This window comes from Microbacterium sp. LjRoot45 (assembly GCF_964253325.1).
In the GTDB taxonomy this organism is placed as follows: domain Bacteria; phylum Actinomycetota; class Actinomycetes; order Actinomycetales; family Microbacteriaceae; genus Microbacterium.
In genome coordinates this window covers 2,774,726-2,832,396 of sequence record NZ_CAXUQM020000001.1, presented here as the reverse complement: position 1 = coordinate 2,832,396, position 57,671 = coordinate 2,774,726, and the positions used below count along the sequence as shown (strand labels likewise).

Annotated in this window: 48 protein-coding genes and 2 tRNA genes (2 of these 50 running past the window's edge); 30 read left to right on the top strand and 20 right to left on the bottom strand. The window is 71.0% G+C overall.

What is annotated here, in order from left to right:
* From ACSQ18_RS13435 to ACSQ18_RS13420, 4 genes are all read right to left on the bottom strand, one after another.
* Positions 1-304, bottom strand: the start of a protein-coding gene (locus ACSQ18_RS13435; RefSeq protein ID WP_436037925.1) for an LLM class flavin-dependent oxidoreductase. Its footprint begins 761 nt before the window's first position; 304 of the gene's 1,065 nt are visible here — the first part of the coding sequence; the start codon lies at positions 302-304; the stop codon falls past the left edge of the window.
* A gap of 203 nt (positions 305-507) precedes the next feature.
* Positions 508-1,857 carry a cryptochrome/photolyase family protein gene (locus tag ACSQ18_RS13430; RefSeq protein WP_436037924.1) on the bottom strand — a complete coding sequence of 450 codons (1,350 nt, stop codon included), beginning with the start codon at positions 1,855-1,857 and terminating at the stop codon, positions 508-510.
* A gap of 10 nt (positions 1,858-1,867) precedes the next feature.
* Entirely contained in the window at positions 1,868-3,031 is a 1,164-nt protein-coding gene (locus tag ACSQ18_RS13425; protein WP_436037923.1) for a diacylglycerol/lipid kinase family protein, read from the bottom strand.
* A 63-nt stretch (positions 3,032-3,094) separates the two neighbouring features.
* Positions 3,095-3,556: a hypothetical protein gene (locus tag ACSQ18_RS13420; protein WP_436037922.1), complete on the bottom strand. Its 462-nt coding sequence runs from the start codon at positions 3,554-3,556 to the stop codon at positions 3,095-3,097.
* Between the two features lie 156 nt (positions 3,557-3,712).
* Between ACSQ18_RS13420 and serS the strand changes: the two genes are divergently transcribed.
* The 5 genes from serS (at position 3,713) to ACSQ18_RS13395 (ending at position 7,861) form a co-directional block, all read left to right on the top strand.
* A complete protein-coding gene (gene serS, locus ACSQ18_RS13415) occupies positions 3,713-4,993 on the top strand; it encodes a serine--tRNA ligase (RefSeq protein ID WP_436037921.1) in 1,281 nt (426 codons plus the stop codon).
* On the top strand, positions 4,990-5,919 hold the full coding sequence (locus ACSQ18_RS13410) for an HAD family hydrolase (RefSeq protein WP_436037920.1): 930 nt from the start codon (positions 4,990-4,992) through the stop codon (positions 5,917-5,919). The genes serS and ACSQ18_RS13410 overlap by 4 nt, the downstream gene beginning before the upstream one ends.
* Positions 5,920-6,066: 147 nt before the next feature.
* Positions 6,067-6,151 (top strand) — tRNA-Ser (locus ACSQ18_RS13405).
* A 40-nt stretch (positions 6,152-6,191) separates the two neighbouring features.
* Entirely contained in the window at positions 6,192-7,502 is a 1,311-nt protein-coding gene (locus tag ACSQ18_RS13400) for an LCP family protein (protein WP_436037919.1), read from the top strand.
* A 267-nt stretch (positions 7,503-7,769) separates the two neighbouring features.
* Positions 7,770-7,861, top strand: a tRNA-Ser gene (locus tag ACSQ18_RS13395).
* Between the two features lie 246 nt (positions 7,862-8,107).
* On the opposite strand, the gene ACSQ18_RS13390 is transcribed toward ACSQ18_RS13395, so the two are convergent.
* The 4 genes from ACSQ18_RS13390 to ACSQ18_RS13375 all read right to left on the bottom strand — a co-directional run bounded on the left by ACSQ18_RS13390 (position 8,108) and on the right by ACSQ18_RS13375 (position 12,290).
* Positions 8,108-9,403, bottom strand: a complete 1,296-nt coding sequence (locus ACSQ18_RS13390; RefSeq protein WP_436037918.1) for a HipA domain-containing protein — start codon at positions 9,401-9,403, stop codon at positions 8,108-8,110.
* Positions 9,400-9,972, bottom strand: a complete 573-nt coding sequence (locus ACSQ18_RS13385; protein WP_436037917.1) for a helix-turn-helix transcriptional regulator — start codon at positions 9,970-9,972, stop codon at positions 9,400-9,402. The genes ACSQ18_RS13390 and ACSQ18_RS13385 overlap by 4 nt, the downstream gene beginning before the upstream one ends.
* A 228-nt stretch (positions 9,973-10,200) precedes the next feature.
* A complete protein-coding gene (locus tag ACSQ18_RS13380; protein ID WP_436037916.1) occupies positions 10,201-11,934 on the bottom strand; it encodes a sensor histidine kinase in 1,734 nt (577 codons plus the stop codon).
* Between the two features lie 185 nt (positions 11,935-12,119).
* The gene (locus tag ACSQ18_RS13375; protein WP_144806355.1) at positions 12,120-12,290 is read right to left on the bottom strand and encodes a CsbD family protein; all 171 of its coding nucleotides are present in this window, start codon (positions 12,288-12,290) and stop codon (positions 12,120-12,122) included.
* Positions 12,291-12,453: 163 nt separating this feature from the next.
* Here ACSQ18_RS13375 and ACSQ18_RS13370 point away from each other — a divergent pair, with 163 nt between their 5' ends.
* The 4 genes from ACSQ18_RS13370 (at position 12,454) to ACSQ18_RS13355 (ending at position 18,248) form a co-directional block, all read left to right on the top strand.
* Positions 12,454-13,677 carry an NAD(P)/FAD-dependent oxidoreductase gene (locus ACSQ18_RS13370; RefSeq protein WP_436037915.1) on the top strand — a complete coding sequence of 408 codons (1,224 nt, stop codon included), beginning with the start codon at positions 12,454-12,456 and terminating at the stop codon, positions 13,675-13,677.
* Between the two features lie 341 nt (positions 13,678-14,018).
* Positions 14,019-16,088 (top strand): hypothetical protein, encoded by a 2,070-nt coding sequence (locus tag ACSQ18_RS13365; RefSeq protein ID WP_436037914.1) that lies wholly within the window; start codon positions 14,019-14,021, stop codon positions 16,086-16,088.
* A gap of 86 nt (positions 16,089-16,174) precedes the next feature.
* On the top strand, positions 16,175-16,633 hold the full coding sequence (locus ACSQ18_RS13360; protein ID WP_436037913.1) for a hypothetical protein: 459 nt from the start codon (positions 16,175-16,177) through the stop codon (positions 16,631-16,633).
* A 97-nt stretch (positions 16,634-16,730) separates the two neighbouring features.
* Complete coding sequence (locus ACSQ18_RS13355; RefSeq protein WP_436037912.1) at positions 16,731-18,248, top strand: alanine/glycine:cation symporter family protein; 1,518 nt, start codon at positions 16,731-16,733, stop codon at positions 18,246-18,248.
* 18 nt (positions 18,249-18,266) lie between these two features.
* Here ACSQ18_RS13355 and ACSQ18_RS13350 read toward each other — a convergent pair whose 3' ends face one another.
* Positions 18,267-18,680, bottom strand: a complete 414-nt coding sequence (locus ACSQ18_RS13350; protein WP_436037911.1) for an NUDIX hydrolase — start codon at positions 18,678-18,680, stop codon at positions 18,267-18,269.
* A 47-nt stretch (positions 18,681-18,727) separates the two neighbouring features.
* On the opposite strand from ACSQ18_RS13350, the gene ACSQ18_RS13345 reads away from it, so the two are divergent.
* From ACSQ18_RS13345 to corA, 3 genes are read left to right on the top strand one after another with little or no spacing between them, the layout of a single operon-like run.
* Positions 18,728-20,206: an SDR family NAD(P)-dependent oxidoreductase gene (locus ACSQ18_RS13345; protein WP_436037910.1), complete on the top strand. Its 1,479-nt coding sequence runs from the start codon at positions 18,728-18,730 to the stop codon at positions 20,204-20,206.
* Positions 20,200-20,415 (top strand): putative acetyltransferase, encoded by a 216-nt coding sequence (locus ACSQ18_RS13340; RefSeq protein ID WP_436037909.1) that lies wholly within the window; start codon positions 20,200-20,202, stop codon positions 20,413-20,415. The genes ACSQ18_RS13345 and ACSQ18_RS13340 overlap by 7 nt, the downstream gene beginning before the upstream one ends.
* 30 nt (positions 20,416-20,445) lie before the next feature.
* The gene (gene corA, locus ACSQ18_RS13335) at positions 20,446-21,444 is read left to right on the top strand and encodes a magnesium/cobalt transporter CorA (RefSeq protein WP_436037908.1); all 999 of its coding nucleotides are present in this window, start codon (positions 20,446-20,448) and stop codon (positions 21,442-21,444) included.
* Between the two features lie 15 nt (positions 21,445-21,459).
* Here the strand turns inward: corA and ACSQ18_RS13330 are convergent, their stop codons facing one another.
* Together ACSQ18_RS13330 and ACSQ18_RS13325 are read right to left on the bottom strand one after the other, a co-directional pair.
* Entirely contained in the window at positions 21,460-23,871 is a 2,412-nt protein-coding gene (locus tag ACSQ18_RS13330) for a glycoside hydrolase family 2 TIM barrel-domain containing protein (RefSeq protein WP_436037907.1), read from the bottom strand.
* Positions 23,868-24,515: a TetR/AcrR family transcriptional regulator gene (locus ACSQ18_RS13325; protein ID WP_436037905.1), complete on the bottom strand. Its 648-nt coding sequence runs from the start codon at positions 24,513-24,515 to the stop codon at positions 23,868-23,870. The genes ACSQ18_RS13330 and ACSQ18_RS13325 overlap by 4 nt, the downstream gene beginning before the upstream one ends.
* Before the next feature lie 188 nt (positions 24,516-24,703).
* Here ACSQ18_RS13325 and ACSQ18_RS13320 point away from each other — a divergent pair, with 188 nt between their 5' ends.
* The 9 genes from ACSQ18_RS13320 (at position 24,704) to ACSQ18_RS13280 (ending at position 39,940) form a co-directional block, all read left to right on the top strand.
* On the top strand, positions 24,704-26,242 hold the full coding sequence (locus ACSQ18_RS13320) for an ABC transporter substrate-binding protein (protein ID WP_436037903.1): 1,539 nt from the start codon (positions 24,704-24,706) through the stop codon (positions 26,240-26,242).
* Positions 26,243-26,304: 62 nt separating this feature from the next.
* The gene (locus tag ACSQ18_RS13315) at positions 26,305-27,246 is read left to right on the top strand and encodes an ABC transporter permease (RefSeq protein WP_436037902.1); all 942 of its coding nucleotides are present in this window, start codon (positions 26,305-26,307) and stop codon (positions 27,244-27,246) included.
* Positions 27,243-29,123, top strand: coding sequence for a dipeptide/oligopeptide/nickel ABC transporter permease/ATP-binding protein (locus ACSQ18_RS13310; RefSeq protein WP_436037901.1), 1,881 nt, complete (start codon positions 27,243-27,245; stop codon positions 29,121-29,123). The genes ACSQ18_RS13315 and ACSQ18_RS13310 overlap by 4 nt, the downstream gene beginning before the upstream one ends.
* Complete coding sequence (locus ACSQ18_RS13305; protein ID WP_436037900.1) at positions 29,120-29,968, top strand: ATP-binding cassette domain-containing protein; 849 nt, start codon at positions 29,120-29,122, stop codon at positions 29,966-29,968. The genes ACSQ18_RS13310 and ACSQ18_RS13305 overlap by 4 nt, the downstream gene beginning before the upstream one ends.
* Positions 29,969-30,055: 87 nt before the next feature.
* The gene (locus tag ACSQ18_RS13300) at positions 30,056-32,479 is read left to right on the top strand and encodes a beta-glucosidase H (RefSeq protein WP_436037899.1); all 2,424 of its coding nucleotides are present in this window, start codon (positions 30,056-30,058) and stop codon (positions 32,477-32,479) included.
* On the top strand, positions 32,476-33,624 hold the full coding sequence (locus tag ACSQ18_RS13295; RefSeq protein ID WP_436037898.1) for a serine hydrolase domain-containing protein: 1,149 nt from the start codon (positions 32,476-32,478) through the stop codon (positions 33,622-33,624). Before ACSQ18_RS13300 ends, ACSQ18_RS13295 begins: the two co-directional genes overlap by 4 nt.
* Positions 33,625-33,679: 55 nt before the next feature.
* Complete coding sequence (locus ACSQ18_RS13290) at positions 33,680-35,185, top strand: family 43 glycosylhydrolase (RefSeq protein WP_436037897.1); 1,506 nt, start codon at positions 33,680-33,682, stop codon at positions 35,183-35,185.
* Positions 35,182-38,106 (top strand): family 78 glycoside hydrolase catalytic domain, encoded by a 2,925-nt coding sequence (locus tag ACSQ18_RS13285; RefSeq protein ID WP_436037896.1) that lies wholly within the window; start codon positions 35,182-35,184, stop codon positions 38,104-38,106. Before ACSQ18_RS13290 ends, ACSQ18_RS13285 begins: the two co-directional genes overlap by 4 nt.
* A gap of 58 nt (positions 38,107-38,164) precedes the next feature.
* On the top strand, positions 38,165-39,940 hold the full coding sequence (locus ACSQ18_RS13280; RefSeq protein WP_436037895.1) for a DUF5605 domain-containing protein: 1,776 nt from the start codon (positions 38,165-38,167) through the stop codon (positions 39,938-39,940).
* A 4-nt stretch (positions 39,941-39,944) separates the two neighbouring features.
* Here the strand turns inward: ACSQ18_RS13280 and ACSQ18_RS13275 are convergent, their stop codons facing one another.
* The 4 genes from ACSQ18_RS13275 to ACSQ18_RS13260 form a co-directional block, all read right to left on the bottom strand.
* Positions 39,945-40,529 carry a TetR/AcrR family transcriptional regulator gene (locus ACSQ18_RS13275; RefSeq protein WP_436037894.1) on the bottom strand — a complete coding sequence of 195 codons (585 nt, stop codon included), beginning with the start codon at positions 40,527-40,529 and terminating at the stop codon, positions 39,945-39,947.
* Positions 40,519-42,474, bottom strand: a complete 1,956-nt coding sequence (locus ACSQ18_RS13270) for a glycoside hydrolase family 3 N-terminal domain-containing protein (RefSeq protein WP_436037892.1) — start codon at positions 42,472-42,474, stop codon at positions 40,519-40,521. The genes ACSQ18_RS13275 and ACSQ18_RS13270 overlap by 11 nt, the downstream gene beginning before the upstream one ends.
* 318 nt (positions 42,475-42,792) lie before the next feature.
* Entirely contained in the window at positions 42,793-44,121 is a 1,329-nt protein-coding gene (locus ACSQ18_RS13265) for a DUF222 domain-containing protein (protein ID WP_436037890.1), read from the bottom strand.
* Positions 44,122-44,569: 448 nt separating this feature from the next.
* Positions 44,570-45,307 (bottom strand): FadR/GntR family transcriptional regulator, encoded by a 738-nt coding sequence (locus tag ACSQ18_RS13260; RefSeq protein ID WP_436037889.1) that lies wholly within the window; start codon positions 45,305-45,307, stop codon positions 44,570-44,572.
* A gap of 131 nt (positions 45,308-45,438) precedes the next feature.
* On the opposite strand from ACSQ18_RS13260, the gene ACSQ18_RS13255 reads away from it, so the two are divergent.
* The 7 genes from ACSQ18_RS13255 to ACSQ18_RS13225 are packed head-to-tail and all read left to right on the top strand — an operon-like array spanning position 45,439 to position 52,736.
* The gene (locus ACSQ18_RS13255) at positions 45,439-47,193 is read left to right on the top strand and encodes a dihydroxyacetone kinase family protein (RefSeq protein ID WP_436037887.1); all 1,755 of its coding nucleotides are present in this window, start codon (positions 45,439-45,441) and stop codon (positions 47,191-47,193) included.
* Positions 47,186-47,707, top strand: a complete 522-nt coding sequence (locus ACSQ18_RS13250) for a ribose-5-phosphate isomerase (RefSeq protein ID WP_436037885.1) — start codon at positions 47,186-47,188, stop codon at positions 47,705-47,707. The genes ACSQ18_RS13255 and ACSQ18_RS13250 overlap by 8 nt, the downstream gene beginning before the upstream one ends.
* Entirely contained in the window at positions 47,707-48,507 is an 801-nt protein-coding gene (locus ACSQ18_RS13245) for a triose-phosphate isomerase family protein (RefSeq protein ID WP_436037883.1), read from the top strand. Before ACSQ18_RS13250 ends, ACSQ18_RS13245 begins: the two co-directional genes overlap by 1 nt.
* Complete coding sequence (locus ACSQ18_RS13240) at positions 48,504-49,322, top strand: TIM barrel protein (protein WP_436037882.1); 819 nt, start codon at positions 48,504-48,506, stop codon at positions 49,320-49,322. The genes ACSQ18_RS13245 and ACSQ18_RS13240 overlap by 4 nt, the downstream gene beginning before the upstream one ends.
* Positions 49,319-50,167 (top strand): phosphogluconate dehydrogenase C-terminal domain-containing protein, encoded by an 849-nt coding sequence (locus tag ACSQ18_RS13235; RefSeq protein WP_436037881.1) that lies wholly within the window; start codon positions 49,319-49,321, stop codon positions 50,165-50,167. The genes ACSQ18_RS13240 and ACSQ18_RS13235 overlap by 4 nt, the downstream gene beginning before the upstream one ends.
* A gap of 9 nt (positions 50,168-50,176) precedes the next feature.
* Complete coding sequence (locus ACSQ18_RS13230; protein ID WP_436037880.1) at positions 50,177-50,932, top strand: SDR family NAD(P)-dependent oxidoreductase; 756 nt, start codon at positions 50,177-50,179, stop codon at positions 50,930-50,932.
* A 1-nt stretch (position 50,933) separates the two neighbouring features.
* On the top strand, positions 50,934-52,736 hold the full coding sequence (locus ACSQ18_RS13225; RefSeq protein WP_436037879.1) for a hypothetical protein: 1,803 nt from the start codon (positions 50,934-50,936) through the stop codon (positions 52,734-52,736).
* Here the strand turns inward: ACSQ18_RS13225 and ACSQ18_RS13220 are convergent.
* The 4 genes from ACSQ18_RS13220 to ACSQ18_RS13205 all read right to left on the bottom strand — a co-directional run bounded on the left by ACSQ18_RS13220 (position 52,621) and on the right by ACSQ18_RS13205 (position 56,059).
* Positions 52,621-53,301, bottom strand: a complete 681-nt coding sequence (locus ACSQ18_RS13220) for a hypothetical protein (protein ID WP_436037878.1) — start codon at positions 53,299-53,301, stop codon at positions 52,621-52,623. The two genes, ACSQ18_RS13225 and ACSQ18_RS13220, sit on opposite strands and share 116 nt — an antisense overlap.
* Positions 53,302-53,444: 143 nt before the next feature.
* Positions 53,445-54,065, bottom strand: coding sequence for a response regulator (locus ACSQ18_RS13215; RefSeq protein ID WP_436037877.1), 621 nt, complete (start codon positions 54,063-54,065; stop codon positions 53,445-53,447).
* Positions 54,062-55,501: a sensor histidine kinase gene (locus ACSQ18_RS13210; RefSeq protein WP_436037876.1), complete on the bottom strand. Its 1,440-nt coding sequence runs from the start codon at positions 55,499-55,501 to the stop codon at positions 54,062-54,064. The genes ACSQ18_RS13215 and ACSQ18_RS13210 overlap by 4 nt, the downstream gene beginning before the upstream one ends.
* A complete protein-coding gene (locus ACSQ18_RS13205; protein ID WP_436037875.1) occupies positions 55,502-56,059 on the bottom strand; it encodes a hypothetical protein in 558 nt (185 codons plus the stop codon).
* Between the two features lie 409 nt (positions 56,060-56,468).
* On the opposite strand from ACSQ18_RS13205, the gene ACSQ18_RS13200 reads away from it, so the two are divergent.
* A complete protein-coding gene (locus tag ACSQ18_RS13200; RefSeq protein ID WP_436037874.1) occupies positions 56,469-57,077 on the top strand; it encodes a DUF4328 domain-containing protein in 609 nt (202 codons plus the stop codon).
* Positions 57,078-57,109: 32 nt separating this feature from the next.
* Here the strand turns inward: ACSQ18_RS13200 and ACSQ18_RS13195 are convergent, their stop codons facing one another.
* Positions 57,110-57,442, bottom strand: coding sequence for a protein-L-isoaspartate carboxylmethyltransferase (locus tag ACSQ18_RS13195; protein WP_436037873.1), 333 nt, complete (start codon positions 57,440-57,442; stop codon positions 57,110-57,112).
* 208 nt (positions 57,443-57,650) lie between these two features.
* Here ACSQ18_RS13195 and ACSQ18_RS13190 point away from each other — a divergent pair, with 208 nt between their 5' ends.
* Positions 57,651-57,671, top strand: the start of a protein-coding gene (locus tag ACSQ18_RS13190; RefSeq protein WP_436037872.1) for a sulfite exporter TauE/SafE family protein. It continues 723 nt past the right edge of the window; the window shows 21 of its 744 coding nt (coding positions 1-21); its start codon is at positions 57,651-57,653; its stop codon lies beyond the right edge, outside the window.

Below are 57,671 nucleotides of genomic sequence, written 5' to 3'. Positions count from 1 at the left end.
TGGCTTCGAGGGCGGCGAACTGTTCGGCGACGACGAGCGGCGCGTGGTTGGGAAGCATGACGCCGCCGCTGCCGACGCGGATGCGCGAGGTGCGGGCCGCGGCCGCCGCCGCGAGCACGGGCGGCGTTGTCGAGGCGACGGCGGGCATGTTGTGGTGCTCCGCGAACCAGTAACGCCGGAACCCCAGGTCGTCGGCGCGGGCGGCGAGGTCGAGGGATGCCGAGACCGCCTGCGCGCTGCTCTGACCGGCCCGCACGGGCACCAGGTCGAGGACGGACAGGGCGGGGGAGGTGGTCGTGTTCATCAGGGAACGGCAACGATCTCCGCGGCATCCGCATTCCCCGCCGCCGGGTCGGCGTGCGATGGCCCGAGTCGTGGGGACGCGGCGTGGCGAACTCCTTCGACTCGGGGTTCTGTCACGTCGCGCGTCGCGCGTTCACGCGGCGGTGGCCGCGGCGTCGTTCCGTATCGAAGGAGTTCGCCACCAGGCCGGGGCGCCCCCGCGGGTCAGCGGGCGCGCTTGACGTGCTCGTACGCGTCGAGGGCCCGGCGTCGGGTCTCCGCGAGGTCGACGAGCGGCTCGCGCTCCGCGCTGTCGGGGGCCCACTGTCCGATGTAGAGGCCCTGCGGGTCGAACTTCTCCGCCTGACGCTCCGGGTTGAAGATGCGGAAGTACGGCGACGCGTCGGCGCCGGAACCGGCCACCCACTGCCAGTTGAAGGGGTTGCTGGCACCGTCCGCGTCGACGAGGGTGTCCCAGAACCACTCCTCGCCGCGCCGCCAGTCGATTGCGAGGTTCTTCGTGAGGTAAGACGCGACGACCATCCGCACGCGGTTGTGCATGTAGCCCGTCGTCCACAGCTCGCGCATGCCCGCATCGACGAGCGGGACGCCCGTCTCGCCCATCTGCCACGCCCGCAAGTGCCCACGGTCGAGCCGCGGCCAGGGGAACGCGTCGAATGCCGACCGCCAGTTGCGGGTTGCGAGGTCGGGGAAGTGGAACAGCGTGTGCCAGGCGAACTCGCGCCAGCCCAGCTCGGAGAGGAAGCGGTGAGCGGATGCCGCGTGCGCGCCGGTGCCCGCGGCATCCACGGTCTCGTGCCACACGGTGTGGGGGCTCAGCTCGCCCCAGCGCAGCCGCGGCGAGAGCAGGGAGGTGGCGCCGGCGGCGGGTTCGTCGCGGGCGCGGTCGTAGTCGCCGAGGTCGTCGTTCAGGAACGCACGTAGTCGCGCTCGTGCGGCGCGCTCGCCGGGCTCCCACGCCTCGCGCATCCCGCCGGCCCAGTCGGGCGCCGTGGGGAGGAGCTCCCAGTCGTCGAGGTCGTCGCTGCGGGCGTCGCGGCCGTCGATCGTGCGCGGCTCGGGGAGCGGGGCGCGGGGCGACGGCTGCGCCTGGCAGGCCTTCCAGAACGGGGTGAAGACGGCGTAGGGGGTGTCCGATCCGGTGCGGACGGTCCACGGTTCGAAGAGCAGGTTCGCCGCGTACGAGGTGACCTCTCGCCCCTCGTCGCGCAGCCGGGTCTTCAGAGTGGTGTCGATGTCGCGCTCGGCTCCGCCGTAACGGCGGTTCCACGCGACGGCATCCGCGGAGATCTCGTCGGCCACCGCGGGCACGACGTCGGCGGCAGGCCCGCGACGCAGCACGAGGGAGCCGCCTCGGTCGGCGAGGCGCTGCCCGAGTTCGGCGAGGCTGTGGTGCAGCCACCACTTCGCGGCTCCGCCGAGGGGACGGATGCCGGGCGACTCCTCGTCGAGCACGTACAGCACGGTGACCGGTTCGTCGCGGTCGACCGCGGCGCGCAGGGCGGGGTTGTCGGCGAGGCGGAGGTCGTCGCGCAGCCAGACGAGGGAGGTCATGACGTGCCCGTCAGATTCCCGTGACGCTGTGCCCGCGGGGCACGGCGACGGTGAGGCCGCCCGGTTCGACGCGCGCCGTGACGTGGGTCGCCTCGCCGAACTCGTCGCCGTCGAGCTGCACCGGCTGGGCGGCGACGGTGGCGAGGTCGATGCCGGCACCGCGGCTGAAGCGCACGGCGTTGTCCTTGGTGCGCAGCGACAGGATCTGACGTCCGGCCCGGAAGCGGCGGAGGAAGCTGTTGTCCCAGGCCACGCGGCGCCAGATGAGCAGCCAGCCGAAGGCGCTCTTGGGCTGGAAGATGGCGATGTCGAGGTCGCCGTCGGTGACGGATGCCTCGGGGATCAGCTCGAGTCCGGCCGGCAGCGAACCGCAGTTGGCGAAGACGACGCTCTGCACGTTGGCGCGGTGCACTTTGTGCCCGGGCACCTGGTACATGACGGGGAAGGGCTTCGCGCCGATGAGGGAGCGCGCGGCTCCGTCGACGTAGGCGACCCAGCCGACCTTCTTCTTGAGATCGCCGCTCGTGTTCGCGATCATCGCGGCATCCAGCCCCATTCCGCCCATGACGACGAAGGCGCGCTTCTCGCTGTCGCCGCCGGGGCGGGCGAGGGTGGCGATGCCGACGTCGATGGGGACGACGTCACCGTCGAACGCGGCGGCGATCATGGCGTCGGCGTCGTCGAGGGGGAGACGCAGGTTGCGGGCGAGGAGGTTGCCGGTGCCGCTCGGGACGATGGCGAGCGGAACGGCAGATCCGGTCATGGCTTCGCTGACGGCACGGACCGTTCCGTCGCCGCCCGCGACGAGCACGACGTCCACGCCCTCGGCGAGTGCCTGCCGGGTGACGTCGTCGCCGAGGTCGTCGACGGTGGTCTCGTAGAAGAGGGGCTCCGACCAGCCGGCCTCCTTCGCGTGGGCGGCGACCTGCTCGCGCAGCGCGTCGCCGTCGACCTTGATCGGGTTGTAGACGAGCGCGGCCTTCGGGCTCGGGTGGTCGCCGTCGGAGAAGGGTTCGGTGCGTCCGCTCTCGTCGACGCGCCGCGCCTCACCCGTCTCGCCGTCGGTCGTGTCGGGGGAGACGTCGTCGGGCTCGCGGATGACGCCGTCGGGTGCGGCCGCCTCTTCCGGGTCGGTCGCGTCGGAGCCCACGTTCGTGCCGGAGTCGGTCGCCATGCGTACAGAGTATTGCGCGGGGCCCGCGACGGGCCTCGGGACGTGGGGGGCTTGCGCTCGCCGTCAATCGGCGGGTATCTCCGTGACGGCGATCGCCCACAGGTTGTCGACGTCTCCCGTACCCGTCACGCGGACCTCCTCTCCGACGATGTCGAGCGTGTTCCGCGTTCCGGGGTCGCCGGCGTCGAGGAGGCACCTCTGGGTGATCGTTGCGGAGTTCTCGATCTCGACCGTGATGATGTCGTCGCCGTAGCACCGGATGTACACGGCGGCGCGACCCGTCCTCGTCGGCGCGGGTTCCGTGGAGGCGGAGCCGCGAGTCGACGACAGTGTCGCGATGCGAGGTTCGCCCGGCGCGGGGGTGACCGTCAGTTCGCTGGGCGCGGAGGATGGCGCGGGTGTCGTGCTCGCCGTCGGGGTGACGCCATGTCCGCGATCATGCCCTGCCGTGTCTCCGGTCGCCGCGCACCCGGAAACCGACGCGATGATGCCGACCAACACCGCAGCGCGCAGTTCGAACGGCACGAATACCTCCCCGGTATCAAGACGTTCAGCCTACGACTCATGAAAACACGTGCAGGGAGGAGAGACGCGATCTGTGGAGAACTCGCGCACCACCCCCTCCGCACTCGATGCCCACCCCCCCGCGGCCCCCGAACCGGCCGCGACTAGACTCGAACGGTGATCGATCTCGCCCTCCTCCGCGACAACCCCGACCTCGTGAAGCGCTCGCAGGAGGCGCGAGGAGAGTCGGCGGAATCCGTGGATGCCGCGATCGACGCCGACCGTGCGCGTCGCGCTGCGCTCGCCGCCTTCGAGGAGCTGCGTGCCGCGCAGAACGTGCACGGCAAGAAGGTCGCGCAGGCGCCCAAGGAGGACAAGGCCGCGCTCGTCGCCGAGGCCAAGGACCTCAGTGCCCGCGTGAAGGAGGCGCAGCAGGCCGTGACGGCCGCGGAGGCCGCGGCATCCGCGGCCCTCGCGAAGATCGAGAACATCGTGATCGACGGCGTCCCGGCCGGCGGCGAGGACGACTTCGTCACCCTCCGCACGCACGGCGAACCCGTGGCGTTCGACTTCGAGCCGCGCGACCACCTCGCTCTCGGTGAACTGCTGGGCGCGATCGACATGGAGCGCGGCGCGAAGGTCTCCGGCGCCCGCTTCACCTTCCTCACCGGCATCGGCGCACGTCTCGAGCTCGCCCTCATGAACCTCGGCATGGAGCGCGCGCTCGCCGCCGGGTTCATCCCCGTCATCCCGCCGACGCTCGTGCGATCGGAGGTCATGCGCGGCACGGGCTTCCTCGGCCAGCACGCCGACGAGGTGTACCGTCTCGACGACGACGACCTCTATCTCGTCGGCACGAGCGAGGTGCCCCTCGCCGGATTCCATATGGACGAGATCCTCGACCTGACTGCGGGCGCGAAGCGCTACGCCGGCTGGTCCACGTGCTACCGCCGCGAGGCCGGCTCGCACGGCAAGGACACCCGCGGCATCATCCGCATGCACCAGTTCAACAAGCTCGAGATGTTCGTCTACACGACCCCCGAGGATGCCGAGGCCGAGCACCTGCGGCTCGTCGCGATGCAGGAGGCGATGCTGCAGGACCTCGGGCTGAGCTACCGGGTCATCGACGTCGCGGCGGGCGATCTCGGCTCCTCCGCGGCGCGCAAGTACGACGTCGAGGCGTGGGTTCCCACCCAGGGCGCCTACCGCGAGCTGACCTCCACGTCGAACTGCACCACGTATCAGGCGCGACGCCTCGACATCCGTCACCGCCCCGTCGTCGACGGCGGCCCGGCGGCCAAGACCGCGCACGTCGCGACGCTCAACGGCACCCTCGCGACGACACGGTGGATCGTGGCCCTCCTGGAGACGCACCAGCGCGCCGACGGCTCGGTCGTCATCCCCGAGGTGCTGCGGCCCTACCTCGGCGGGCTCGAGGTCGCGGAGCCCATCGCGTGACGGCGGAGGGCGGCACGCCCCACCTGCCGCCGACCGGCTCGGTGAAGGTGGTGAAGCCGACGAAGGCCGCCCGCCTCGTCGAGCGCATCGCCGACGAGACCGAGGACCCGACGGTCGCCACCGAACGCCTCCTCATCGCCCTCGACGTCGACGGCACCCTCCTGCTGGAGGACGAGTCGCTGAGCCCCGGGGTCGTCGACGCGATCGCGCACGCCCACCGCGCCGGCCACGAGGTCATGCTCGCGACGGGACGGTCGTGGGAGAGCACCCGTGGCATCCTGCGTGTTCTGGGGCTCGCCCCCGAGTACGCGGTGTGCTCCAACGGCGCGGTCATCATGAAGCGGGCGGGCGGCGATCTGGCCGACGAGCTCGTCTACGAGCGGTTCCACATCGAGACGTTCGACCCCACCGAGGTGCTGCACCTGCTGCGTGAGCACCTGCCCGACGCGCACTACATGGTCGAGCTCGCCGACGGGCGTCGCCTCTACACCGAGGAAATGGACGACTGGAACCTGGTCGCCGCGCACCGGGTGCCGTTCTCGGAGCTGTCCGCCCAGCCGGTGTGCCGCGTCGTGGTCGTCTCGCCCGACGAGACGGATGCCGACTTCGTCGACCTCGTGGGTCGCATCGGACTCAACAAGGTGTCCTACGCCGTCGGCTGGTCGGCGTGGCTCGACATCGCCCCCCAGGGCGTCGACAAGTCGACCGCCCTGGAGCGGGTTCGGGTGTGGCTCGGCGTCGATCCCGCACACGTGCTCGTCATGGGCGACGGACGCAACGATGTCGGCATGTTCCGCTGGGCGCGCGAGCACGGCGGCCGCGCGATCGCGATGGCGCAGGGCCCCGACGAGGTGCGCCGCGAGGCGTCCGAGACGACGACATCGGTGCGCGCGGGAGGCGTGGCGGAGATCCTGCGTCGCCTCTGAGGCAGTGCCTCGGAGAAGCGTCGCGGGGCGTGCCGTCCCGGTCAGAAGCGGTTAACAGCCTGCCCACAGGCGCGCTCGGCCAGAATGGAACCGGCCCGGTCCACTACAATCGACGCCTGTCGGGCGGATTTCTTCGGAGTCTGCTCGGGAGGGTTGTCCGAGCGGCCGAAGGACCCGGTCTTGAAAACCGGTGGGCAGCAATGTCCCGTGGGTTCGAATCCCACACCCTCCGCCCCTCGGGGACCCCCGCCCCGTCTCAGAAAGGGATGCTCGTGAGCGAGACGCCTGACGCCCCGCCGACCAGCCGGCGACAGCCGCTGGCGCGCCACGGCATCCAGACCTCCCCGAAGCCATTCCGCCAGATCATGACGGTGCTGGGCGCGGTGGTCGCGGTCGTGGTCCTCAGCGTCGGCGCCGTCGGCGCCTTCTACGTGTGGGATGCCGCGCGCACCCTCACCGACAACAGCGTCGACATCGGCGACGACGTCGACGAGCTGCCCGCGATTGGCGAGATCGACGGCGGCGTCAACATGCTCGTCGTGGGCACCGACTCCTGCGAGGGTCAAGACCTCAAGCTCTTCCCGCGTTGCGCGCACGACGCGGGGGGCGAGCGCAACGACGTGACGATGCTGGTGCACATCAGCGACAACCCGCGCCGCGTGACGGTGGTCTCCTTCCCGCGCGACATGATCGTGCCGATCCCGTCGTGCCCGACCGGCGACGGCGGCAACTACTCCGCGATGAGCGCGCAGATGATCAACTCGTCGTACATGTACGGCGGACTTCCCTGCACCGTGCTGACCGTCGAGGCGCTGACCGGCGTCGACATCCAGTACGCCGCGGCGATCCGCTGGACGGGTGTCATCAACATGTCGGATGCCATCGGCGGCGTCGACGTGTGCGTCTCCGACGACATCAGCGACAAGCACACGGGCCTGAACCTCACCAAGGGCACACACACCCTCGTCGGTGCGGAGGCGCTGCAGTTCCTGCGCATCCGCCACGGCATCGGCGACGGCTCCGACCTCGGCCGCATCTCGAATCAGCAGCAGTTCATGAGCTCGATGGTGCGCAAGCTGCAGTCGGGCGGCGTGCTGGCGAACCCGTCGGTGCTGTTCAACCTCGCGACGACCGCGGTGGCGCAGGTGCAGTCGAAGCAGCTCGTGCTGAGCGATTCGCTGACCAACCCCCAGCGCATGGTGTCGATCGCGATGGCGGTCAAGAGCGTGCCGTACAAGGACATCGTCTTCGTGCAGTACCCGACGGTCTACGCCCCCGGCGGCGGCCGCGTGCTCCCGGTCACCTCGGCGGCCGACGTGCTGTTCCAGGCGCTCGAGGACAACCAGCCGCTGAAGCTCACGGGCGACGCGAGCCAGGGCTACGGCGTGGAGATCGTCGGCGAGGCCGAGGCCACACCGACCCCCACTCCCACGCCCACCGGCTCGCCGAGCGGTTCGCCCGACGCCTCGGAGACCCCTGACGCGAACGAGACGCCGGAGCCCACCGAGACGGCCGTGGAGCTCCCCTCCGACATCGCCGGCTCCACCGCCGCCGACGTCACCTGCACGCAAGCCCAGCGCTGACCGTCGCCGCGGCGGGCCCGGAGAAAGTGGCGCAGTCGGCGGCTTCCCGGCATCCGAGACGGCCGTTCGCGACACCTTTTCGCGCCGATCGCGCCACATTCGCGCGTCGGAGGGCGCGCGAAGTGCGGTGCCGGCCGGCATCCGACGACAGTTCGCGCACGCTCGACGGCTGTCACCTGTACGGGGGTGACCGCCCGGTTCGTTGTGACGGGCGGGGAGCGGTTATGATTGCCGGGTGTGTTCGCGCCGTCTCGCGTTGAACACCCTGGAGACGTCGCATAGTCAGGCCTAGTGCACCACCCTGCTAAGGTGGAGTCCTCGCAAGGGGACCGAGGGTTCAAATCCCTCCGTCTCCGCCAAAAAGCCCCGGTCTCCCGGGGCTTTTTACGTTGCGGTCAGAACAGTATCCCGGGGCTGGGGCACTCAGGAATCGCGCCGGGTGTCCCCCAGACCGAGACGGAGCCACATGGAGGCCGCGAAGTGTCGCGCGCGTGACAGTCGAAGCCCAGCGGAAACTTGCGTGACCTGAATCCTGTCGTTTTTCGAGCCGCGCTTGACGACCTCGGCTGCCATCCACTCCGGGATGAGTGCCCCCTGCATCTTGCTCACGGGAGGGTGTCGCGGACCCTGAGTGTCTGCGCGTACGTGGCGTGCGGGTAAAGACTCACGGCTGGAAGTTCTTGCAGACGATCGGGGAGAGGTTCGAGGGCGACGGCGACAAAGGCCTGAAGGCCAGCAGCGATTTGGCGGGCGAAGTCTCGCAGGTGTCCTTCAGGGAGCCCGGCGTCGGTCTCGAGTTGTCGGATGCTGTCCGCATTGAAGGAGCCGAGGGTGTTCGCGCCGTTGACGCCGAAGGCAAGCTCGACGTTGTCGAACACGGCAGGGTTGTGAGAGAGGACTTGCTCTCGCTGCTTGAACGGCAGCGAGCTATTGAGGTCGTAGAAGGGAGCGAGTGTGCTGCGTCCGGACACGTGAGTCAGGGAGAAGTTCTTGGCGTGGCCGTCGTTGTGGCCAACGATCCAGGAGAAGACGTGCAGCTTCGCGAAGCGCTCTTTGGCGGTCTTGGCGTCGGTGGCGCTGAGATTGCGGTCGAAGACGGTGAAGAGGTCGCGATAGCCGGGGCCGCCATCGGCCTCATACTTCTGGACGTGTGAGGTTCCGGTGGCTTGTGCGAGGTCTTCCTGGTGGACTCGGGCGACGACGCCATTGTGGGGGAAGCGATCGAAGCGTTCCACGATGAGGACATGCTCACCGTCGAACTCTGCGATCACGGATGCGGCCGCGTCGAGCCCGAGCAAACCCGCCAACTGCAAAGTGATGTGCTCGGTGACGTCGGAGCCCGGGAGCGGCTGGATCCCCGGTTTGAAGATGTGTGTCGACGGTTGCCGCCCAGACGGCTCGAACCACTGGTTGTCGCGAAGGGCGAGCGCGAACTTCCCCTGAGCGCCGCCCAGCGAGAATCCTTCCTCGACAGTGCGGTGCTGGAGCCAGTCGGAGTCGTCTCGACGGATCTGCCGAATTCTGTCGCCGATCTCCTTCTCGGCGAGTGGCGCCAGATTCTCTTCTTGCCGAGGTGATGTGCCGGCGGGGTAAAACTCGAGCGCTCCGGCGACGTCGGCGCCGTAGACGGATAGCAGGTCAAAGGTGCTGTCGCTGCTCAGCTTCGCCTCCCGCGCCCAGCGGGAACGGACATCGGCGCGGTCGGGGAGGAGGTTGTCGAGGAAGCGCTTGGTGTCATCGTTTCCGAACGGGGTGGAGACTACGGGGAGGGTTACAGAGATGGGGACGGGGTCGTCCGACGCTGCGTACTCGGGCAGGTAGCGAAGCTGCAGGTTCTCCCCTCGTCGGGTGATCGTCGCCACGTGGGCTTCGTAGAGGTATACGTCGAGAGCGCGGATCATTCGCTGTCCACCTCCGGCGTCTCGCCAGTATCTGCTTGGACGTCCGTGCTGTCGGGGGGGTCGGCATCGACCGCTCGCGGCGGATTGAGGACGGAGCCGGGGATGCTGAGTCGCTCGGCAAGCCCGCGGGAGGCGGCTCGGATGGAGGCGAGAGCGGCGCGATCGAGGTTGGCCTCGAGGCGCCTAACGATGTCGGAGTTGTCTATCTTGGGCAGGAGTGGGGGGGCGATCGCGGGGAGTGACCCAAGGATCTGCTCGTTGAGTGACTTGAGCGTGCCGACGTCGAGCGCGGGTGTGATGCGCTTGGTAAGTGCGTCCGCCGCAGCCTGGGCTGCGCCTCCCGCTGGGGGGACGGGGTGACGGGCGGTAGAGGCATCGAGGTGGATCCCGAGATGATCGAGGATGAGTAGGACCGTGTCGAAGGAGATGCCACCGTTGCCGCGTTCGAGGCGGGCGAGGGACTGGCGGGTGATGCCGACAGCATCGGCGACATCCTGTTGAGTGAGGTCCTGCTGGGCGCGGGTGTTCTTGACGAGGCGGGCGACGTCTGATGATGTCTGTAGCTTCATGTCGACCAGCCCCCTCGCTCATGTTTCAAAAACCGCACTTCACGTTCTGGTAAGAAAAATCTACCATCTGCGTCATGTTTGGTAAATAGAACAGTTTGTCCATGTTTGAAAAATAAAACATCCACATGTGCGAACGCGAGCAATCAGAAGTGCCCCGGTCTCCCGGGCTTTCGGCCTTCTACCGATGATCGTGTACCTCTTCGCCCGCGCGCTGGCGTTGCCCGCGCGTTAGCGCTCCGGCACCAGCCGGGGAGACGAGCTGAGGGCCGGCGACGGCTGCAGCGGCAGGTCGACTCGCAGCACCGTGCCCCGCCCGAGCTCCGACGAGATCGTGACCTCGCCGCCGTGGCTGCGGACGATCTCGCGCGCGATGGCGAGCCCGAGTCCGCTGCCCTGTACCGCGTGCTGCTGCGCGTGGGAGCCACGGAAGAAGCGGTCGAACACGCGGGGGAGATCGTCCGGAGAGATCCCCATCCCGGTGTCGGTGACGGTGACCGTCGCGTGCGGCGTGCCGTCGGAACCGGCGGTCGTGCGCACGTCGACGTCGACGCTGCCGTGGGCGGGGGTGAACTTCACGGCGTTGTCCACGACGTGCGCCAGCGCGAGCTCGAGCTCGCCCTCGTCTCCCGACACCGTGTGCGCGCCGTCGGCGCTGACACGAAGCTCCACCTGTCGCGACTGCGCGAGGGGGCGCGCCGAAGCCTCGACACGGCGCAGCATCCGTTCGACCCCCACCGGGGTGGAGACGGCATGGTCCTCGCCCGCGTCGAGACGGGTGAGCATGAGCATGTTGGCGGCGAGATCCTGCAGCCGTCGCGCGTGGCGCTCCACCACGTGGAGGCGGGCCTGCGTCTCGGCGGAGAGGTCGTCGTCCAGCACGAGGTCGAGGTAGCCGAGGATCGACGTGAGCGGCGTGCGCATCTCGTGGCTCATCGTGTGGATCATGTCGCTCTTGGCCCTGTCCAACGCCTGCAGCTCGGTGACCAGCCGCTCCCGGCTGCGGAGCATGCGGGACGCCGCCGCGTGGCGCGACAGGACCGAGACGGCCGCGAGCACCACGGTGGCGGCGGCGAGAATCAGGGCGACGGGGGAGACGGGCGTCTGGGTGGCGATGAGGAGCACGGCCAGGCCCGCCAGGACGGCGAGCGCGGGCACCGGGAGCACGCGCGCCTCGGGCTCCGGCGTCCGCGCGTCGGCGGGGAGCCGCGTGACCCCGTCGACCCAGATAGCGAGGCACGCGACCCCCATCGTCCACAGCGCGTCGAGGGGAGTGCCCGCCGCGTAGGCGTCGGCGCGCGTCAGGAGCGCATAGGCGATGTCGGCGCCCGTGAAGAGGAGGAACCCGGCGACGAGGAACGGCCACCGCGTCCCGATCCGCAGCGCGGGAGAGGCGGAGATCGCGACGACGGCGGTGATGAGGATGAGGTCGAAGAGCGGATCGAGGCCGGCGATCGCGTTGCCGAGCACGCTCGTGCCGCTCGCGGCATCCGTGAACACCGGTCCGAGGATGACGGCGAGTACCGCGGCGGCGCCCAGGGATGCCACAGCGCCGTCGAACAGGGCGGGCCTCAGCGACCCCTGCGATTGGCGGACGACGAGGACGAGGAGGGCGGCGAGGATGAGGGGGTAGTAGAGGAGGTAGCCGATGTCGGCCGGCGACGGCGAGGGCAGCTCGCCCGACGAGTCCATCGCGAGCGTGTAGAACGTGTCTGCCGCGGCATTGCAGGTCACTCCCGCCGCCGCGAGGACGACCTCCGGACGCGCGAACCGCGTGCGCACGGCGACCAGCCAGAAGACGCCGACCGGTGCCCACTGCGCCAGGATGGGGATCGCGATGTCGATGATCTCCGGTGCCGGATCCCCCGGGAGCATCAGCCCGGCGAAGAAGACCACGTTCGCGACGATCGTGAGCACGAGGAGGGCGCGGATCGCGCTGCTCAGTCGATCGTGAGACCGCCGCACGATGGAACCTCCCCTCACCGCGACGTCGCGGTGCATCGTTGCGCGTTCCCGGCATCCTGAGCATACGTCCGACGTGACTCGGCCGGTGGGACGACGCGGCAGCGCCCGAGGTGCAGATGCGCCCCCGTTAATACAGATGCGCCCCCGCCCATGAGGAGGCGGGGGCGCATCCGGATGCGGACGGGTTACTTGAACGCGTCCTTGACGTTCTCGCCGGCCTGCTTCAGGTTGGCCTTGGTCTGATCGGCCTGACCTTCGGCTTCGAGGCTCTCGTTGTCGGTGTGCTTACCGACCGCTTCCTTGCCCTTGCCCACGAGGTCTTCCGCAGTGTTCTTGATCTTGTCGCCGAGTCCCATGAGGTTCTCCTTTCGATCAGGTACTTCCCGAACCTGGCTTCACTGTAGGCACGCGGAGCCGGACGAGGAGGGGCCTTGCCACCGCACGCGCGGTGAGGTAGAGGTACGCACCCGTCCTGTCAAGGCGAGTGGCGGCGAGCCGTTGTCGTCGTAGCCTCCCCTCATGGACGACCACACCGGGGCCCCTTCTCACGCGCGCGTCGCCGTCATCGGCGGAGGCAACGGCGGACTGTCGATCGCCGGGCGCCTGCGGCGGCGCGGCGTCACCGATGTCGTCGTGATCGAGCCGCAGGCGGAGCACTGCTACAAGCCGCTCCTCTCCCACGTCGCCGGCGGGACGGCGCGCGCGAGCGAGACGGTACGGCGTCAGGCCGATGTGACTCCGCGCGGCGTGCGGTGGGTGCAGGATGCCGTGGCGCACGTCGACCCGGAGCGACGCCGCCTGGAACTCGGCAGTGGTGCCTCGCTCGGGTACGACCACCTCGTGGTGGCTGCCGGCATCCGTCAGGACTGGGATGCCGTTCCCGGTCTCGCCGCGGCGATGCTCTCGCCCGCCGGAGCCTCGAACTACCTCCTCGACCTCGCCGCAAAGGCGTCGCCGCTGCTCCGCGACGTCCGCGGCGGCACCGTCGTGTTCATCCAGCCGCCGGGCCCGGCGTCCTGCGCGGGCGCCGGGCAGAAGCCGATGTACCAGGCGTGCGCGTACTGGAAGCGGTCGGGGGTGCTGGCCGGCATCCGCGTGGTGCTGCTGGTGCCCGACGCGACGATCTTCGGCATCCCCGAGATCGACGCCGAGCTGGAGCGGAAGGTCGCCGAGTACGGCATCGAAGTGCACACGGGCGCCCGCGTCGAGGAGATCGACGCCGAGCGGCGCACCGTCGTCTTCACGACGCGGACGGCGACGGCCGCTCCGCGCGCGCACAGCGTCACCTACGACGTGCTCATGGCGGAGCCACCCCAATCCGCACCGCCGTTCCTCGCCGAGAGCGGATTGTCCGGACCGGATGCCGAGGGCTTCGTCGATGTCGACCCGCGCACGCTGCGGCATCGTCGGTACGACACCGTCTGGGCGCTCGGCGACGCGGCAGCGACGACGAACTCGAAGTCCGGGGGTGCCCTGCGGAAGCAGACGGCCGTGCTCGCGGCGAACCTCCTCGCCGTGCTCGAGGGGCGGGCGCCGCATGCCGAGTACGACGGCTACGGCGTGTGTCCGTTCACCGTTTCGCGCACGAGCGCCGTGTTCGCGGAGTTCGACGACCACGGCCGCCTCGCGCCGTCGATCCCCTTCTGGCGCCGGTCGTATCGAGAGTCGCGTCTCGCCTGGATCATCGACCGGCACGTCTTCCCGCACATCTACTGGCACCTGATCCTGCAGGGCCGGGCCTGACAGGCGTCGCGCTCTGCACCACCGACTCGCACTTTCCTCGGGCGGCGGTCTTCGCCAGACTGGGCGGATGGATGCGGTGAACGAGTGGCTACAGATGCGCCCCGGCCATGAGGAGGCGGGCGCGCATTCGGTTGCGGACGCTTACTTGAACGCGTCCTTGACGTTCTCGCCGGCCTGCTTCAGGTTGGCCTTGGTCTGATCGGCCTGGGTTGCCGAAGCCCCCGTGGAGGGGTACCCGTCCATCGCGGCCTTCGGATAGTGTGAGCGCAAGCGGTCGCTGGGGTCGCCGGAGTGCTGGATGTGGCCAGCCGCGTCGTCACGACCGTGAAGGGTGTCTGGGGATGGGGTCGAGAGGACGGGTGTTGCATCCGCTCTGGGCCGCCGTCCTGGTGTGGACGCTCGCCGTCGTCGGTGTCGGGGCAGCGCCCGCCGTGGCCTCGGGTGCGACCGGTGATGGCGACGACCTCGTGTCCCAAAGCTCCGCGGATGCCGTCGCCGCGACGCTGGCCGGTTCGGTGGTGGCCGTCGACGGCGGTGGCGTCGGGGCCGCGAAGGTCACGCTGTACGAGCGGACGGCGGGGACCTGGGAGCCGACATCCCTCGTCGCCTCGGTCGATGAGTCGGGCGCGTGGGCGATGACCGACGTGCCCGCCGGGGAGTACACCCTGGCCGTGGTGGCCTACACCCCCGAGCGTGCGCTCGTCTGGTGGGGTGACCGTCCGACGCTGTCGTCCGCCGACGGCTTCGTCGTGGCAGACGGCGAGGTCCGGACAGGGTTGGACGTCGCGGTCAAGCCGTCGGCCCCCTCGCCGGGACCGGGCATGTACCCCGTCGGCGGCGGTTACGGACCGCAGGTCGGCAGACTCCTCTCCGCCACGGTCTTCGGCTGGCTGGAGGACTCGGACTTCCGCTTCCAGTGGTACGCCGACGACATCGCGATCCCCGGCGCGACCGATCGCGACTTCCGTCCCACGACCGACCAGTTCGAGCGGTATCTCAGCGTCGAGGTCACCGCCGTGCATCCGGATCATGCGACGGCACAACGGAGGTCCGAGAAGCAGTGGGTCGAGGCGGGGCCGCTGACGACCGCGCTGCCGCTCATCGATGGAGACCCGGTCGTGGGCTCGACGCTCAGCGTCTCGACCCCGGGATGGACGCCGGGCACGATATTCACGTACTCGTGGAGGGCGGGCGCACGCTTCCCCATCTACTACCCCGACACGGGGTCCTCGTTCGTCGTCCCCGAGTCGGCGTTGGGGTCGACGATCCACGTGACCGTGACGGGCACTCGGCGCGGGTACACGTCGAAGTCTGTGACGGCCGAGCTCGTAACGCCGATCAGGCTGGCGACGCAGCCGATCGGCGGTATCACCATCGCGGGTGAGCCGAAGGTCGGATCGACGTTGACGGCGCAGACAGAAGGCTGGACCCCGCAGACGACCTTCACGTACGAATGGTTTTCCGACGACGGGATTCTCAGGGGACAGTCCCGCACCCTGTCGCTGGGTTCCTGGGCCGTGGGGAGAAACGTCCGGCTCGACATCGGCGCCCATGAGCCCGGACACTACTCGGAGCAGCTGTCGCGATCCATCGATGTCGCCTTCTACACCCTCGCGACATCGCAGCCCAAGATCACCGGCGCGATTCGGGTGAACGGCGTCGTCGAGGCGGAACCGGGCACTTGGACCAAGGGTGCGACGCTCACCTACCGCTGGTTCGTGGACGGCAAGGTGTACCGCGACAAGTACGGCGATGTATACCTGGGCAGGAGCATCCGACTTCCCGCGTCGGCGTATGGGAAGACCCTCAGCGTCGAGGTGTCCGGCTACAAGGTGAACTACGCCGACGCGAGCCGCACGTCAGCCAAGACCCGCGTGGCCGCCGGCATCCTGCCTCTCACCCGCCCGAAGATCACCGGCGACGTGCGTCAAGGGGGCACGGTGTCGGCGGTCGCCAAGACAGGGGTGACGGGAACCCGGTACGCCTACCAGTGGTATGCGTCCGGGCGGTCGATCCCCGGGGCGACTGACCGCACCTACCGCATCAGGGATGCGCAACTGGGGAAGACCCTCACGGTGAAGGTGACGGCGAGCGCGACGGGATATGCCAAGAAGTCGAGCACGTCGTCCGCGACGCTGCGCGTGCCGAGGCTGCCCAGAGTGAGCATCTCCGGCACGCCGAGAGTAGGGGCCCTCCTCACCGCTCGTCTCGGGAACACCTCGCCCGGCACGACGTACACGTACCAGTGGCGTGACAGCCGTGGCGGGATCGTCTTCGGTGCCAAGTCGACGGTCCGGCGGATCGAGAGCGGAATGGACGGCCGGCGCATCCGAGTCATCGTGACGGCGCGCAAGAAGGGTTACGCGACGGTCGTGGTGAGCAGCAGCTACACGGACGTCATCCGGCGCTGAGCTCTCCGGAGTCCTCCGCTCGTCCTCCGGATTTTCGACGCTCTATCGTTACCGCTTGCCGCGCGCTGCTTCCCTAGCCTGACCGTATGCCCTCCGCGCGATCCCGGCTCCGGCGCCCTCTCAGGCTCGTCGCCCTGATGGCCGCCCTCCTGCTGGCAGCGTCGGTCACGGCGTGTTCCTACCAGCCTCGGACGGCCCTGCGCCTCAACGCGGACGGAACCCTGGACATGGTGACGTGCGAGACGATCGAAGAGGTCGCCGAGACGAGCATCGAATACTCGGACAGCGCCGGTGACCCTGTCGCTGTGCCAGAGGGATCGGCGCCGGAGTGGCCGCCCTCCCTGTCGACGGGTCAGGTCGTCCACTTGGGTGCGACGCCCACTGCGGAATGGGAAACCGTCTTCGTCGAGCTCATCAGCGAGAGCGAGTGGTCGGTGTGGAGGGGGACCAGTGCCTGGCGGCTGAAGACCGACGAGTGGGTGTGGGCAAACCAGGATGACTTCGGCCTGCTCGGCGATGTGAAGCACTGCGACATCCTGGAGTAAGCGGGCCCTCCCATGACCACGGTCACGGGTTCTCCTCGCGCTCCGCAGCACCGACTCGCACTTTCCAACGGGCGGCGGTCTTCGCCAGACTGGGCGGATGGATGCGGTGAACGAGTGGCTGTTGACGTGGGGCGACAATCTGTGGACGTGGATCGTCCTCCCGGTGGTGATCGGGCTCGGGATCTACTTCACGGCTCGATCGGGTGTCGTGCAGTTCCGGCTGATCCCCGAGATGTTCCGGACGCTGACGGACAAGACCCCGCGAGACGCCTCCGGTGAGCCGCAGTCGGTGTCGGCCTTCCAAGCCTTCACGATCTCGGCGGCCTCCCGCGTGGGCGTGGGGAACATCGCGGGCGTCGGCACCGCGATCGCCGTCGGCGGCCCGGGCGCCGTGTTCTGGATGTGGCTGATGGCCTTCATCGGTGGCGCATCGTCGTTCATCGAGTCCTCGCTCGCTCAGCTCTACAAGACCCGCGACCGCGACGGGTTCCGCGGCGGCCCGGCCTACTACATGCAGCGCGGGCTCGGGGCGCGGTGGATGGGCGTGCTGTTCGCCGTCATCCTGATCATCTGCTTCCCCTTGGCCTTCAGCTCGCTCCAGGCCAACACGATCCAGGCAACGGTCGCCGGCAGTCTCGGCGAAGAAGCGCTGGGCTGGCTGCCCTGGGTGACGGGTGCCGTGCTCGCCCTCCTGATGGCGCTCGTCGTCTTCGGCGGGGTGCGCCGGATCGCCTCGGTCACCCAGACCCTCGTGCCCCTCATGGCGCTGCTCTACCTGCTGCTGGGCCTCGTGATCGTCGCGATCCACATCGACCGGCTGCCGGAGGTGTTCGCGCTGATCTTCACGCAGGCCTTCGGTCCCAACGAGGTCGTCGGCGCGACGCTCGGGTACATCATCCTCACGGGTGTGAAGCGCGGCATGTTCTCCAACGAGGCCGGCCTGGGTTCGGCGCCCAACGCCGGTGCCAGTGCGGCCGTCACCCACCCCGTCAAGCAGGGCCTCGTGCAGACGCTGGGGGTCTACTTCGACACGTTCCTCGTGTGCTCGATCACCGCGTTCATCGTGCTGGTCTCCGTGCCCGACCTCGCCGGCGCCCAGCGCGGTATCAGTCTCACCCAGGGCGCGATCGTCGGGGCCTTGGGCGAATGGGCGAACGTGCTCCTCATCGTGATCATCTTCCTGCTGGCATTCAGCTCGATCCTCGGCAACTACTACTACGGCGAGTCGAACATCGAGTTCATCACCACCAACGAGGGCGTGCGCCTGGCGTACCGCGTCGTCGCGATCGCGGCGGTGTTCGTCGGCGCCGTCGTGTCCGCGGACGTCGTCTGGAACTTCGCCGACGGGGCGATGGGGTTCATGGCGCTCGTCAACCTCGTGGCGATCGCGCTGCTGTCCGGCATCGCCTTCAAGCTGCTGAAGGATTACACGGCTCAGCGCCGCGAAGGCAGGGATCCCGTCTTCACCCGTGACCGACTCCCCGGCGTGCGGGGGATCGAGGTGTGGGAAGACGAGCTCACCGTCACCGGTCCGATCGACCTCGCCGTCCAGAAGCGGCAGGCGCGCAAGCACCGCGACCACCTGCACGACGGCGCCGCCGGCTCCGAGCGCTGACCTCGGCGGGCTCGTCCGTCAGGCCGGCAGGAAGTTCTCGCGGGCCAGCGGTGCGATCTCGAGCGTGTCGGCGTCGGCGCGTCCGATCCACCGCAGCTCCTCGATCTCGGCGCGGGGCTCCGGCTCCTGTTCGCCGATGTCGACCGTGAACACGTCGGCGACGACGAGGAAGCCGGGTTCGTTCGCGGCCGCCGCGGTGAAGACGCCGAGACTGCGCAGGGCGGGAGGGTCGACCCGGATGCCGAGCTCCTCCTCGAGCTCTCGCCGCAGCGTCTCGGCGCCCGTCTCGCCGGACTCGGGCTTGCCGCCCGGCTGCATGAACGCGGTCGTGCCCGTCTTGCGGACGAGCAGGAGCCGCCCGGCCTCGTCGTGGATCACGGCCGCGGAGACGTGGATGCGTCGCGTGGGGGTGGTGTCGGCGGAGGAGGTCACCGCGGAACCGTAACAGGTCGCCGCCCGCGCGCGACGTAGAATCGCATGTGCCCGCTGAACTTCCCGACCCTCCTGTGCCCGCGTCGGGCATCGACCCCGCCGAGCTCGAGATCGCCCTCAAGGTGCTCCGCGAGGTCGCGTCGATCGACCAGCGGCATCCCGACTTCATCACGCTCCGCCAGGCCACTTCGCACCTGTTCAAGGCCGCGAAGAAGGAACGTCGGCGCGAGATACGCGACGCGATCGCCGACGCCGATCGGGCCGTCGTGGCGGCCACCGCCACGGGCGCGCCCGACCGCATCGACGACGAGACGCGCGGCATCCCGATCACCTCGGCGACGACCGCTCCCATCGCGGGCACCCTCCTCAAGGCGCGGGGCTGCTACATCTGCAAGCAGCCGTACACGGTGGTCGACGCGTTCTACCACCAGCTGTGCCCCTCGTGCGCGGCGATGAGCCACGCCAAGCGCGACGCGCGCACCGACCTCACCGGCCGGCGGGCGCTGCTCACGGGAGGACGCGCGAAGATCGGCATGTACATCGCGCTGCGCCTGCTGCGCGACGGTGCCCACACGACGATCACGACCCGCTTCCCTCGGGATGCCGTCCGCCGCTTCCGCAGCCTGCCCGACGCGAACGACTGGATCGATCGTCTCAAGATCGTCGGCATCGATCTCCGCGACCCGGCGCAGGTGATCGGCCTCGCCGACGAGGTGGCCGCGGCCGGTCATCTCGACATCCTCATCAACAACGCGACGCAGACCGTGCGACGTTCGCCCGGCGCGTACCAGCCGCTCGTCGACGCTGAACTGGCGCCGCTGCCGGGCGGCCGGCTGCCCGAGCTCGTCACCTTCGGGCACACGAACGACCAGCACCCGCAGGCTCTCGAGCGGTCGGTCAGCGCGCACCCGATCCTCGCGGCGGCCGCCTCCCGCGCCGACGAGCTGACCGAGCAGGCGATGGCGGCGGGCTCGAGCTCGCTCGACCGGCTCGCGGCGGGCACAGCCATCGACGCGGGCGGCCTCATCCCCGACGTCGACGCCGTGAACTCGTGGACGCAGCGGGTGGGAGACGTCGACCCGCTCGAGATGCTGGAGGTGCAGCTGGCGAACACGACGGCGCCGTTCCTGCTCGTCTCGCGGTTGCGTCCCTCGCTCGCGGCGAGCCCCGCGCGACGCACCTACGTCGTCAACGTCAGCGCGATGGAAGGTGTCTTCGGGCGCGGCTACAAGGGTCCCGGCCACCCCCACACGAACATGGCGAAGGCCGCCGTCAACATGCTCACGCGCACGAGCGCCCGCGAGATGTTCGAGACCGACGGCATCCTCATGACGAGCGTGGACACCGGCTGGATCACCGACGAACGACCTCATCCGACGAAGGTGCGGCTCGCGGAGGAGGGATTCCACGCTCCGCTCGACCTCGTCGACGGCGCCGCCCGCGTCTACGACCCGATCGTGCGCGGCGAGGCGGGGGAAGATCTCTTCGGGGTCTTCCTGAAGGACTACGCGCCCGGCGCATGGTGAGGCTCCCGCCTCCCGGACGCCGCGTGGTCGTCCGCTACCTCCTGCCGACGGGCCAGGCGACGGATGCGCTGGGGGAGCTGCTCAGCGTGGATGCCGAGACCGTCGTCGTCGACGGCAAGCGCGGCGTCGAGACGATCGCGGTGGCCGATATCGTCGCGGCCAAGGAGGTTCCTCCGCCCCCTGCGCCCCGTCCCCGCACGGTGCGCTGAGATCCGCCCTCCGGGGTGCACACTGAAGCAATGCCCATCGTCGACAACGCCGTATACGTCGAAGGCCGCCGGATCCGTAATCCGGAGAGCCTCGAGCAGACCTTCGAGCACATGCGGGACAACAAGGGCGTCGCCTGGATCGGCCTGCTCCGCCCGACGGAGGAGGAGATCCACGCGGTCGCCGCGGAGTTCTCGCTGCACCCGCTCGCGGTGGAGGATGCACTGTCGGGCCACCAGCGGGCGAAGCTCGAGCGCTACGGCGACGTGCTCTTCGCGGTACTCCGCCCGGCGCGGTACATCGAGTCGGCCGAGACGGTGGAGTTCGGCGAGCTGCACCTGTTCGTCGGACCCGACTTCGTCGTGACGATCCGCCACGCGGAGGTTCCCGACCTCGCCCATGTGCGCGCCCGCATGGAGGGGCAGCCCGACCTGCTGCGCGCCGGACCCGAGGCGATCATGTACGCCATCCTCGACGAGGTCGTCGACGAGTACCTCCCCGTGACGGAGGGGCTGCAGAACGACGTCGACGAGATCGAGGACGCGCTCTTCGACGCCGGTTCCCCGCAACTGTCCCGGCGGATCTACGACCTCTCCCGCGAGATCATCCATTTCCAGCGGGCCGCCGACCCGCTCCGCGAGATGCTCGAGTCGCTGCTGCGCGGAGCGGACAAGTACGGCGTCGACATCGAAGTGCAACGCGCCCTCCGGGACGTCTGGGACCACACGTTGCGCATCACCGAAAAGCTGACGGCGCTGCGCTCCATCCTCGACAACGCGCTCACGCTCAACGCGACTCTTGTGACGCAGCGCCAGACCGAGACCGCGCTCGTGCAGAACGAGCAGGTCAAGAAGATCTCGGGCTGGGCGGCGATCCTGTTCGGCCCGACGCTCGTCGGGACGATCTACGGCATGAACTTCACCCACATGCCCGAGCTGGACTGGACGTGGGGGTATCCGCTCGCCCTGCTCGCGATGGCCGCCACGTCGGTGGCGCTGTGGGCCACCTTCAAAGCGAAGAAGTGGCTGTAGCGCCCGCCAGGGCCGTCACTTCCCCCGGACGATGACCTCGACGGGGGAGAAATCCTCGGCGGATGCCGTCACCCGCACGGTGCCGGAGCCGTCGACGCGGACGACGGCGAGCAGCCGTCCGTCGTACGTCGTGTACGTGGAGGCGCCGAACGACTCCTCGGTGCGCGGCTGACCCGATCCGAGACCCAGGAGCACGCCCGGCCCGGAGACCTCCACCGTGACCGGCACGTCGCGGTCGACCGCGACGGTGCCGGCGTCGTCGGCGAGGGCGATGGACACGAAGGCGAGCCCGCCGGGGGCGACCTCCGTCTCCTCCGCTCGCACGTCCAGGCGCGCGGCCGTCGCCGTGCGCAGGCTGTGACGGCCGATCTCGACGCCGTCCCGACGGGCGATCGCGACGATCTCGCCCGGGCGGTACACGGTCTCGAACCGGGCGACGTACGCCTTCTCGGCGCCGACCGGCTGCGTCGCCACCGCCTCGCCGTCGACGACGAGCGACACCTCGTCGGCGTCGGCGTACACGTCGACCGTGACGGGTGCGCCGGGGGCGGCATCCCACGTCCACGACGACACCGTGTCGGTCCACGACCAGGGCGTGGTCGCCGTCGGTCGGCCGTGATGCTGCGGCCGGTGCACGGCGAGGTACGGATCGCTGCGGAGGCCGAAGACGATCTCGCGATAGAACGAGATCGTGCGGCGGTGTCCCGTGATGTCCAGGTCGCCGCAGGCGGCCAGCCGGTACGGGTACGGGCCGGCGGTTCCCGTGGGCGCGTAGCCCGGTTCGTCGGTGTAATCGACGCGTCCGATGCCGGCCTCGCCGAGGTAGTCCCAGCCGGTCCACGTGAAGTCGCCGATCACGTGGGGGAGCTCGGTGACGAGTTCCCACATGACGTCGATGCGCTCGGGGAAGGTCTCGGAGCCGACGATGATCCGGTTCGGGTGGTCGACGGCATCCTGTCGGTAGCGCGAGTCGGCGTAGTTGAAGCCGACGACGTCGAGCACGGCGGCCGACTCCTCGATCGAGGCGCTCACGAGCGGTGACGCGTTCATGAGACCCATCTGCTCGCCCATGTTCGCCATCATCGTGTTGGCGTCCTCGACCTCTTCGCGGGCCTGGGCGATGCGGTCGAGGTTCGCGATGATGCCGTTGATGCCGTTCGTCACGAACCGCCTGGGGTCGAGGTCGCGCACCCGCTCGGCGAGCCGGCGGCTCCACGTCGACCCGATCGGCGTGCCGAGCTCGAGGATCTCGTTGCCGATCGAGTACAGCACGACACTGGGGTGGTTGCGGTCCTTCGCGACGAGCGCCTCGACCTCGGCCTCCCACCGCTCCGGGAACGTGACGGTCGCATCGTGCGGCGCCTTCGCGCGCGTCCATGCGTCGGCCAGCTCGTCCATGACGAGCACGCCGTGGCGATCGCACGCGTCGAGCATCGCGGTGCTCATCGGATTGTGGGCGCTGCGCAGCGCGTTGAACCCCGCGGCCTTCAGCAGCCGCACGCGGCGGTCCTCGGCATCCGGGTGCGTCGCCGCGCCCAGCACGCCGTTGTCGTGGTGCACGCACGCGCCGCGGAGCTTCACGCTCTCGCCGTTGATGCGGAGCCCGTGAACGGGGTCGAGCTGGAGCGTGCGGATGCCGATGGCCACCTCGTGCGCGTCGAGTGCGCGACCGTCCTCATCGGTGAGGACGCTGCGCACCGTGTACAGGTCGGGGCGATCGGTGCTCCAGCGGCGCGGCGCGGGCACCACCAGCCGGGCACGCGCGACGGCGGCCGCTCCGGGCAGCACCGTGACGGGCGACGCGCCGTGCGCGACGTCGACGCCGTCGGGGTCGAGGATCGCCCACGTCAGCCGTGCCGTGCGGGTGTGGCGGTGGGCGTTGTCGACGGTCGTCGCGATCGCCACCACGGCGCGCTCGTCGTCGATGTCGGGTGTGGTGACGGCGACCCCGTCGCGGGCGATGCGGACCGGATCGGTCACGACCAGGTGCACCGGCCGGTAGATGCCGGCCCCGCTGTACCAGCGCGAGTCGCGGTGTGCGCGCGCCTCGACGGTGAGGCGGTTCACCTCGCCGAAGCGCAGGAACGGGTCGAGCTCGGCGACGAAGCCCGCGTAGCCGGCGGCCTGATGCGTGACGAACTCGCCGTTGAGGTGCACAACGGCATCCCGGTACACGCCCTCGAACTCGATCGAGACGCTGCGGCCCCGCCACTCCTCGGGCACGTCGAGCTCGTGCGTGTAGACGAACGCGCCACCGGGCGTGTAGCCCGAGTGCACGCCCTCCGGCTCCGCGGCGGAACGGGGGAGGTCGCGGAGGGCGTCGTGGGGCAGGGTCACGGGGACGGCACCGCCGTGGTCGTCGGGCGACTCGAAGGGGCCGAGCTTGGGACCGACGGTCCACCCCTTCAGGAGCGGCGTGCGGGTCACTCCGCGGCCTCCGCCTCGTCGACGTCCCAGTCGATGTCGGCGAACGTCGCGAACAGAACGCGCAGCTCGTCGGCCATGTCGAGCACCGAGCGGTCGAGCAGCCACTGCACCTGCAGTCCGTCCATCATCGAGATGATCGTGATGGCCGCGCGGCGGGGGGTCATCCCGTGGCGCAGGCGGCCCTTCCCCTGCAGGTCGGTCATGGCGCGCTCGATGTTGCCGCGCGTGTACTCGTAGCGCCGCACGAAGTAGGCGTGCGCGGGATGGTCGGATGCCGTGGCCTCGGCCGACAGGGTGGCGTACAGCTCGACGACGCCGGGGATGGACGCGTTGTAGGCGGCGAGGTCGACGAGACCGCGGAGCACGGCCGCGCCGTCGTTCGACTCGATGGGCACGAGGGCCCGGGCGCGCTCGTCGCGCTCTTCGAGCACCGCCTCCAGCAGCGCGCTCTTGTTGCGGAAGTGGTGGAGCAGGCCCGCCTCGCTCATGCCGACGAGGGCGGCGATCTCCCGCAGCGATCCGGCGCGGTAGCCGGAGCCGGAGAACACCTCCAGCGCAGCATCGAGGATCGCCTTGCGGGTCGCCTCGGTCTTCGCGTAGCTGCCCCGGCGTCGTGACCCCGCGGCAGCGATGGTGTCCGTCATCGTCATCACCGTCATTCTCCACGACCGCCCTCGTCGGCGGCCATCGGGGGACAGTCTGCACTGTCCGATAACGAAAACCTAGCGATTACTAGATTTTTGTTGTGAAAACCTAGTCCTCGTTCGTTTTTGGTGCTAGCGTCCTCGGCCAGGGCGATCCGCAGGGGTATCGCCACCTGAGAAGGGGACCAATGATGTTCCGATGGAAGGCCACAGCAGCCGTCGCGGTCATCGCGGCTCTCGCGCTGACAGGATGCGCGGGCGGCAACGGCGAGACGGACAACACCGGCGATGACGGGGGACGGGCTGACCGCCTCACCCTCATCTCGATCGCCGCACCGACCAGCTACGACATCGGTCAGGGCGCCGAGTGGGGAAACCGCAGCGAGTTCTTCCAGGCGGTGTTCGACACGCTGCTGTCGAAGGACGCCTCCGGTGAGATCCAGCCGTGGCTCGCGACCGAGTGGTCGTACAACGAAGACAACACCGTCCTCACCCTCACGCTCCGCGACGACGTCACCTTCACCGACGGATCGGCCCTCGACGCCGACGCCGTCGTCGGCTCGCTCGAGCGCTTCCGCGACGGAACCTCCCCGCAGGCGGCCACGCTCGCCGGCAAGGAGTTCGCCGCCGTCGACGCGACGACCGTCACGATCACGCAGGACGCTCCCGACCCGTCGCTGGTCAACCTGCTCTCGATCGCACCGGGCCTCGTGCAGGCGCCGTCGAGCTTCGACGACGCCGACTCGGCGACCACGCCGGTCGGCTCCGGTCCCTACATCCTCGACAGCGCGTCGAGCGTGACGGGCACGACGTACAACTACACGGCCAACCCCGACTACTGGAACCCCGACGTCGTCAAGTACGACAACCTCACGATCAACGTGATGGAGGACACCACCGCCATCGTCAACGCGATCAAGGCGGGCGAGGCCAACGGTGCCAAGATCGCCGACAACAACACGATCGCCGAGGTCGAAGGCGCGGGGTGGACGATCGAGTCGAACGAGCTCGACTTCCAGGGCCTGCTGCTCCTCGACCGCGCCGGCACGATGGCGCCCGAGCTCGCCGACGTCAAGGTGCGTCAGGCGATCAACATGGCGTTCGATCGCGAAGCCCTGCTCCAGTCGCTCCAGAGCGGCTACGGCACCGTGACCGAGCAGGTGTTCCCGGAGACCTCCGTCGCCTACGACGCCGCCCTCGACAGCGCCTACGCGTACGACCCGGATGCCGCCAAGGCCCTCCTGGCGGAAGCGGGATACCCGAACGGCTTCACGCTGAGCATGATGTCGACCCCCGCGTTCCAGACGACGTTCGACCTCGTGGCGCAGCAGCTGGCCGACATCGGCATCACCGTCGAGTACACCGACCCGGGCGCGGGCAACTTCATCACCGACATGCTCGCCCCGAAGTACCCGGCGACGTGGATGGCGCTGGAGCAGAACCCCGACTGGCAGCTCATCAACTTCATGATCAGTCCGTCGGCGACGTTCAACCCCTTCAAGTACCAGGACGACACGGTCGACGGCTACATCGAGACCGTGCAGTTCGGCACCGAGGAGGAGGCCGCGACCGCCCTCAAGGAGCTCAACGCCTACATCGTGGACCAGGCCTGGTTCGCCCCGTTCTTCCGCGTGCAGGGTTCGTTCGCGGTGGATGCCAACACGGAGCTCACCTTCTGGCCCACCAACGCCTACCCGTCGATCTTCGACTTCTCGCCGAAGAACTGACCCGATCCGTCGGGCCGGACGTCCCCCCGCGTCCGGCCCGACGGCCTCTTTGGGAAGGCATCATGCTGACATTCATCCTCCGGCGCCTGCTGTCGGGCGTCGTGCTGGTCGCGGTGATCTCGTTCCTCGCGTTCGTCCTCCTCTACATGGGCGGCGGCGACATCGCCCGCCGCATCCTCGGAGAGAACGCGACCGCCGAGACGGTCGCGAAGAAGACCGAGGAACTCGGTCTCAACCGCCCGCTCCTCGCGCAGTACGGCGACTGGGTCACGTCGGCCCTCACCGGCAACCTGGGCCGCAGCTGGTTCACCGGCGAGCTGGTCACGGTGAGCGTGACCAACCGTCTCGCGGTGACGCTCTCGCTCGTCATCGGCGCGACCCTCATCTCCGCGATCCTCTCGGTCATCCTCGGCGTCCTCGCGGCGCGTCGCGGCGGCGCGGTCGACGGGACGGTGCAGTTCCTGTCGCTCATCGGGTTCGCGATCCCCGGCTTCCTCATCGCCCTCTTCCTCGTCCTGGTCTTCGCGATCAACCTCGGGTGGTTCAAGGCGACGGGGTACGTGCCCATCGGCACGTCGGTGAGCGGCTGGCTGTCCTCCGTCACGCTACCGATCGTCGCCCTGTCCGTCGGCGCGATCGCCACCGTGGCCGCGCAGGTGCGCGGTTCGGTCATCGACGCCACCTCCCGCGACTACGTCCGCACCCTCCGCTCGCGCGGCCTGGGCGACGGATCGGTCATCTACAAGCACGTCCTCCGCAATGCCGGCGGCCCGGCGCTCGCCGTCCTGGCGGTGCAGTTCGTGGGTCTCCTCGGCGGCGCCGTCGTCGTCGAGCAGATCTTCGCGATCCCCGGCATGGGCCAGCTGAGCGTGCGTTCCACGACGCTCGGCGACATCCCCGTCGTGATGGGCCTCGTGATCGCCTTCGCGATCATCGTCGTCATCGTGAACCTCCTCATCGACCTCGCGCAGGCCGCCCTGAACCCGAAGGTGAGACTGTCATGACCGCCATCGACGTCCCTCCCGTCCCGTCGGCCCCGTCGGTCGCCGTCGCCCCCGTGCGCGTCCACCTGTGGCGCCGCCTCATGAAGCGCCCCCTCGGCGTCGTCTCGGCGATCTTCCTCGTGCTCGTCGCGGTGATCGCGATCATCGGCCCGTGGGTCGCCCCGCAGGACCCGAACTACGCCGACATCCGCGCCATCCTGGCTCCGCCGAGCGGGACGCACCTCCTCGGCACCGACGGCAGCGGCCGCGACGTGTTCTCGCGGCTCCTGTCGGCGACGCAGACGAGCATCGCCGCGGCTCTCATCGCCGTCGTCGTCGCCATCGCCCTCGGCGTGGTGAGCGGCCTCATCGCCGGCTACTACCAGGGCTGGTTCAACACGGTCGCCACATGGGTCACCGAACTCAACATGGCGCTGCCGGGCATCGTGGTGCTCCTCGCCGCCCGCGCCGTCCTCGGCCCGTCGGTGTGGATCTCGATGCTCATCTTCGGCATCCTGTTGGCGCCCGCCTTCTATCGGCTCGTCTACGCCGCCGTCACCGCGGTGCGCGGCGAGCTCTACGTCGACGCCGCGCGCGTGTCGGGACTCAGCGACACCCGGATCATCGGCCGTCACGTGCTGGCGGTCGTGCGGGCGCCCATCATCATCCAGGCGGCGATCATCTCCGGCATCGCGCTGGCGATCCAGTCGGGTCTGGAGTTCCTCGGCCTCGGCGACGTCAACGTGCCCACGTGGGGCTCCATGCTCACCGACGGCTTCAAGAACATCTACAAGCAGCCCGTCCTCATGATCTGGCCGTCGCTGGCGATCGGCCTGACGTGTATCGCGCTGACCCTGTTGGCCAACGTCATGCGCGACGAGCTCGAGCGGACGGTATCCGTGCGCCGCAAGCGCCGCCGCGCCGTCACGACGGCGACCGGATCGATCGCCGCGGTCACCACGTCGCTGTCGACGAGCGGCGGCGACGCCCTCGAAGACCCCGACGAGCTCCCCGTCATCGAAGGCACGGAGGTGCTGACGCATCCCGAGGACGAGCGTCGCAAGACGCACGACACGGTGCTCGAGATCCGTGACCTGCACGTCGGCTACGACCAGCCCGACGGGTCGCACATCGAGGTCGTCCACGGCGTCTCGCTCGACATCCGCCGCGGCGAGGTGCACGGCCTCATCGGGGAGTCCGGTTCGGGCAAGACCCAGACCGCCTTCGGCGTGCTGGGGCTCCTGCCGCGCGGCGGCCACGTCACCGCAGGATCGATCCGCTACGAGGGCACCGAGCTCGCCGACGCCTCCGACCGGGTGTACCACGGCATCCGGGGCAAGCGCATCGGCTACATCCCGCAGGAGCCGATGAGCAACCTCGACCCGTCGTTCACGATCGGCAGCCAGCTCGTCGAGCCGCTGCGCAAGAACCTCGGACTGTCGAAGAAGGATGCCACGCAGCGCTCGCTCGACCTGCTCGCGCGGGTCGGCATCCCGCAGCCGAAGCGCACCTTCGACGCCTACCCGTTCGAGGTGTCCGGCGGTATGGCCCAGCGGGTGCTGATCGCCGGCGCCGTCTCCACCGATCCCGACCTGATCATCGCGGACGAGCCGACCACGGCCCTCGACGTGACGGTGCAGGCGGAGGTGCTCGACCTCCTCCGCGACCTGCAGGCCGAGCGCGGGATGGCGATGCTCCTCGTCACCCACAACTTCGGCGTGGTCGCCGACCTGTGCGACCGGGTGACGGTCATGCAGAACGGCCGGTTCGTCGAGCAGGGCCCGGTGCGCGCCATCTTCGGCCGCGCACGTCACCCGTACACGCAGGCGCTGCTGGACGCGATCCTCGACGAGGGTCCCGCCCGCCCGCCGCTGGCAACGAAGGGAGCGGGAGCATGAGCGCTCCGCTGCTGGAGGTCACCGACCTCGTCGTCGAGTACCCGGGGAAGGGCTTCCGTGCGGAGCCGTTCCGGGCGCTGAAGGGCGTCTCGCTCGACATCCTCCCGGGTGAGACCGTGGGGCTGGTCGGCGAGTCGGGGTCGGGCAAGACCACGCTGGGCCGCGCCGCTCTCGGGCTCGCGCCGGTCACGGAGGGGTCCATCGTCTACGACGGCAAGGACATCTCCCACCTCGATCGCCGGCAGAGACGGGCGCTCAGCTCCGAGATCCAGGTCGTGTTCCAAGACCCGTACTCGTCGCTGAACCCGTCGATGACGATCGAGGAGATCCTCACCGAGCCGCTCACGGCGGCCGGGGTCGCGAAGGCCGCCGCCCGCTCCCGCGTGCGCGATCTGCTCGACCAGGTGGGCCTCCCCACCGATGCGCGCAACCGGTTGCCGCGCGAGTTCTCGGGCGGTCAGCGGCAGCGTGTCGCGATCGCCCGCGCCCTCGCTCTCGAGCCGCGGCTCATCGTGTGCGACGAGCCGGTGTCGGCGCTCGACCTGTCCACGCAGGCGCGCGTGCTCGACCTGTTCATCGAGATCCAGGAGCGCACCGGCGTCGCGTACCTCTTCGTGACGCACGACCTCGCCGTCGTGCGGCACGTCAGCCATCGCGTGGCCGTGATGTACCGGGGTGAGATCGTCGAATACGGCGACGGCGACCGCGTCACGTCCGATCCTCAGCACCCCTACACACAGCGGCTGTTCATGGCCGCGCCCGTGCCCGACCCCGACAAGCAGGAGCAGCGCCGTGAAGCCCGCCGCGCCTTCCTGGCTTCGGCGGCCGGGCAGTCGATCTCCTGACCGGATGCCGGCGCGCGGACGACCGTGCGCCGGCATCCTTCCACCTCCACCTCCCGCACCCCCTCGCCCGCATCCCCTGGAGTCTCCATGACCGCGTCCGTCGACCACCTCCGGCCCCTGCTGGCCGAGCTCAGCCTCGAACAGAAGGCGGCGCTCGTGCAGGGCGCCGACTTCTGGACGACGATTCCGCTGCCGCACATCGGCTTGCGCGCCATGACCCTGTCCGACGGGCCGGCCGGCGTGCGCGGCCCCCGGTGGGACGAGCGGGAGCCGTCGCTGAACCTGCCGTCGGGCTCGGCCCTGGCCGCCTCGTGGGACGTCGACCTCGCGCACCGGTACGGCGCCGCAGCGGCGGCCGAGGCGCGGCGCAAGGGCGTCGACGTCGTGCTGGGACCGACGATCAACCTGCACCGTTCGCCGCTCGGCGGCCGGCACTTCGAGTGCTTCTCGGAAGACCCCGAGCTCACGGCCGGTCTCGGTGCCGCGTACGTGCGAGGGCTCCAGGACAACGGCGTCGCGGCGACCCCCAAGCACTTCGTCGCGAACGACTCCGAGACCGACCGGTTCACGGTCGACGTGGAGGTCGACGAGCGCGCGCTCCGGGAGCTCTACCTCGCGCCGTTCGAGCGCGCCGTCGAGGCGGGCGCGTGGTCGGTCATGAGCGCGTACAACGCCGTGGGCGGCGTCACCATGACCGAGAACGACCTGCTGGAGACTCCGCTCAACAGCGAGTGGGGCTTCGACGGCGTCGTCGTCAGCGACTGGACCGCCGTGCGCTCGCTGGATGCCGTCGCCGCGGCGCAGGATCTGGCCATGCCAGGCCCGGCCCCCGCCTGGGCGGACCTGGTCGACGCCGTCCGCGACGGCCGCGTCTCCGAAGACGACCTCGACCGCAAGGTGCTGCGGCTCCTCCTCCTCGCCGAGCGGGTCGGAGCGCTGGAGTCCGGTCCCGCCGCGGTCGTTCCCGCCGAGGTCGACGGACCGGCCTTCGCGCGGGAGGCGGCGATCGCGGGCACGGTGCTGCTGCGCAACGACGGCATCCTGCCCCTCGACGGCGCGGCCCTGCGCCGCGTCGCGGTGATCGGACACAACGCCCGTGACTCCCGCACGCAGGGTGGGGGATCGGCCACCGTGCTGCCCGAGCACACGGTGTCGCCGCTCGACGGCATCCGCGCGGCCCTTCCGGATGCCGAGGTGACCTACAAGATCGGCGCCGTCGTGCAGGAGGGGGTCGCCGAGTTCCCCCTCGACCGCATCACGAACCCCGAGACGGGACAGCCCGGCCTGCGGGTGACCTTCCTCGGCGACGACGGCGAGGAGCTCTTCGCCGAAGACCGCCGCGCGACAGCCCTCGTCTGGTTCGGCGGCGACGCTCCGATCGCCGCGAGCCGCACGGTCGTGTTCGCCACGCGCTACACCCCCGAGGCCACGGGGCAGATCGAGCTCGGTTTCGCGGGCGCCAACCCGGGGCGGCTGTACGTCGACGGCGAGCTGCTCATCGACGACGCGCCCGTCACCGAGGGCACCGACCTCGGCGCCGCCTTCCTCAACCCGCCGTCGCTCACGACGCCGGTGGCCGTCACCGCGGGCACCCCCATCGACGTGCGCGTCGAGTTCGCGCGCGCCGACCACGGCGCCCTGTCGGGTGCGCTGTCGGCGACCGTGGGCATCGCTCCCGAGAAGACCGACCCCGAAGAGCTCATCCGCCGCGCGGTCGCCGCCGCGGAGAGTGCCGACGTGGCGGTCGTCGTCGTCGGCACCAACGCGAAGGTCGAGTCCGAGGGGTACGACCGCACCGACCTCGACCTCCCCGGCCGCCAGGACGATCTCGTCCGTGCCGTCGCGGCGACCGGAACGCCCGTGGTCGTCGTCGTGAACGCCGGCTCCCCGGTCATACTCCCGTGGGCGGGCGACGTCGATGCGATCGTCCAGGGCTACTTCGGCGGTCAGGAGTTCGGTCACGCGGTCGCCGACGTGCTCACGGGCGCGGCCGAGCCCGGCGGGCGCCTTCCCACGACGTGGCCGGCGTCGCTGGCCGACGTGCCGGTCACCGATGTGACCCCGGATGCCGGGGTGCTCCGCTACACGGAGGGCATCCACGTCGGGTACCGCGCGTGGCTCCGGGACGGCGCGACGCCCGCCTACCCGTTCGGGCACGGCCTCGGGTACACGACGTGGGGCTGGGATGCCGTCGAGCGTCGCGGCGACGCCGTCGCGGTGACCGTGCGCAACACGGGCGAGCGGGCCGGCAAGCAGGTCGTGCAGGTCTACGCCGAGCGGTCCGACTCGGCCGTCGAGCGTCCCGCTCGCTGGCTCGTGGGTCACGCCGTCGTCCGCGCGGAGGCGGGGGAGTCGGTGACGGCGGTCGTCGAGATCGCCCCGCGACGGCTCGCGCACTGGGTCGGCGACCGGTCGGGCGGGTGGGCCGTCGAGCCGGGCGTGTACACGCTCCGGGCGGGCGCATCCGTGGTCGACCTGCCCCTCACGACGGAGTGGACGGTCGGGGAATGACGCGCGCCACATCCCCCGCCCCGCTTCCGGAGGACTCGCTGCTGCAGGGTGTGATCGATCCGCGCCTCGACGAGGTGCGCGATCGTCTGCAGCGCTGGCTCGCCGCCGACCCCGATCTGTCGTTCCAGGTGGCCGCGTATCACCGCGGTCGGCTCGTGGTCGACGCGTGGGGCGGCCCGCACCTGGGACGCGACTCGGTCATCGTGCCGTACTCGGTCACGAAGAACACGATCGGGCTTTCGGTTGGTCTCCTCATCGAGCGCGGACAGCTCGACCTCGACGAGCGGGTCGCCGCGTACTGGCCGGAGTTCGCCGCGAAGGGCAAGGGCGCCGTCACCGTGCGTCAGCTCCTCTCCCACCAGGCCGGGCTCCCGCAGGCCGACACCCCGCTCACGTGGGACGAGCTGCTCGACCACCACGCCGCAGCCGCGCGCCTCGCGGACTCGACGCCGTTCTGGCATCCCGGGAGCGCCTTCGGCTACCACGCGATCACGATCGGCAATCTCGGCGACGAGCTCGTGTACCGCGTGACGGGCCGCACCCTCCACGCGTTCTACGAGGAGGAGATCCGCGCGCCGCACGACATCGACTTCCACTTGGGGCTCCCCGCCGACCAGGAGCACCGCCGCGTCGACGTGCTGCCGATGATCCAGCCGGTCTCCGACACGCTCGTGCGCACGTTCTCGGCCCTCGGGCCGCTCGTCTTCGCGCCGGCGGAGGGCGGCGTCGATCTCGGCAACTCCCCGCGCAGCTGGCGCTACGGTCATCCCGGCGGAAGCGGCACCGGCTCGGCGCGGGGACTGGCGCGCCTCTTCGCCGCCGCGGTCACGGGTGTCGACGGGGCGGAGCCGTTCCTCGGTGCGGACACCGTCTCCCGGATCGGTCAGCAGCAGATCCGCGGGTACGACGAGGTGCTCCACCAGCAGGATCGCGCCCACGCGATCGTGTTCCAGAAGCCGTCGCAGCAGCTCGCGTTCGGCGGCCCCCGGTCGTTCGGCCACGACGGTGCCGCGGGCGCGCTCGCGTGCGTCGACCCCGACACCGGCCTCGCGTTCGCGTGGACGATCGCCCGCGGCCCCTGGCCGGGCGGCGCCGACCCGCGCGCCGTCGCACTCGCCGCCGAACTCGGCCGGCTCCTCTCCTGACCCCGGCGACTCACCCGACCCCGGCGACTCCCGCCCCTTCCCCGGAGGACCACTCATGACCACCCTGTACAACCCGCTGATCAGCGGCTTCCACCCCGATCCTTCGGTCGTCCGGGTCGGAGACGAGTGGTACCTCGCGACGTCGACGTTCGAGTACCTGCCCGGCATCCCCCTCCATCGGTCCTCCGACTTCGAGACGTGGGAGCTCATCGGGCACGTCGCGACCCGGCACGGTCAGCTCGCCGTCGAGGACGTGCCGACAGCGGGCGGCGCATGGGCACCGACGATCCGCCACCGCGACGGCGTGTTCCACCTCGTGATCACCGACGCGATGGGGCGCGGCATGCTGCACTTCACCGCGACGGATGCCGCGGGCCCCTGGAGCGACGGCGACCTCATCCTGAAGCAGGACGGTTCGGGTCCGCTCGACGGCATCGACCCCGATATCGCGTGGGGAGACGACGGCACCGTGTACATCACCTACTCCGGGCTCGTGCTCGGGCGAGCCGACAAGATGGAGCACCTCGGCATCCTGCAGGCGAAGGTCGATCTCGACCGCCATGTCGCGCTCGAGGAGCCGCGGTCGCTGTGGTCGGGCACGGGCGGTCAGTTCCCCGAAGCACCGCACCTCTACGCCCACGGCGGGCGCTGGTACCTCATGATCGCCGAGGGCGGCACCGAGCGCGGACACGGCATCTCGATCGCCCGCGGCGACGGTCCGGAGGGTCCGTTCGAGACCGCGCCGCAGAACCCGCTCGTGTCGGCGCGGTCGACGATCCGGCCGGTGCAGAACACCGGTCACGGCGATCTCGTCGAAGGGCCCGGCGGTGACTGGCTGTGCGTGCTGCTGGGTGTGCGACCCCGTTCGATGACGCGTGCGTTCTCGGCGCTGGGCCGCGAGACGTTCGTGACGCCCGTGCGCTGGGCCGACGACGGCTGGCCCAAGATCGACCCCGTGCTGCTGAACCCGCGCGCCGGGACCCGCGTCGAGATCGACTTCGACGCGCCACTGGACGGCGAGTGGATCGCCGTGCGCGCCCTCCCGTCCGATGTGGCCTCCGTCGGAGGCGGCGCCCTCGTCCTGCGCGGGACCGGCGTCACCCTCGACGACCCGCGGCCCGTCTTCGTCGGTCGTCGCCAGGAGCACCTCACGTCCTCCATCACGGCGACCGTCGACGTCTCCGCCGGTGTCGGCGGACTCGCGGTGCGCTACGACGAACGCTTCCACGTCGAGGTCGAGGCGGGCGACGGCGCCCTCACGGCGCGCGCCGTCGTCGCGGGACTCGTACAGGAGTGGACCCGCCCGCTGACGGCGTCCGTGCTCGACCTCCACATCGACTCCCGCAAGCCCGACGCGAGCGGCACCGTGCTGGCCCGCACGAGCGACGTGTTCCACCTGGCGGCGACGGTTGATGGGCAGCGCATCGAGCTCGCCCAGGTCGACGGCCGTTTCCTGTCCTCCGAGACCGCGGAGTCGTTCACGGGGCGCGTGATCGGCGCGTACGCCGTGTCGGGCACCGTGTCCGTCTCGCGCTGGACGGCGGAGGGCGACGACGCATGACCTCCGCGCGCATCGCCTCCTTCCGCGCCGAACTGCGCGACGAGAGCGTGTTCGTCGCGACGGCGACGCCCCGCCTGACGTGGACGGTCGAGACCGACGAGCCCGACTGGCTCCAGGCCGGCGCGGAACTCGACGACGGTGGCACGGTCGTCGTCACCGAGGACGGCGAGAGTGCTCTCGTGGCCTGGCCGTTCGCCCCGCTGCGGCCCGGCGAGCAGCGAGAGGTGCGGGTGCGCGCCCGCGCGGCATCCGGGACGACGACCGGCTGGAGCGCGCCACTGATGGTCGCCGCGGGCTTCCTCGCCGACGGCGAATGGGTGGCGCGACCGGTCGGACTCGCCGCACCGGAGCGCGATGCGCAACCGGCGGTCGTCCGCACGCGGTTCCGTCTCGACCGTCCCGTCGCGCGCGTGCTGCTGTTCTGGACGGCCCTCGGCGCCGCGGAACCGGAGGTCAACGGCCACGCCGTCTCCGACGACGTGCTCGCCCCCGGATGGACCTCGTACCGCGACCGGCTCGTGCACGAGACCGTCGACGTCACGGCGCTCGTCCAACCGGGCGAGAACGAACTGTCGGCCACGCTCGCGGGCGCCTGGTACACCGAGAAGTACGGCTTCTTCGCGTTCGCCGACCGCGTGTACGGCACGCAGCCGTCGTTCCTCGCGCAACTGCGTGTGACGTACGACGACGGCAGCGTCGAGACGGTCGCCGCGACCGGTGACGGCTGGGATGCCGCCGGCGACGGCCCGGTGGTCGACAGCGGCATCTATGCGGGCGAGGAGCAGGACCTCCGCCGCCGGGCCACGGTCTTCGCACCGGCGCGGGTCGGCGCGGCCGCGCGCGCCGGCTACGAGAACGTCCCCGTGCCCGAGGCCCGCGTCGCGCCTCCCGTCCGTCGCATCGAGACGCTGCCCGTCGTCGACGTGATCGCGACGCCGTCGGGCGGCCGCATCCTGGACTTCGGGCAGAACCTCGTCGGACGCCTCCGCCTGCGCGTCGCCGGCCCGGCGGGCGCCCGCGTCACGGTGCGTCACGCGGAAGTGCTCGAAGACGGCGAACTCGCCCTCCGTCCCCTCCGCAACGCCGCCGCGACCGCCACGTTCGTGCTCTCCGGCGACGACGACGTGCTGGAGTCGCGGTTCAGCTTCTACGGGTTCCGGTACGCGGAGGTCACGGGCGTCGACGTCGACCCGTCGCAGATCGACGCCGTCGTGCTGCACACCGACATGACCCGCACGGGGTGGTTCACGGCATCCGACCCGCTCGTGGACCGTCTGCACGAGAACGTCGTGTGGGGAATGCGGGGGAACTTCCTGTCGATCCCCACCGACTGCCCGCAGCGCGACGAGCGTCTCGGCTGGACCGGCGACCTCCAGGTGTTCGCGCCGACCGCGTCGTTCCTCTTCGACTCCGCCGGGTTCCTCACGTCGTGGTTGCGCGATCTCGCCGCCGAGCAGGCCCGCGAGAACGGATCGGTGCCGGTGGTGGTGCCGGCGGCGCTGGGCGGCTTCGCGTCGTTCGGCGGCGTGAGTCCGGCGGCGTGGGGCGATGCCGCGACCGTCGTGCCGACGGTGCTCCACGAGCGCTACGGCGATCTCGGTCTGCTCGCCACGCAGTACCCGAGCATGCGCGCATGGGTGGATGCCGTCCACCGCGAAGCCGGCGACAGCGGGCTGTGGGCGGGGCGCATGCAGCTGGGCGACTGGCTCGATCCAGCCGCGCCGCCCGACAAGCCCGGGCAGGCCAAGGTCGACTCCGACATCGTCGCGACCGCGTACTTCGCCCGCTCCCTCCGCCAGGTCGCGGAGGCGGCGACCCTGCTCGGCCAAGACGGCGACGCTGCGCGGTACGGCGCACTCGCCGAACGCAGCCGGGCTGCCTTCGTCGCCGAGTACGTGACGCCCGCCGGCCGCATGATGAGTGACGCGCCGACGGCGTACGCCCTCGCCCTCGAGTTCGACCTCGTGACCGATCCGGAGGTGCGCCGCGCGCTCGCCGCCCGGCTCGCCGACCTCGTGCGGGAGGGGGGTTACCGCATCGGCACCGGCTTCGTCGGCACCCCGCTCGTCGCCGACGCGCTCACCGACGGCGGGCACCTCGCCGCCGCTGAGCGCCTCCTCACCCAGACCGAGTGCCCGTCGTGGCTGTACCCCGTGGCGCAGGGAGCGACGACGGTGTGGGAGCGGTGGGACTCGCTCCTTCCCGACGGCACCGTCAATCCGGGCGAGATGACCTCGTTCAACCACTACGCGCTCGGCGCCGTCGCCGACTGGCTGCACCGCACGGTCGCCGGCCTCGCGCCCGCGGCGCCCGGCTACCGCCGGCTGCGGATCGCACCGCGCCCGCTCGCGTCGCTCCAGTACGCCTCCGCGCGTCATCTCACCCCCTACGGCGAGGCGTCCGTGGCCTGGCGTCGCGACGGCGATGACGTGGAGGTGGCCGTCGTGGTTCCGCCGAACACCCGCGCCGAGATCGACCTCCCCGGGCTGACGGGCGTTCCCGGGGTGACGGACCTGCCCGGGGTTGCGGACCTGCCCAGGGCGACGACGGAGGTCGGCTCGGGCACGCACACGTGGCGCGTTCCGGCGGCAGCGGCACCACAACGGCCGGAGCTCGACGGCATCCGCGCCTCGCTCGCCGCCGTGATCGACGACCCGCGCGCCTACGCGGCTCTCGTCGACACGGTCGCCGCGGCCGACCCGGCGCGGGCGCAGAGCCTGCGCTCCGAGACGCGGTGGGGCTCCGGGCGTCCCGTCGCGACGGCGCTCATGTTCACCCCGCCCGACCTGCTGGATGCCGTCGACGACGCCATCCGGCGCGCCACCGCTGTCTCCCCGCCCGTCGGGGAGGATCATTCCGCTGACCGCGACCCGTTGGCCCCGTCACCGACCCCGACCCCGTCACCGACCCCGACCCGCTGACCCTGTCACCGACCCGCTGACCCTGCCACCGACCCGCCCCGCCGCTGAGGAGACCCCCATGTTCGACCGCGCCACCACCTTCGGCGAGGCCCTCGACGATCCCGATGCCCGCGCCATTCTGGAGCGGTACATGCCGGGGGTCGCGGCGTCGCCCATGGCCACCCAGTTCCGCGGCGGACGGCTCGGACAGCTCGTCGCGATCGTTCCCGCCCTGGCGGACCTCGCCGAGCGGGAGCGGTTCTTCGCAGCGCTCGCCGAGGTGGGCGATGGGACGGCGCGCGCACCCTACGCACCGGCCATCGCACCCGACCCCGCCTACGAGGGCGACGATGTCGCGCGCGGTTCGGCGGCGGTGACGCTGCCGTCGCCCACGCCGCGGTGGGATCCGCTGGAGCTGCGCTTCGCGGGGCCTTCGCACGGCAACCCGTTCGTCGACGTGGAGTTCGACGCGGTCTTCACGCGCGACGGGTCGGAGGTGCGGGTGGGCGGCTTCTACGACGGCGACGGCGTGTACGTCGTGCGGGCGCTCGCGGATGCCGAGGGCACCTGGTCGTTCCGCACGCGGTCGACGGCGCGTTCCCTCGACGGCATCACGGGCACCGTCGAGGTGACCGCTGCCCGCGAGGGCTCGCACGGGCCGGTGCGGGTCGACGGGTTCCACTTCCGCCACGCCGACGGCACCCGCCACCGCCCCCTCGGCACCACGGCGTACGCCTGGACCCACCAACCCGAGGAGCTGCAGCAGCGCACGCTCGACACGCTCGCGGAGGCGCCGTTCGCGAAGCTCCGCATGTGCGTCTTCCCGAAGTCGTACCTCTACAACGCGAACGAGCCCGCCGACTTCCCGTTCCCCGGGAGCCTCGCCGACGGGTTCGACCTCACCCGCTTCGACACGGCTCACTTCCGCCGGCTCGAGGAGCGGATCACGCAGCTGGCGGCCCTCGGCATCCAGGCCGACCTCATCCTGTTCCACGCGTACGACCGGTGGGGCTTCGCCGACCTCGGCCCGGCCGTCGACGAACGCTACCTGCGCTACGTCGTGCGTCGCCTGAGCGGGCACGCGAACGTGTGGTGGTCGATGGCGAACGAGTACGACCTGCTGTGGTCGAAGGACCTCGACGACTGGGAGCGGCTGGCCGCCGTCGTGGGTGAGGAAGACGCGTTCGGGCACCTGAACTCGATCCACAACTGCCGCCCCGTGTACGACTACGCGAAGCCGTGGATCACGCACGTGAGCATCCAGCGCGTGGACGTCTACCGCACCGCGGAGAACACCGACCAGTGGCGCGAGCAGTGGGGCAAGCCCGTCGTGATCGACGAGTGCGCCTACGAGGGCGACATCGATCAGGGCTGGGGCAACATCACCGGTGAGGAGATGACCCGCAGGTTCTGGGAGGGGGCGGTGCGCGGCGGCTACGTCGGCCACGGCGAGACGTACTACCCGCCCGCGCTGCCGGGCGAGGCGGGCACGGTGGGCGACGACGACGAGGTGCTGTGGTGGTCGAAGGGTGGCGCGCTGCACGGTACGTCGCCCGCGCGCATCGCGTTCCTCGAGCAGCTGCAGGCCGAGGCGCCCGGCGGGGTGTGGGATCCGCTCCCGAGCGACTGGGACGTGCCGTGGGGCGGCGTCGCGCGGCACGTGAAAGTGGGGTACTTCGGGTTCAACCGGCCGCGCTTCCGCAACGTGATCCTCGACGACGGCTCGTGGCGCGTCGAGGTGATCGACACGTGGAACACGACCGTGACGGATGCCGGTGTGCACCGCGGTCAGGTGCGGGTCGAGCTCCCCGGGCGGCAGTTCATGGCCGTGCGGCTCACGCGCGTCGCGGACTGAATGCTCAGGCCTGAGGCGGACGCGCGACCTGACGCCACAGCCAGTCGAGCGTGCCGGCGATGTCGATGGTCGGGTCGACGCCCTGTTGGGCTTGGAGGCCGTCCGAGACGGCGAGGATGACGCTCGCGAACCGGTCGATGTCGACGTCGGCGGCGATCTCGCCGGCATCCTGTCGCGCGTGGAGGTCGGCGGTGACGATGTCGTGGATCTCGCGCTGGCGCGTCTGGAAGAAGGCGTGCGCCGGGTGGCCGGGTGAGGCCGCCGCGGCCTGCAGGCTCACGTAGAGGTGGACGAGGGCGGGGGCATGCGCGTTCCGGCGCGCGACGCGCACGGCCATGGGTTCGTCGTCGGGACCGTCGGCGAGGGCGGCGCGGCTCGCGGCGTCGCGTTGGCGGAGCACCTCCACGAGGAGGTTCTCCTTCGTGCCGAAGTGGTGGAGCATGCCCGCCTGGGTCATGCCGACCTCGGCGGCGATGTCGCGCAGGGAGGTCGCGCCGTACCCGCGGCGGCCGATGACCTCGAGTGCCGTCTGGAGGATCAGCTCGCGACTCTCGCGGCCGTGCGCCGAGTTCCGGCGCTCACGCGTCATCGCGCGGGTCCGATGGCAGCGTGAGCGAGGGTCGTCCGGCGGGGAACACGGGGTCTACGGTATCGCCGGGCATGTCGGAGCGTGAGGCGAGGACGGCGTCGGCATCCCGGGGGATCTCGAACGGGAGTCGGCCCTCGGCGGCGACGCGGCCGGTGAGGACGTCGAGAAGTGCGCGCTCGGACGCGCCGAAGGTGGCGACCACGGCGTGCACGTGCGGGAGGAGCGGGGCCAGGAGTGCGGGCCGATCGAGATGGATCGCGAGCACGACCGGCGTGACCGCGGCGATGCCGGCGATCCGCTCGACCACGTCGTTCGGGAACGCGAGGGACCCCGCGTGGAAGCTCGCTTCGAGCATGAAGTGGTCGCGCGGCTCGAACGGAGCGTGGGTGCGGAGCACGGCCACATCGGCTGCGTCGGGAGACCCGACGGGGATGAGGCCGGCGGCGACGACAGCGGCGTCGGACACTTCGGGGGCGTACACCGCGGCCCCGGCGGCCAGAGGAAGCACGGGCGGCGCCGACGTCGGGGGAGTGGTGGCTTCGGCATCCGTGGGGCTGGCCGGGGCGATGCCGGGGGTGGCGGGGGCTGCGCCGGGGCTGGCGGGTACTGCGCCGGGGAGGACCACGATCGACCGGGACTGGGCGAGGTCGCCGGCCGCCCGGAACTCGGCGCTGCCGACGATGTCGGCGGCGGCGTCCTCGTCGACGAACGGGTCGTCGAAGAGGCCGAGTTCGAACTTCACGGTGAGGAGTCGTCGCACCGACGTGTCGAGTCGAGACTCGGGAACCGCGCCGGAGATGACGAGTTCGATGAGGTGCGCGGGGTCGTCTTCTCCGCCGAACTGGTCGCAGCCGGCATCCAGTGCTTTGCGCACGCGTTCGATCTCGGTGAGGTGCTCGACGCCCCACGATCGCGGCGGGAGCACCTTGCCCATCATGCGCGACTCGGTGATGAGCCCCCAGTCGGTGCACACGACGCCGTCGAAGCCGAGCTTCTCGCGGAGGAGTCCGGTGATGATCTGGTGGTTGAATCCGAACCCGACCTCCTCGACGCGCTCGCCGTCGAGCACGAGACCGCGGGGGACGCCGTACGAGGGCATGATCGCGGGGACGCCCCGCGCGATCACGCGACGGAACGGCTCCAGGTGGTAGTCGAACATGTCGCCCGGGTAGACCTGGTCGGTGCCGTAGGGGAAGTGCGGGTCTTCGCCGTCCTTCTCGGGACCGCCGCCCGGGAAGTGCTTCGCCATGCAGGCGACGCTCGCCGCCGTGAGACGGTCGCCGCCCTCGAACCCGTCGACGTAGGCCACGCCCAGGCGGGCGACGACGTCGGCATCCTGTCCGAAGGTGCTGTACTGCCGAGCCCAGCGCGGTTCGGTGGCGACGTCGAGCGTCGGGTGCAGGGCAGAGCGGATGCCGACCGCGAGGTACTCGCGGCGGGCGATGTCGGCGAAGTCGCGCACGAAGCCGGCGTCGGCGAGAGCTCCGAGGCCGAGCGGCTCCGGCCAGGCCGACAGGTGGCCGGCGGTGAACGAGGCGCCCCAGTTCTCGGTGAACGAGTGGCGCGGGTCGGTGGAGACGGTGACGGGGATGCCGTGACCCGACGCGGCGGCAACGCGCTGCAGACCGTTCACCCAGCGCGCCATCGACCGCGGATCGGGGATCTGGTGGATGTTCAGGTGGGTGACGTGGCTCTGCTCGATGAAGTCGCGTGCCGACGGGCGCCCGGGCGCGAGCGGGGGACCGTCGACGTCGCCGTCGTGCGTGGTCGACACGATCGTCTGGATCATGAGGCCGGCCTTCTCCTCGAGCGACAGGCGCGCGACGAGATCGTCGACGCGCGCCGCAACGGGGAGGCGCGGGTCTTCGTAGGGGTCCATCACCCCGTTGCGGTTGAGGTCGCGATAACGCGTGCCGTCGATGCTGGTGGAAAGGGATGCGGTCACGTGCTCACTCCTGCACATCGTCGTGGCGGTGTCGAGGTCGGATCGAGGCCGACGGCCAAATACTAAATAACGTTCAGTGGTTTCTGCAAGAGTGCCTTCGGGGTGGTGCGGTGCGGCGTAGCGGGATGGGCGGGCCGTAGGCGCGTGCCTCGGCGTGCGGGAGGGCTGGGCGTGGGTGATGGCTGGCGCACCCGGTTGGCTGGCGGTTGGTGGCGGTTGGCGCGCTGGGCGGCTCGGCGTGGGTGGGTGGCCGGGAGGCGCGCTGACGTGCGCGACACGCGCCCCGGCGTGACGAGACCCTTCGAGATCAGGCTGAGATCAGGATGGCGGTGGATCGCTCGCCGTCGCGGATTCACTGACGGCGCCAGTCTGGATGTCGGCTCCCGCCTGTTCCGTGGTGAACACGAGGGTGCGGGCGGGGTGCTCGGGGTAGTGGCGTCCGGTGGGGCTGGTCCAGTGGAGGATGCCGTCGGGTGTCTGCCTGACCCGCCACGCTGAGTGGTGTTTGAGGGTGTGGTGGCGGCGGCAGAGGTGGGCGAGGTTGGTGAGTTCGGTGGGTCCGTCGTGTTCGCGGGCGGTGGTGTGGTCGATGTCGGACCGGTAGGTGGGGATGCGGCAGCCGGGGAACCGGCAGTGCTCATCTCTCACCCGGAGGGTGCGTTTGAGGTGGTCGCTGGGCCGGTATCGGTCGATGGCGAGGACGGTTCCGGTGACGGGGTGGGTGAGTACCCGGTCCCACCCTGTGGCGGTTCCGGCGAGGCGGAGGGCGGTGGCGGTGTCGATGGGGCCTTTGCCGATGAGTTCGGCGGGGGTGTCGTCCGCCCCGACCGCGGTGAGGGCGGGGACGGTGACCTGCACGCGGGCGATGATCGCCTCGTCCGCGGGGATCGCGTCGTTTGAGACGTCGGGTGACGCGTGTCCGGTGAGGAGGAGGTCGGCGAACACATCGGCCCGCACCTCGCTGATCCGGCGCGCGTCGGTGGGACGGGTGTCTGTGGTGTCTCGCGCATCAATGACGCGCCTCGCGTATTGGTCGAGGCGGTCGCGGATGCCGTGGGCGATCGCCGCCGGGAGGATCGCGATGAGTTCCGCCATCCCGTCGTCGAGGTCACGCACCCACACCTCCCGCTTGGTAGCGGCAGCCGTGTGACGTTCCTGCAGGGGAACCAGGTGCAACCGCGTGGCTAACAGCCGTGCGGCGGGCTTCAGCCGTCCCGGCGTCTCCCGCCGCGCCACCTCCAGGGCCGCGTCCTCGAACACGGCCCGCGCGGCATTGTCGTCAATCCCAACCCCAGCATCCACCACCACCCGCACGTGCCCGCGAGAGATGTCGCCGGCCGCCCACGTCGCAAACGTCGCCGGGAACCGCTCCACGAGCACGACGGCATCCGACATGTGCTTCTGCACCGTCCTGTCCGACACGCGCGCGGCGGCCCCGATCTGTGCCGCAAGAGACCGCATCGGGATGTCCGCCACGGACGTCGGGCCACCGGCATCCTGGGCCATCGCCTGGGCGATCTCGACTGCCTCGGCCAGCAGCGCGACCTCACGGGCTTGCGCTGCGGCGGCGTCGCGGCGGGCGTCGGCGAGGGCGTGGAGCAGCGTGTCGATGCGCTGTTGCCATGCGGTCGGCGTGGTTCCTGTCATGCTCCGATTCTTCTCGGGGGCACCGACATTCAGGTCGACAAAACCCAGATCAAGCGTGCTTCCTGTGGACAACTTCCGACACGCCGAGGCTGTGGAGGAGGGGGCGTCGTTTCGTCTCGCTGCGCTCGCTCAACGACCGGGGGTGACGGGCGCGGGTTCGGTCGTTGAGCGAGGAGCGCAGCGACGAGACGAAACGTCGATCCGGGCGGGTGCGGCGTTTCGTCTCGCTGCGCTCGCTCAACGACCGGGGGTGACGGTGTGGTTCGGTCGTTGAGCGAGGAGCGCAGCGACGAGACGAAACGTCGATCCGGGCAGGTGCGGCGTTTCGTCTCGCTGCGCTCGCTCAACGACCGGGGGTGACGCAGGGTTCGGTCGTTGAGCAAGGAGCGCAGCGACGAGACGAAACGTCGATCCGGGCGGGTGCGTCGTTTCGTCTCGCTGCGGTCGCTCAACGACCGGAGGCGTCGGACAGCCGCGTCGACGCGGTGGCCATGTGAACGGCCATCGCCGACGCCGCGTCGTCCTCATCGCCGCGTTCGACGGCGCGGAAGACCGCGTCGTGTTCGGCGATGGCGAGGCGCGCCGCGTCGGTGTCGTGCACGGCGCGGTCGGCGTACACCTGGAGGAGCGAGCGCACGACGTGGAGGAGGTCGACGAGAGCGTCGTTTCCGGCGGCTTCGGTGAGCGCGTTGTGGAAGTCGGCGTCGGCGCGAGCGAACGTGGCGAGCTCGGTCTCGGCGGAGCGCATCCGGTCGAGGGAGGTCGCCATGCGCGCGACGTGCCGCGCGTCGGCCCGACGGGCGGCGAGCCGCGCGGCGTAGATCTCGAGGCCCGATCTCACGTCGAGCAGGTCGGAGGTGCTGCGACGTCCGATGAGCAGGCCCCATCGGAGCGTCTGCGGCAGCAAGTCGCTCGCGGTGCCGCGCAAGTAGGTGCCCGATCCGGCGCGGACGTCGACGATGCCGAGGATCTCGAGCGCTGCGAGCGCCTCGCGCACGGCCGATCGGCCGACTTCGAGCGTGGCGGCCAGCTGGCGTTCCGGGGGGAGCCGCGTGCCGGGCTCGATCGCGCCGCTCGTGAAGAGGTCCATCAGGCGTCGCGCGACTTCGGAGACGGGGGTGCCCGAGGGGAGCGCGCCGAGCGCCGCGACGATGTCGGCGGAGCTGTCGGCGGGGTAAGCGGGCACGGCCCCACCCTAGGCGAGCGGCGGCCTCCCCGTGTGATGCCGCGCTTGCAATTGGTCAACCGGTTGTGCGAAAGTGTGCGTGCGGCAGTCGCCGTGCACCCCGACAGACCTGTATCGAGGAGCAGTCCGCAATGACGCGTCTGTGGAACGACCCGGCAGACTTCGCCGACGAGATGATCGACGGCTTCGTCGCCGCGAACGGACGGTATGTCCGCCGCGTCACGGGCGGCGTCGTGCGCAGCACCGCCGTCCCCGAGGGGCAGGTCGCCGTCATCGTCGGCGGCGGCTCCGGGCACTATCCGGCCTTCGGGGGTCTCGTGGGTCCCGGCCTCGCGCACGGCGCGGCGATGGGCAACCTCTTCGCCTCGCCCTCGACGCAGCAGGTGCAGGCCGTCGCCACCGCCGCCCACACGGGTGGTGGCATCCTCCTCACGTACGGCAACTACGCCGGCGACGTCCTCAACTTCGATGCGGCGCAGGAGCGGCTGCGGGCCGACGGCATCCCGTGCGAGACCGTGATCGTCACCGACGACATCGCCAGCGCTCCGCCCGACGAACGCGATCGACGTCGCGGTATCGCGGGCGACCTCACCGTCTTCCGCGCCGCCGCCGCGGCCGCCGCCGAGGGGTACGACCTCGCCGGCGTCGCCCGGGTGGCGCGGCTCGCGAACGAGCGCACGCGGTCGTTCGGCGTCGCGTTCGGCGGCTGCACCCTCCCGGGCGCCGACGCTCCGCTGTTCACGGTGCCGCAGGGGCGGATGGCGGTGGGCCTCGGCATCCACGGCGAACCGGGGATCGACGAGACCGGCATCCCCACCGCCGACGGCCTCGCGGAACTCCTGGTCGGTCGGCTGCTGCAGGAGCGTCCGGACGGCGCCGACGGCCGCGTCGTGCCGCTGCTCAACGGACTCGGCTCGCTCACGGCCGAGGAGCTGTTCGTCGTCTACCGGCGGTGCGCGACGCTGCTCGCCGATGCGGGGATCGAGATCGTCGACCCTCACGTCGGCGACTACTGCACGAGCTTCGACATGGCCGGTGCGTCTCTCACGCTGTTCTGGCTCGACGACGAACTCGCGCAGCTGTGGGAGACGCCCGTCGATACGCCCGCGTACCGCCGCGGCGCCGCTCCCACGACCATCCGCATCGAGCCCGCCGACAGCGGCTCCGCCCCCGCGGTCCCGGATGCCGCAACGGCGCAGCCGGTCACCCCCGGCGACCCGGCCTCCGTCGCGGCGGCCGACATCGTGCGTGCGGCGCTGACGGTCATCGCGGGCACCATCGATGCGCACGCGGACGAGCTCGGCCGCATCGACGCGGTCGCGGGCGACGGAGACCACGGCATCGGGATGCAGCGGGGCTCGCACGCCGCGCAGGCCGCCGCCGCCTCCGCCGCGTTGGCCGGAGCCGGAGTGGCCACGGTGCTGCAGCGCGCGGCGGACGCCTGGAGCGACCGGGCCGGCGGCACCTCGGGCGCTCTGTGGGGAGTCATGTTGTCGGCGCTCGCCGGCGCTCTCGGCGACGCCGGGCGTCCCGACGCGACGCGCGTGGCCGCGGGCGTCGCCGCCGGCGCGCGGGGCGTGCGGCAGTACGGCAAGGCGGAGGTGGGCGACAAGACTCTCGTCGACGCGCTCGTGCCGTTCTCGGCCGAACTCACGCGCGCCGCGGATGCCGGAGCGGGCCTCGTCGACGCGTGGCGGGCGGCGGCGGCCACGGCCACCGCGGCTGCTGCCGCGACCGCGGACCTGATGCCCCGCATGGGCCGGGCCCGCACCCACGGACAGAACAGCGTCGGCACCGTCGACGCGGGGGCGCACTCGCTCGCCCTCATCGTGACCGCCGTCGGCGAGGTGCTCGCCGACGCCCAGGAGAGGAACGGGCATGACTGAGCCCCACACCACGGATTCCCTGCGCACCACCGAGCCCCTGCACACCACCGAGCCCCTGCGCATCGTCATCGGTAGCGACGACGCCGGATTCGAGTACAAGGAGATCCTCAAGCGCGACTTGGCCGCCCACGACGGCGTCGTCTCGCTCGTCGACGTCGGTGTCGACGCCGAGGGTCACGCCCCCTACCCGAAGGTCGCGATCGAGGCGGCGGAGCGCGTCGCGCGCGGCGAGGCCGACCGGGCGCTTCTCATCTGCGGCACTGGGCTCGGGGTGGCGATCGCGGCGAACAAGGTGGCCGGCATCCGTGCCGTCACGGCCCACGACTCCTTCTCCGTGGAGCGCGGCGTGCTCTCCAACGACGCGCAGGTGCTCACGATGGGTCAGCGTGTCGTCGGGATCGAGCTCGCCCGCCGCCTCGTGCGGGAGTGGCTCACCTACCGGTTCGACCCCGCCTCGCCGTCGGCCTCGAAAGTCGCCGTGATCGACGAGTACGAGACCACGGGTTCCTGCTGATGGCCGCGGCCGTCGTGGGGGTGAGCCTCAAGGCGTACTTCGGGCGCCGCGCGGCTCGCGTCTGGTTCGCGCAGGTCGCCGACGTGCTGCGTGCGCACGCCGCCGTGCGCAGCGGCGCCGTGGAGGTGTTCGTGATCCCCACCTACCTGCAGATCGACGACGCCCGCGGCTGCCTCCGGGGCACCCGCGCGCGGCTGGGCGTGCAGGACGTGTCGGCGTTCGACACGGGTGCCTACACGGGGGAGATCACCGCCGCCGAGGTCGCCGAGTCGGGCATCGCGTATGCCGAGATCGGTCACGCCGAACGTCGGCGCCTCTTCGGAGAGTCCGACGAGATCACCGCCGCGAAGGCGGCCGCCGCGTTGCGGCACGGCGTGACGCCCGTGCTGTGCGTGGGAGAGGCGGAGCGACAGGATGCCGAGGCCGCGGCGGCGGCGACGGTCTCCCAGCTCGCCCTCGATCTCGCCGGTGCCCCGGCCGGACGCGTCGTCGTGGCCTACGAGCCGGTGTGGGCGATCGGCGCGCCGGAGCCGGCTCCCGTCGCCCACATCGCCGCGGTGACCCGCGCGCTGCGCGCCGCCCTCGACGCCGACCCCGATCGTCACGGATCGCAGGTCATCTACGGGGGCTCCGCGGGCCCCGGCCTGCTCACCGCTCTCGGCGACGCGGTCGACGGGCTCTTCCTCGGCCGGTTCGCGCACGATCCCGCCGCTCTGGCCGCCGTGCTCGACGAGGCGGCAGTGCTCGCCGCGGCATCCCTTGCCCCGCCCGCCGGCGCAGCCGCCCGGGTGTCGTCGTGATCGGGCTCGGCAGCTACGCGTTCTTCTGGGAGCACTCCGACCGCGTCGCCGAACCGCTGTCCCTCGTCGGAGCCTTCGAGCGCACGCGCGAGCTGGGGCTCGAACTGTTCCAGATCTGCGACTTCGCACCGCTCGACCGCATGTCCGATCGGGACGTCGCCGACGCCGCGCGCGCAGCCCGCGACCTGGGCCTCTCGATCGAGCTCGGCACGAAGGGGATCTCCGGGGAGCACCTCGGCCGGTACCTGGCTCTCGCCGAGACGTTCGACGCGCGTCTCGTCCGCACCATGCTCGGGGCGGGCGGCGCGCGTGTCCCGGGTCACGCAAGCGCCGCGGGTGCGCGCGCCCATACGATCGCGGCGCTGCGTGGCATCCTGCCCTCGTTCGAGGCCGCCGGAGTGACCCTCGCCCTCGAGACCTACGAGCAGGTCGCCACCGCCGACCTCGCGGCCCTCGTGCGTGAGGTCGACAGCCCCCGCCTCGGGATCTGCCTCGACCCGGCGAACGTCGTCGCGCGGCTCGAGCACCCGCGCACCTGCGTCGAGACCGCCGCCGACGTCGTCGTCGCCGTCCACGTGAAGGACTTCGCCTTCGCGCGCCAGCCCGGCTGGGTCGGCTTCACCTACTCGGGCGCCCCCCTGGGCGCCGGGCTCCACGACTACGCCCACCTGCGAGAGACCGTGCGTCCCGCCGAGCGTGGCATCAACGAGGTCGTCGAGCACTGGCTCCCCTGGCAGGGGGATGCCGAGACCACCGTCCGTACCGAGCGGGAATGGACCCGCATCACCCTGGAACACCTGAGGAGCAGTCAATGACCCACACGATCGCCGTGATCGGTGCCGGCGGGAAGATGGGCATGCGCGTGTCCGACAATCTCGTCCGCACCGAACACACCGTCCACTACGTCGAGAACTCGCCCGCCGGGCAGCAGCGCACGATCGATGCCGGCCGCAGCCTCACCGATGCGGCGGCCGCCGTCGCCGACGCCGACATCGTCGTGCTCGCCGTGCCCGACCTCGCGCTCGGTCCCGTCTCCGCCGACCTCGTGCCGCAGCTGAAGCCCGGCGCGATCGTGCTCACCCTCGATCCCGCCGCCGCCTACGCAGGTCTGCTGACGACCCGCGACGACGTCGTGCAGGCCGTGGCGCACCCGTGTCACCCGTCGGTGTTCCTCGAGCGCACGACGAAGGAGGAGTGGGCCGACACGTTCGGCGGGATCGCCGCACCGCAGGATGCCATCGCCGCCGTCGAGTCCGACGACCCCGAGAAGCGGCGCATCGTCGAGGAGACCGTCCGCGCGATCTACGCGCCCGTGATCGACGTGCACTGGGTGACGGTCAAGCAGCTCGCGCAGCTCGAGCCGACGCTCGTGGAGACGATCGCCTGCATGATCGGGTCGCTGCTGAACGAGGCGCTCCACGAGGCGATCCACACGATGGGCGTGCCGGAGGCCGCGGCCCGCAGCATCCTCTACGGGCACACGCAGGTGGCGCTCGCCAACGGCCTGCGCGGCGACAATCCCTTCAGCGACGCGTGCCTCATCGCAATGGACTACGGTCGCGAGAGCATCATCAAGGACGACTGGAAGAAGATCTTCCGCGACGACGAGCTCGACAAGAACCTCGCGCGGATGCTCCACCTCGACCACATCACGCGCTAGGAGACCACGATGACGAGACTCCACAGCAAGACCGCACTCATCACCGGCTCGGCCACCGGCATCGGCCGCGCCGTCGCGGAGCGCTTCGCCCGGGAGGGTGCGCGCGTGGTCATCGCCGACCGCGACGGGGATGCCGCAGCCGCCGCAGCGGCCGAGATCGGCGCCGCCGCCCGCGCTGTCACGATGGACGTCTCCGACGAGGCGAGCGTCGCGGCCGCCTTCGCCGCGCTCGCCGCGGACGGATGGTCGCCCGGCGTCGTCGTCGCCAACGCGGGGGTGCAGCTGTTCGGGCAGGATGCGGCCGTCGCCGACCTCGACCTCGCCGTCTGGCAGCGGACCATCGACGTGAACCTGACGGGTGCGTTCCTCACCGTCAAGCACGCCGTCCGCGCGATGCTCGACGCCGGTGGCGGATCGATCATCCTCACGGGGAGCCCGACGGGCCTCAACGGCGAGGGCAGGGACTTCACGGCGTACAGCTCGTCGAAGGCGGGCATGCACGGCCTCGCCCGCACCGTGGCCGCCGCCTACGCCGATCGCAACATCCGCGTCAACACGGTCGTGCCCGCCTACACCGAGACGTCACTGGTCACGACCATCACGAGCGACCCGGAGGCGCGCGCCGCGATCATCGGCCGCATCCCGCTCGGGCGGGCCGGCACCCCCGACGACATCGCCGGGGCGATGGTCTTCCTCGCGTCCGACGACGGCGCCTTCGCGACGGGGGCACTGTTCCAGGTCGACGGCGGAATGACGACGATCTGACATGACCTGGTACGCGGCGTCGCGGGTGTGGCGGAGCGGCCCCTGGTCGCTCTCGCTGCGGGGCGACGAGCTCGCCGACATCGCGTTCGACGGACACCTCGTGCTGCGCGGCATCCGGGCCGTTGTCCGCGACCGCGAGTGGGACACCGCTTCGCTCGTCGTGGACGGCGTGGAGGAGTCGGATGCGACGCTCACGCTCGCCGTCCACTCCGCAGGTCTCGGCTCCTCGTTCTCGGGGAGCGTCGGGGTGCGCGCATCGGCGTCGACGCTCGTGGTCGCGCTCGACCTGCACACCGCCGCGCCGTTCGCGACGAACCGCACGGGACTCGTGCTCCTGCACCCGCCGGGCCTCGCCGGTTCACCGCTCGACGTCGACCACGCCGGGGGCGGGTCGGAGCGCACGGCGTTCCCCGCGGACATCAGTCCGCACCAGCCCGTGATGGACATCGCGTCGCTCTCGTGGACGACCGGCGGCATGCGCGCGACGGTGCGCTTCGCGGGGGACGTGTTCGAGATGGAGGACCAGCGCAACTGGACCGACGCGTCGTTCAAGACGTACAGCCGACCGCTGTCGCTCCCGTTCCCGTATCACCTGGATGCCGGGGAGCGTGTGCGTCAGAAGATCACCCTCGAGGTCGCGCCGGCGACCGAGGGTGCCGCCGAAACAGCCTCGGCGCGCCGCGACATCTCCCGCCCGGCCCGCGCGACGGACGTCATCGACCTTCGGCCCGGCGGCGCATTCCCGCAGATCCTCGTCGGTGCCGCGACCGCTCCCGATCCGGCCCCCGAGATCGACCCCCTCGGTGCGGGCGTGCTCGTCGAGCTCGACGTGGCATCCCCCGCGTGGCGCGCCGCGCTCGCCCGCGCGGGATCGACGGGTCGGCCCCTCGACGTCCGCCTCGTCCTCGACCCCGCCGACATCGCCGCCGTGCACGACGCGGTCGCGGCGCTGCGCGAGCTCCCCGTGCTGCGGATCGGCGCGTTCGCTCGCGACGGTGACGCGCCCCACGTCTCGGATGCCGAGGTCACCGGCATCCTGCGCGACGCGCTCGCCGCCGCCGGCTGCGACTCACCGGTGATCGGCGGGGCCCGGTCGCACTTCACGGAGCTCAACCGGGAGCGCCACCGGCTGGCGGCGGGCCTCGACGGCATCGCCGTGACGGTGACGCCCCTGTTCCACGCGACCGGTACCGAGCAGCTCGTCGAGTCCGTCGCGATGCAGCGGATCGTCGCCCGGCAGACCGTCGCGCAGGCGCAGGGCGCTCCCGTGCACGTCGGTCCCGTGACGCTGCGCCCGCGCTTCAACAACGTCGCCGCCGGAGCGCAGCCCGGTCCCGTGCGCGCCGACCTGTCCGGCGGCTACGGGGCCGAGTTCACCGGTCTCGCCGATGAGCGTCAGGCCGCGCCGGAACTGGCCGCCTGGACGATCGCCAGTGCCGCGGCGCTCGCCGTGCCCGGGGTGGCCTCGCTCGCGTGGTTCGAGGAATGGGGGCCGCGCGGCATCCACGCGGCCGACGGCCGTCCGCTCCCCGTCGCGGATGCCGTCCGCGCACTCGCCGCCGCGACGGGTGGCGAGCTCTGGTGGGGCGACAGCCCCGACGGCCTGCGCTGGGCCGTCGGCTCGCTGCGGGACGGCGCGCTGACAGTGCTGTGCGCGAACCTCGACCGTCGCGCGCAGACGCTCACCGTCACGGCGCGGGATGCGTCGACGACGGTGACCCTGCCTCCTGGAGAGTTCGCGGCGACGGCGATCCCGATGTCGGCTCCGACGCCGGGGCCGGCTCGGGCTCCCGGCGGAAGATGATCTTGAAGACCGGGAAGAACACGAGGCACGAGATCACCGCGTTGATGAGCATGGTGGTGACATCCGCGGCCGCCTCGCCCGTCGCGCCCCAGCCCCAGGTGGTGATGAAGAGCTCGTAGATCGGCGCCTTGTAGACGCTCTGCAGCGCGGCGGCGCCGAAGGTGATCACGACGTACGCGACGGCGTACCACGCTGCCGCTCGCCACGGATCGGAGTTCGACTTGAACGTCAGCGTGCGCTGCGCGAAGAAGTTGATCACCTGGGCGATCGCGAGGGTGAGCTGCACGGCGAGGAAGTAGGCGAGACCGCCGCCGCCGTCGGGGAGCGCGCCCGCCGCGTAGTCGAAGACGAAGAAGGGCGCTCCGTCGGGAGCGGTGCCCACGGGGAGCGCCTGGAAGTCGATGCCGACGAGTGCCGTCGCCCCGAAGATCGCTTTCAGCACGGGCATCATCACGAGCTGCAGCACCGTCATCCCGACGTTGAGGACGACGAACACGACAAACTGTGCCGTCGTCGGTCGCGCGAGCTCGAACGCGAGCCAGCGGCTCCTGGCGAGGGTGATCATCCGGTCTGCTCCTCCACGGTCCGGCGCCGCTCGGGCCGAGGCCGCCGCCGTTGCAGTCAACCCGACCGATCGCCGCCGACACGTCCCGCCCGCATGATCGGTCGATCCGGGCCGACGATCTGCGCACGGTGCGGGAGATGGTGTCAGGGACGCGGGTCGTCGAGACGATCGCGCGCCCACAGCGCGGCGCTCGTGCGATCGGAGACGCCGATCTCCTTGAAGATGTTGCCGAGGTGCGCCTTGACGGTGCGCTCGGAGATGCCGAGCGCCGTCGCGATCTGCTTGTTCGCGCGTCCTTCCGCGACGAGTCGCAGTACATCCTTCTCGCGTTCGCTCAGCACGTCCGCGCCGCGACCCGAGGGCAGCAGCACGGCGGCGACGCGCGGATCGAGGGGGGCGTGCCCCGCGTGCACCGCGCGGACGGCGGCCCGCAGTTGATCGGGCTCGGCATCCTTCAGCTGGTAGCCCGTCGCGCCCGCCTCCAGCGCCCGTTGCACGCTCTCGCGTTCGGCGAACGACGTGAGCACGAGCACGCGGGTGTCGGGGGACGCCTCGCGCACGGCGCGCGTGGCCCGGATGCCGTCCATCACCGGCATGGACAGGTCCATCACCACGACGTCCGGACGCTCGGCCGCGGCGCGATCCCGAGCTTCCTCGCCGTTGGCGGCGGTCCCGATGACGGCGATGTCGCCGTCGGCGGCGAGGACGACGGCGAGGCCCTCGCGGACCATGGCGTGGTCATCGACGACGAGCGCACGGATCACGAGGCATCCTCTCTTCCGGCATCCTGCTTCGGCAGTTCCAGTCGCCAGGTCGTGCCCGCGCCGGGAGCGGTGGCCAGGCGGAGGGCGGCGCCCTCGTGGGCGGCCAGGTCGATCAGCACGCGGGTGCCCAAGTGTCCCTCGCGCGGCGGCTCGTCGAGGATCGACGGTTCGAACCCGCGTCCGTCGTCGCCGACCTCGAGCACGGTGATCCCGTCGTCGTCGAAGACGCGCACCGTCGCGGTGCAGGGGGCCGCGTGGGCGACGGTGTTGCGGAGGGCCTCCTGAGCGATGCGGTAGACGAGCCTCTCCTGCGCGTCGTCGAGCCTGCCCGCCGCCACCTCGACCTCCACGCGCACCTCGACCCCGCGCGCGTGAGCGGTCGCCGCGAGATCGTGGAGCGCACCGGCGAGCCCGCCCGTCTGCAGGCTCTCGGGGTAGATGTCGACGAGCAGGGAACGCAGGACGCGGATGTTGCCGCGCACCGCACCGGCGATCCGCCTCAGGTCGGCGGCCTCCTCGGCGCTGCCGCGAGCGGCGGCGGCGCCGGCCGCGGCCTCCGCGGCGAACGTGGTGGCCACCAGTTCCTGCACGGGGCCGTCGTGGAGCGTCCCGGCGATGCGGCGGCGCTCGGCATCCGACGCGTCGACCGCGTGCTCGAGCAGTGCGATCCGGCGCTGCTCCTGGGTGCGGAGGCGGCGCAGCAGCCCCCACACGATCGGTGCGGTGAGGGCGGCGAGCAGGAGGAGGCTGCTCGTCGTGACGCCCGCGAAACCTCGCCACAGATCGGCGGAGCGGGCGGCGACCGGCTCGTACGGCAGGTACACCTCGAACAGGAGCGTGCGGCCGTCGGGCGTCCACACCGGGCGATACACCTCGAGCAGCCGCGGCCCCGCCTCGAACTCGTTCTCCTCCTCGGAGAGGTCGGACACCTCCGCACGCGTTGCGGGGCTCGACAGCGCGAGGCGCTGGGCGTCGTCGAGTTCGAACGTGCGGCCCACGAGCTGCGGCTCGTCCGCGTAGATCACGACGCCGTCGGGGCTCCAGATCTTCACCCGCACGACGTCGGCGCTCAACACCTGCTGACGCACGATCCGGTCGAAGGCCGCGAGCGCCGCGGGGTCGCCATCGGCGAGCTCATCGGTCAGCGAGGGCTGGATGACGGCATCCGCGAGCACGTCGGTCACGTTCGCGGCATCGTTCACCGCCTCACGCTCCGCGAGCCACTGCGCGGCGAACCCCGCCAGCACCCCCACGATCAGGAGCACGGCGAGCAGCCCGAGCCCCAGACGCACGAACGTGCGACGGGCCTGAGGAGACTCGGCGCGGGATGCCGTCGGCGACGACGCCGTCACGAGCGTGCGCCACACGGGCGCGCCATCGACGCCGGGCGCGGGGGTGGCGCTCGGCGTCGAGGAGGCGGGGGTGCGAGAGGTCACTCAGTCATCGTCTCCGCCGTGGCGGCTGTCGTCGTCTCCGCCGTCGTCGTCGCCGCCGTGGTGGCTGTCGTCGTCGCCGTCGTCGTCGCCGCCGTGACGTCCGCTGCGGTCGTCGTCTGCGTCGTCATCGCCGCCGTGACGTCCGCTGTTGTCGTCGGCCGCGTCGTCGTCTCCGCTGTGGCGTCCGCTGTTGTCGTCGTCCGCATTGTCCGAGCTGGAGCCCGAGCCACCGCGGGTGTCGCGGTCGTCGCCGTCCTCTGTGCGCTGATCGCGGTCGCGGTCGCCGCCGTGGTCGTCCCCGGCCTCCGACGCGCGCGGCGAGGGGGTCGGCGACGGTGTGCCGTTCACGTCGCGGTCGTCGCCTTCCTCGTGCCGATCGTCACGGTCGCGGTCGCCCCCGTGGTCGTCGGGCGTCGCCGACGGGGTGGGGAACACGACGGATGTCGGAACGCGCACCGGCACCGACTGCGCGAACGACGCGTTGCCCCACAGGCCGACAGCGGCGGGGGCGGCGACCAGGATCAGGGCCCCGGTACCCAGCAGGATCTTGTTCTTCATGGTGTGGCCTTTCGCTCATTCTGTCCTGCGCGGCGGCTTCGATGAAGTGATCGGGTCCGGCAGGTACTTCCAGCGTCGGGGAGAGGGGCACGCCGCCGCCATCGGACGATGGTCGTACGACCATGGGGCACGGGGGCCTGCTGCTAGCCTTCGGTCACCCCCGTGATTCGACCCGAAGGATGCCATGAGCGACGCTCTGCCACCCGTCCCTCCCGCCGCGCCCGTCCCTCCCGCGGGTGCCCCCGTTCCCCCCGCGGGCGCACCGTCCCCGGGCGCATCGCCGTACCCCGGTGCTACCCCGCAGCCGGGCTACGCGCCGCCTGCGGGCTACGCACCGCATCCGGGGTATCCGCCGGCGACGCCCCCGATCGCCGCGAGCGGGGTACCTCTGCCGCCGATGCACCCGGGGGTGCTCGTTCGTCCGGTCCGCGGGATCGCGGCGGCCGTCCGCTGGCTCGTGGCCGCGGCCGGCGCGCTCGCGCTCGCGGCCGCGGGGATCGAGATCTTCGGGCTCGTGAGCATCGACGCGTTCGCCAACGGGACGGGCGATGTCGAGGCCCTCTACCTCTACGACGGCGTGTCCGTCGTGGTGGCGGTCCTGGGAGCTGCCGCCCTCCTTGCGGCGGCTGTCTGCTGGTTCGTGTGGCAGTACCGCGCCGCCGACCTCGCGACGGCGGCCGGGGTCCCGCCCCGGCGCGCACCCGTGTGGCACGTCGTCTCGTGGTTCATCCCGGTCGTGCTCCTGTGGTTCCCGTTCCAGAACGTGAAGGACCTCGCTCGCAGCTCTCGCGCGGCACTGAGCGGCGCGCTCCTGGGCGCGTGGTGGGCGCTGTGGCTCGTGGGGACGACGGTCTCACGCGTGTCGGCGCAGCTCGTGAGCCTCGTCGACACGCTCCCGCAGCTGTCGGCCGTGATCGGGGTGTCGCTCTTCTCCCACGTACTCCTCGCGGCTGCCGCCCCGCTCGCGTGGCTCATCGTCGCGCGCATCACCGACGGGCTGCAGCCGGCTCGAAGCTAGAGCGGGGCCTCCAGCGAGGCCTAAAGCGAGGCCTAGAGCGAGGCTTCCGTGCGCTTCTGAAGCCACGTGCACAGCGTCGCGAGGTCGGTCAGGTCGTGCGCGAGTGACGTGATGCCCGCTGAGTCGAGAGCGATCGGGAGGTCGCGCGGCTCGAACACCGTCTGCCACACCGGCCGTCCGTCGATGATGGCGGGTTGGAGCGACGTGACCGTCGAGGCGCCCTCGAGCGAGACGACCACCACGCTGGACTCGCTGCCCTCCGCGAAGTTCTCCGGCAGCACCGAGATCCGGCCGGCGAGGCCGGGCAGCGCGTGGAGGAACTCGCCCACCCACGCTTCGACGTGTCGGGGGTCTCGGTACGGCACGATCACTCCTTCTCGCTGCGCGCGGCGGCACGCGCCCCTCACGATACGCGCCGCCCTCGACAGCCGGACCGGAAGGTGTGCGCGTGCGGGACGTCCGATGCGCCGAGCGGATGGTCGCCGCCATCCGCCGCGACCCCGCCCGATGGCGCGGATGTCGCGGCATGACGGGGCGGGGGATGCCGTTGCCCACCGGTGACAGGATGGAGCGGTGCCCGACCTCTCCGTCCTC

Bases quoted from the DNA above. Each gene is read 5' to 3' on its own strand.
- ACSQ18_RS13430 (WP_436037924.1), bottom strand. From the start codon at position 1,857: ATGACCTCCCTCGTCTGGCTGCGCGACGACCTCCGCCTCGCCGACAAC.
- ACSQ18_RS13425 (WP_436037923.1), bottom strand. From the start codon at position 3,031: ATGGCGACCGACTCCGGCACGAACGTGGGCTCCGACGCGACCGACCCG.
- ACSQ18_RS13390 (WP_436037918.1), bottom strand. From the start codon at position 9,403: ATGATCCGCGCTCTCGACGTATACCTCTACGAAGCCCACGTGGCGACG.
- ACSQ18_RS13385 (WP_436037917.1), bottom strand. From the start codon at position 9,972: ATGAAGCTACAGACATCATCAGACGTCGCCCGCCTCGTCAAGAACACC.
- ACSQ18_RS13375 (WP_144806355.1), bottom strand. From the start codon at position 12,290: ATGGGACTCGGCGACAAGATCAAGAACACTGCGGAAGACCTCGTGGGC.
- ACSQ18_RS13370 (WP_436037915.1), top strand. From the start codon at position 12,454: ATGGACGACCACACCGGGGCCCCTTCTCACGCGCGCGTCGCCGTCATC.
- ACSQ18_RS13365 (WP_436037914.1), top strand. From the start codon at position 14,019: ATGGGGTCGAGAGGACGGGTGTTGCATCCGCTCTGGGCCGCCGTCCTG.
- ACSQ18_RS13360 (WP_436037913.1), top strand. From the start codon at position 16,175: ATGCCCTCCGCGCGATCCCGGCTCCGGCGCCCTCTCAGGCTCGTCGCC.
- ACSQ18_RS13355 (WP_436037912.1), top strand. From the start codon at position 16,731: ATGGATGCGGTGAACGAGTGGCTGTTGACGTGGGGCGACAATCTGTGG.
- ACSQ18_RS13340 (WP_436037909.1), top strand. From the start codon at position 20,200: ATGGTGAGGCTCCCGCCTCCCGGACGCCGCGTGGTCGTCCGCTACCTC.
- corA (WP_436037908.1), top strand. From the start codon at position 20,446: ATGCCCATCGTCGACAACGCCGTATACGTCGAAGGCCGCCGGATCCGT.
- ACSQ18_RS13325 (WP_436037905.1), bottom strand. From the start codon at position 24,515: ATGACGGACACCATCGCTGCCGCGGGGTCACGACGCCGGGGCAGCTAC.
- ACSQ18_RS13320 (WP_436037903.1), top strand. From the start codon at position 24,704: ATGATGTTCCGATGGAAGGCCACAGCAGCCGTCGCGGTCATCGCGGCT.
- ACSQ18_RS13315 (WP_436037902.1), top strand. From the start codon at position 26,305: ATGCTGACATTCATCCTCCGGCGCCTGCTGTCGGGCGTCGTGCTGGTC.
- ACSQ18_RS13310 (WP_436037901.1), top strand. From the start codon at position 27,243: ATGACCGCCATCGACGTCCCTCCCGTCCCGTCGGCCCCGTCGGTCGCC.
- ACSQ18_RS13305 (WP_436037900.1), top strand. From the start codon at position 29,120: ATGAGCGCTCCGCTGCTGGAGGTCACCGACCTCGTCGTCGAGTACCCG.
- ACSQ18_RS13300 (WP_436037899.1), top strand. From the start codon at position 30,056: ATGACCGCGTCCGTCGACCACCTCCGGCCCCTGCTGGCCGAGCTCAGC.
- ACSQ18_RS13295 (WP_436037898.1), top strand. From the start codon at position 32,476: ATGACGCGCGCCACATCCCCCGCCCCGCTTCCGGAGGACTCGCTGCTG.
- ACSQ18_RS13290 (WP_436037897.1), top strand. From the start codon at position 33,680: ATGACCACCCTGTACAACCCGCTGATCAGCGGCTTCCACCCCGATCCT.
- ACSQ18_RS13285 (WP_436037896.1), top strand. From the start codon at position 35,182: ATGACCTCCGCGCGCATCGCCTCCTTCCGCGCCGAACTGCGCGACGAG.
- ACSQ18_RS13280 (WP_436037895.1), top strand. From the start codon at position 38,165: ATGTTCGACCGCGCCACCACCTTCGGCGAGGCCCTCGACGATCCCGAT.
- ACSQ18_RS13275 (WP_436037894.1), bottom strand. From the start codon at position 40,529: ATGACGCGTGAGCGCCGGAACTCGGCGCACGGCCGCGAGAGTCGCGAG.
- ACSQ18_RS13265 (WP_436037890.1), bottom strand. From the start codon at position 44,121: ATGACAGGAACCACGCCGACCGCATGGCAACAGCGCATCGACACGCTG.
- ACSQ18_RS13255 (WP_436037887.1), top strand. From the start codon at position 45,439: ATGACGCGTCTGTGGAACGACCCGGCAGACTTCGCCGACGAGATGATC.
- ACSQ18_RS13250 (WP_436037885.1), top strand. From the start codon at position 47,186: ATGACTGAGCCCCACACCACGGATTCCCTGCGCACCACCGAGCCCCTG.
- ACSQ18_RS13245 (WP_436037883.1), top strand. From the start codon at position 47,707: ATGGCCGCGGCCGTCGTGGGGGTGAGCCTCAAGGCGTACTTCGGGCGC.
- ACSQ18_RS13235 (WP_436037881.1), top strand. From the start codon at position 49,319: ATGACCCACACGATCGCCGTGATCGGTGCCGGCGGGAAGATGGGCATG.
- ACSQ18_RS13230 (WP_436037880.1), top strand. From the start codon at position 50,177: ATGACGAGACTCCACAGCAAGACCGCACTCATCACCGGCTCGGCCACC.
- ACSQ18_RS13225 (WP_436037879.1), top strand. From the start codon at position 50,934: ATGACCTGGTACGCGGCGTCGCGGGTGTGGCGGAGCGGCCCCTGGTCG.
- ACSQ18_RS13220 (WP_436037878.1), bottom strand. From the start codon at position 53,301: ATGATCACCCTCGCCAGGAGCCGCTGGCTCGCGTTCGAGCTCGCGCGA.
- ACSQ18_RS13205 (WP_436037875.1), bottom strand. From the start codon at position 56,059: ATGAAGAACAAGATCCTGCTGGGTACCGGGGCCCTGATCCTGGTCGCC.